This is a genomic window from Pseudomonas sp. T1.Ur (assembly GCF_023516725.1).
GTDB classification, from domain to species: domain Bacteria; phylum Pseudomonadota; class Gammaproteobacteria; order Pseudomonadales; family Pseudomonadaceae; genus Aquipseudomonas; species Aquipseudomonas alvandae.
In genome coordinates this window covers 4,220,286-4,277,956 of sequence record NZ_JAMGSN010000001.1, presented here as the reverse complement: position 1 = coordinate 4,277,956, position 57,671 = coordinate 4,220,286, and the positions used below count along the sequence as shown (strand labels likewise).

Genomic DNA, 57,671 nt, shown 5'->3' with positions numbered 1-57,671 from the left:
TGCCTGCCCCTTGCTGCTGTTCTGGATCACCCGGGTCTGGATCCTTACGCATCGCGGGTTGATGAAGGACGATCCGGTGGTGTTTGCGCTTAAGGACCCCTTGAGCCTGGTCGTCGGTGCACTGTTTTTCCTCGTTTTCTGGAGCGCCGCATGAGCAACTGTCGTGAAGCCAAAGCCAGTTTCACCAAAATGTCGGCGCGGTATCAGAGATGAGCATTCCCCTGACTTCATGGGGCCAATATCCCGCTGAGCCGCAAGTGGCTCACCCGTGTGCCTGGCGCAATGATCTGGACGGCCAAATGCGGCGAGTGGCCGATGAGCATGGCTCGACGTTGCCGTTCGGCAATGGCCGCAGCTACGGTGACAGTTGCCTGGCCGAAAGTGACCATGTGTTGCACCTGCGTCCCTTGAACCGTTTCATCGAGGCCGATTGGCAAACGGGAGAAATCTGTGCCGAGGCTGGCGTTACCCTGGGCGAGGTGCTTGAGCTTTCGGTTCCTCGTGGGTGGTTCCTACAAGTGACCCCGGGAACCCGTCACGTGACCCTGGGCGGGGCGGTGGCCAACGATGTCCATGGCAAGAATCACCACCGCCGCGGGACGTTTGCCCACTCGGTCCTGTGCTTTGGCCTACACCGGTCCGGGCAATCTCCAATGGTGTGTTCGCCGACGGAAAATCCCCAGTGGTTTGCCGCCACCCTCGGCGGTTTGGGCCTGACGGGTGTTATCAGTTGGGTGAGCATTCGCCTGCGCAAGATCCGATCCAGCCGGATCGATACGACTCGGGTGCGATTTGGTCGATTGAGCGAGTTCTTTGCCTTGTCGACAGAACTCGATGCTGCTCACGAATACAGCGTGGCCTGGATCGATTGCCTGGCTAAGGGGGCTGGCTTGGGGCGCGGGGTCATTACCGTTGGCGATCACAGCGAACACGGGCTGCTCGAAGCCCCGGCCATCCGCGCCATGAACATCCCTGTCCGGCCGCCGGTGTCCTTGGTCAACCCATTCATGGTGGGCATGTTCAACCGCTGTTATTGGCATCTGCAACCGGCGAGTCGTAAAGCCCAGGCCATTGCCTACAGTCCCTTCTTTTATCCGCTGGACGGCATCGAGCACTGGAATCGAATCTACGGGCGAAAGGGGTTCCAACAGTTTCAGTGCGTAATACCGCAATCGGTAGCCGAGGACGCACTGGCCCAGTTGCTAAGAGTCATTTCCCGCTGCGGCGGGGGTTCATTTCTGGCGGTACTCAAGCGTTGTGGCGATGTCGATTCTCCGGGGTTGCTGTCCTTTCCCATGCCCGGAGTGTCGCTGGCCTTGGATTTCCCTCAGAACCGCGTCCTGAGCAATGCCTTGCTGCCGCGTCTGGATGCCATTGTTCATGAGGCCGGTGGTCGGTTGTATCCGGCCAAGGATGCGCACATGAGCGCCAGCGACTTTCAGCGAGCCTACCCCGCCTGGGAGCAATTGGAAGCCATGCGTGACCCGGCGCTGATGTCCCGTTTCTGGCAGCGAGTCACCCGATGAAAAAAATACTGATCGTGGGCGCTACTTCAGCCATCGCCAATGCTTGCGCCCGGCTCTGGGCCAATGACGGGTGCGAGTTTTTCCTTGTGGCCAGGGATGCGCACAAACTGCAGCAAACCTGCGCGGACTTGCTTGCTCGCGGCGCCAGGGCGGCGGTGCCATATGTCATGGATGCCAACGACACCGCCCTGCACCACGACATGCTGCAGCGCTGCTTGGGAGCGCTGCAAACCGTGGACATTTGCCTGATCGCCTACGGCACGCTGCCCGATCAACCCGCCTGTGAGCGAGACGTTGAGCTGGCAATGGCCGAATTCGCCAATAACGGCAGCACAGTGATCGCGTTGATGACCTTGTTGGCAAATCAATTGGCCGCCCAGCGCAGCGGCACACTGGCCGTCATATCTTCCGTTGCGGGGGATCGGGGGCGTCCCTCCAATTATGTGTATGGCTCGGCCAAGGCGGCCGTCTCCACTTTTTGCGAAGGCTTGCGCGCACGGTTGTTCAAGGTGGGTGTACATGTCATCACCATCAAGCCCGGTTTTGTCGATACGCCGATGACCCAAGGTTTGGCTCTGCCGGCGTTGCTGGTGGTGCAACCGGAGGCCGTTGCCCGTCGAATTGTCGCGGGTATCGAGCGCAAGGTGGCGGTGCTTTATGTGCCCAGGTTCTGGTCCTGGATCATGTTCCTCATCCGTGCGCTGCCCCAACCCCTGTTCAAGCGATTGAACCTGTGAGCCAGGCCCTGCTGTTATCGGGCTGGCGTTATCGGCTGCTGATCGGTTCGGTGGTCTGCTCGGCCTTGGCCTACCTTGGCGTCTCCCTGTGGAGCGGCTGGTCGGCGGTGGGCGATGCGATCAGCCGGGTGGGGTGGTTCGGTGCGTTGCAAGTTTTGGGCTTGGTCCTGCTCGGTTACGGCCTGCGTTTCTTGCGCTGGCAGATGTATTTACAGGCGTTGCAGCATCGGCTGTCCTGGTGGCCAAGCTTGAAGATCTATCTGGCGGGCTTCGCCCTGACCACCACGCCCGGCAAGGCAGGCGAAGCGTTGCGCGGTGTTTTGCTCAGGCGTTGGGGTGTGCCTTACGCCGATAGTTTCGCCGCTTTATTCAGCGAGCGGCTTTCGGATCTGTTCGCCATGGTGGTGTTGGCCTTGATCGGGTTGAGTGGGCATCGCGAGTGGCTGTTGCCGATCATCGTTTGCCTGGTGCTGCTGATATGCAGTGTGGTGTTTATCGCTCATGAGCCATTCGTGGCCGCTATCACGCAGCGCATCGACGCCCGGCAAGGGTGGTTTTTCCGAATGTTGCGCAGTGTTGTCGATGTACTACGCCAAGTCCGTCGCTGCCATACGCCGTACCGTTTGCTCGGTACGTCGGCCTTGGGGATCGCCGCGTGGAGCCTGGAAGCGTTGGCGTTTTATTGGATCTTGCAGGACATGGGGCTTGAGGTTGCGCTGGGGGGCGCGGCGTTTATCTACGCCGTTTCAATGTTGGCGGGCGCCGTGAGCTTCATGCCGGGTGGATTGGGTGGTGCGGAAGTGGTGATGGTGGGGTTGTTGGTGTCCGGTGGTGCGGCGCTGGGAGAGGCGGTGGCGGCGACGGTTCTGCTGAGGTTGGTGACGTTGTGGTTTGCGGTGGGGTTGGGGAGTGTGTTGCTGATCGAAGTAGGCAGAAGGAAGGTATCCGATGAAATTTGATCTTCGCGCAGAGCATGTGAGGGTTTACTTATCCTTATCGGCAGCGATTTTGTTCGGTGCTTATTTACGATTGCGCAATATTACCGAACATTCTTTGTGGCTGGATGAGCTATTCAGTGTGGCGGTCAGTCAGCCGGAAAACAGTTTTTTTGACGTTTTTCACCAGACGTTGAGTGATGTGCATCCGCCATTTTTTCAATGGGTGTTGTGGGTTTTTTATAAAATTTTCGGTTTTGGCGAAATGGTAGGAAGATATCTTTCTGCTGCGTTCGGAATTATGTTGATCCCCGCTGTGTTTGCATTGGGTCGACAAATATTTGATCTTCGTGTTGGTTTGTATGTCGCTTGGTTTGCGGCAGTTAATTTTTACCTGATTGTATACTCTCAGGAGATACGTTCTTATGAACTACTCGCCTTATTGACAATAGTGTCGTTTGTGGTATTCATCAAGGCGATGCGAACGCTGGATGGATTTCATGTCTTTGTTTACTCCTTGACGGCGGCAATGCTCGTCAGTACTCACTATTTTGGATTTCTAGTCGTTTTTGCTCAAGCACTGCTGGTATTGATCGGTATGCTTGAGTCACCTTGGGACAAACGGCGACTGTATCACTTCAGTCTTGCTGGTTTTTTTATATTGCTTTGCGTAGCGCCACAAATTCCATATATGTACGCAAGGTTGGATCATGGAGATTTCTGGGTTCCGGTGCCCAATGATCATTTTTTTATAGAACTTTTCATTTTGTATTTTGGAAGTTTGCCTTTGTCTATTGTGTCGATGGTCTTGTTGGTGGTTGCGGTTGCTAAGTGCTTGGAAACGGTAAAGGATTTCCGTTGCTGTATTTTTGTTGTTTGGATCGTGACGTGCATGGTTGTTCCTTATTTGTATTCTCTTTATGTTCAACCTGTCCTGACGATGCGAAATTTGATTATTTTGCTTCCGGTCATATTGGTATTGCTCGCATTTGCGTTAAGTCTGTTTAAGGAGCGATGGGCGCGAATAGGTTTGGGTGTCTTGATTTTATGTTTTTCGATGACGCCGATATTCACCAGCTTTAAACCCGTGCACACTTTTGAAAATCAATTGACGCCAGTCAGTCAGATGCGCGACGTTGTCGCGGGACTGATACAAATACCTACGCAGTGGCCAATGTATGCCAAACAAAATGTGGAGTTCGGCATGTATTTTAAGCTGTTAGGCTCGTCATTGACTGTCAGAGGGCATGATCAGTTTATGCGTGATCTATTGTCGAAGGAGCTGCCGGAAAAGTTCTACTACCTCGCAACTCAGGGCATTGCTTTACCTGAAGAAAACTTCATGAGGCAATATGGCGTTGTGCTGATGAAGACAAAAACAGTTGGGAACACGGTAGTCCTTGAGCTCCAATCTCTGTACCAGATCAACTCTTCCCTGACGTCAACGGTGTTGACACCGAATGCCCGCTCGCCAACCTCAGCAAAACCTTGGGAGGCGGCCAGTGCTATGGTCTGTGACCTTGCCTGCGAACTGGGCGGTTCGCGATGTCATATGGCCCTGGGTCTCCAGCAAATTGATCGAATCCTCGTAAAACGCGCGTTGGGCCGCGCCGGGCCTGTATGTGAATCCATTGCGCACGAGTATGGAACTTGACCAGTCGACCAATCGTTTCGCCGCTTTGTTCAGTGAACGACTTTCGGATCTGTTCGCCATGGTGGTGCGGGCCTGATGGTGGGGTTGCGGGTGTCCGGTGGTGCGACGCTGGGAGAGGCGGTGGCGGCAACGGTTTTGCTGAGGTTGGTGACGTTGTGGTTTGCGGTGGGGTTGGGGAGTGTGTTGCTGATCGAAGTGAGTAGAAGGAAGGTGTCCGATGAAATTTGATCTTCGCGAAGAGCATGTGAGGGCTTACTTATCCCTATCGGCAGCGATTCTGTTCGGTGCCTATTTAAGGTTGCGCAATATTACCGAGGAACCACTGTGGTTGGATGAACTATTCAGTGTGGCGGTCAGTCAGCCGGAAAACAGTTTTTCCTATGTTTTCCATAAAACGGTGAGCGACGTACATCCGCCTTTTTTTCAGATGGTGTTATGGGTTTTCTACAAGGTTTTTGGTCTGAGCGAAATGGGCGGAAGGTACCTTTCCTCCTTCTTCGGGGCGGTGTTGATCCCAGCTATATTTGTACTCGGGCGACAAATCTATAATGTGCGCGTAGGTTTGTATGCTGCCTGGCTTACGGCAGTTAATTTTTATCTGATTACATATTCTCAAGAAATACGCTCATATCAATTGCTCGTATTGCTGACGACGCTCTCATTCGTGTTCCTTATTCGGGCGATGAGAACGTTGGGTTGGTCAAATATTTTTGCTTATTCAGTCGTGGCAGCATTTCTTGTCAATACGCATTATTTTGGGTTTTTGGTTGTTTTCGCGCAGGCGTTGCTGGTGTTGATCGATATGCTGGAGTCGCCTTGGGACAAGAGGCAGTTGTACCGCTTCGGATCTGCGGGTCTATTTATAGTGTTATGCCTCTCCCCACTGCTACCCCACATTCACTCCACATTGGATCGAACGGATTTTTGGGTGCCACCGCCTCAAGATCTTTTCTTTATCGAGCTGTTTACTTTGTATTTTGGTAACTTATTTTTGTCTTTTGTAATGGGGGGGCTGTTGATAGTTTTGGTCGCTAAATGCGTCGCCAGTGAGCGGCCAATTGCATGGCTAAATTTATTTGCTCTGTGGGTGGTGGTTTGTATTGTGGTTCCTTACGTGCGTTCTGTTTATTTTCAGCCGATTATTACCATGCGAAATATGATAGTTTTGCTGCCGGCTGTGCTGATGTTACTTGCATTGGCTTTGGACTTTGTTAAGGGGCTGACGATACGAGTAAGCTTGGGGGCGTTGATTTTTGTGTTTTCGATGACGCCGCTATTTACAGAGCATAAGCCAGTGTTTACTTTTTGGAATCAACTAAAGCCAACCAGTGAGATAAGTGATTTGGTGAGTGGGTTGATAAAAAAACCGGTGCAGTGGCCGATGTATGCCCGGCAGTACCTGGAATTTGGAATGTGCTTTAAGTTTTTGGGTTCTTCATTAAGCGTGAGGAGTGAGGGCCAGTTAAAGGAGGACTTGGTTTCAAAGGCACGGCCGGAGAATTTTTATTATCTGGTTAGCCGTGGTGCTTATTCGCCTGATGAAAATTTTATAAAGCGATATGGCGTTGTATTGGTCGAGCAGATAAAAGTCAGCGACGCTGTAGCACTCAAATTTCATTCGCTTAACCTGCCGGTCGATGGGAATTGATGGCGGTACTGGAGCGTCACGCCTGATAATACAAACTGGACGCTGGATCGCGTCGATCCGCGCTAGTAGCGTACCTACAAACCCCGTAGGGAGGGAGCTTGCTCCCGCTCGGTTGCGCAGCAGCCGTATACCGGCTGGCTCGGTCTGATTAATCCATGCGTCGCGCCATTGTTGGGGCTGCTTCGCAACCCAGCGGGAGCAAGCTCCCTCGCCACAAGAGCAGTGTTTGCTCGCAAGTTACGCCACCGATATTTTCCGCGGCTCAAAACTGTCCGCCCGCGCCATCTGCCACATCCGCGAATAGAACATGCCGTTAACTTCACCCGTCAGCAATTCCCCCGGCTTCAAAAACACATGCAACTGAGAGAACAACTTCACCTCGGTCGCCGACATCCGCCGCACCAAATGCTTGGGCTGCAATTGCGAAGGATGCTCGAGCCCGGCGGCAGCGAGCATTTCCGCCAGGGCCTTGAGGGTGTTGCGGTGGAAGTTGTAGACCCGCTGGGCCTTGTCCGGGACGACCAGGGCGCGCTGGCGCAGGGTGTCCTGGGTGGCGACGCCGGTGGGGCATTTGTTGGTGTGGCAGCTTTGCGACTGGATGCAGCCGATGGCGAACATGAAGCCGCGCGCGGCGTTGGCCCAGTCGGCGCCGATGGCCAGGACGCTGGCGATGTCGAAGGCGCTGATGATCTTGCCGCTGGTGCCGAGCTTGATCTTGTCCCGCAGGTTCAGGCCCACCAGGGTGTTGTGCACGAACAGCAGGCCTTCGCGCAGCGGCACGCCGATGTGGTCGGTGAACTCCACTGGCGCGGCGCCCGTACCGCCTTCCTTGCCATCGACGACGATGAAGTCGGGCAGGATGCCGGTTTCCAACATGGCCTTGGCAATGCCCATGAACTCCCACGGATGCCCGAGGCAGAACTTGAAGCCCACCGGTTTACCACCGGACAACTCGCGCAATTGCTGGACGAATTGCATCAGTTCGATCGGCGTGGAAAACGCGCTGTGGCGGGACGGCGATACACAATCCTCACCCATGAGGATGCCACGGGTCTCGGCGATTTCCCGGGTGACCTTGTGCTTGGGCAGGATCCCGCCGTGGCCGGGCTTGGCGCCCTGGCTCATCTTGATTTCGATCATCCGCACCTGCGGGTTCCGGGCCTGGGCGGCGAAGCGCTCCGGGTCGAAGCGCCCGTCGCTGGTGCGGCAACCGAAATAGCCGCTGCCCAACTCCCAGGTCAGGTCGCCACCGTGTTCACGGTGGTAGGGGCTGATGCTGCCTTCGCCGGTGTCATGGGCGAAGTTGCCGAGCTTGGCGCCCTGGTTCAACGCCCGGATGGCGTTGGCGCTCAGGGAGCCGAAGCTCATCGCCGAGATGTTGAACACCGAGGCCGAGTACGGCTGGGTGCACTGCGGGCCGCCGACCGTCACGCGAAAACCGCTGGGATCGCTCAACGGTGCCGGGCGCATGGAGTGGCCGATGAATTCGAAGCCGGTCTGGTAGACGTCGATCAAGGTACCGAACGGTTTGTCGGCGCTTTCGTTCTTGGCCCGTGAATACACCAGCGAGCGCTGGGCCCGGGAGAAGGGCAGGGCGTCGCTGTCGGATTCGAGCAGGTACTGGCGGATCTCCGGGCGGATGCCTTCGACCAGGTAACGGATGTTGCCCAGGATCGGGTAGTTGCGCCGCACGGCGTGGCGGCTTTGCAACAGGTCGAACAGCCCCAGCAGGCTCAGCAGCCCCGTCACCAGCGCAAATGGCCAGAGCCAGTCGTGTTACAGGAACGGCAGGCTGGCGAGGGTGAAGATCACGCAGCCGGCGAAGAAGGCGTAGCGGCTCAGCAACGATAGGCTCATGCGGGTTCCTTGGGGGAGGGCGATTGGCGAGACATTAGCGTGGAATGCCACCCCGTGGCGAGGGAGCTTGCTCCCGCTCGGCTCTGTAATTGGATGGACTCGCCCAAGCCGAGGCGTCTGTAGCGCCACGGTGGCATTCTTAAGAAGCCAACGACAGCGAGGGCGAGCCCATGAAAAAGCATACGACCAAAACCAGCCTGTCTCCAGCCGATGTTTCGGCCTGTTCGACCCTGGCGGTGGATCTTGCCAAGAACGTGTTCCAGGTGGCCGGAGAAGACGCTCTCGGCCAGGTCATTTACGAACAACGAATCAAGTCGCGTGAAGCCTTTTTGAAGTTCCTGCACCAATTGCCCACAGGCCTGACAGTGTTGATGGAAACGGGGCCAGGGGCGCAGGCCTGGGCGCGACAGTTGCAGCAACAGGGCAATGCGGTGCGGATCCTGCCAGCGCAGCGTGTGGCCGAGCATCGTAGCGGCGCCAAGAACGATCGCAATGATGTGCTGGCGATATTGCGGGCAGGTCGGGACAAGGGCATTGCAGCCGTGCCGGTCAAAAGTACGGCACAACTGGCCATGCAGGCGCTGCATCGGGCCCGGCAGGGTTATGTGCGGCGGCGTACCGCCCTGGGTAATCAGATGCGCGGTTTGCTGCTCGAGCATGGGATTGCCATTGCGCAAGGTGAAACCTCCCTTGATCGAAATATTCCCCGGTTACTGGAGGATGCCACCCAACCATTGCCGGACATGTTGCGAGAACTGATCGCCGAGTTGATGGGCGAGTGGAGCCAGATGGGCGAACGTATCCGCGTGCTGACGGGGCGGCTGGAAGTCGCGGCTCGTGAAGACGAAACAGCGAAGCGGCTGATGACGGTACGCGGTATCGGCCCCATCATCGCCACCGCAGTATTGGCCAAGCAGACCGAACCTGAGAGGTTCAAAAATGCCCGGCAATTTGCTGCCTACTTCGGCACCGTGCCCGAACAACACAGCACCGGGCAGACGGTGAGACTGGGCAAGATGTGCAAGCGTGGTGATGCCTACCTGCGAAGCTTGACGATCCAGGGGGCGCACGCGGTGTTGAAACAGGTGCGGCCGGATTCGGATCATCCAGATGATCGGCGACTGCGACGCTGGCTGAGCCGTCACGGCCAAAAAGGCGCGGCTGTACGACTGGCCAACCGCAACCTACGAATCATCTGGGTATTGCTTCAAAACGAAGAAACCTATCGTCGCCAACCGGCGTCTAGTCCGGAGGCTGCGATGGACCATTAATTTACCGAGTTGTGCCACCGGGGCGCTGAGCCGCCTCAACCCTTGCTAAGGAACATTGACCCCAGGTCAGACCGTCGCGGATAGATGCCTGAGCTCCTACCGGCCCTTGAGGCCTCACTGTAATCGGCATACCGCGAGCTCACCCAATGTTGGCCAGAAGCTGATCATGCTTCCTCGAACAGGCCTTATACATAGATGCAACCGGGTATCGGTGTTCAAACGCAGGTTGACAGTGGGGGCGAGTCCATACATAGGAGCTGGCGAAGCCTGCGATCTTTTGATCTTGATCTTGATCTTGATCTTGATCTTGATCTTGATCTTTCGCTTTCGCTTTCGACTCAATTGTCTGGGACAAGATCGCAGCCTCGTTTCACTCGGCAGCTCCTACGCAGCCCCTACCCAGCGCCTACAGGCCCAGCGGGAGCAAGCTCCCTCGCCACAAAAAGCTCTCCCTCGCAGCAACTATGCGGTGGGGTCACTCACCCCGCCAACTTCATCTGCCGCACCGGCAGTTCCACCCGGAACGTCGTCCCCACGCCCACCTCACTGCTCACCGTGATCTCGCCGTTGTGTTTCTTCACGATGCCGTAGGACAGCGACAACCCAAGCCCCGTGCCTTGGCCGATGGGTTTGGTGGTGAAGAACGGGTCGAAGATTTTCTGCAGGGTTTCCGGTGGGATGCCCGAGCCGTTGTCAGCGACTTCGATCCAGACATGGTCGCCTTCGACGCCGTTGCGCAGGGTGATGGTGCCGCGTTCCGGGCCGATGGCCTGGGCGGCGTTGACGATCAGGTTCATGATCACCTGGTTGATCTGCGACGGCAGGCATTCGACTTCCGGCAGCGGGGTGTATTGCTTGACCACGTCGGCCTTGTACTTGATTTCGTTGGCGACGATGTTCAACGTCGAATCCATGCCCTGCTGCAAATTCGCCATCTGCCATTCCTGGCTGGAGTCCACCCGGGAGAAGTCCTTGAGGTCCTTGACGATCTGCCCGACGCGGGCGATGCCGTCCTTGGATTCCTTGATCAGGACCGGAATGTCTTCGACCAGGAAATCCAGTTCCACCTCCTGGCGCAGGCTCTTCAGGTTCATCACCAGTTCCGGCGAGGCAATGGCTTGCTCGGCACTGCCGTAGGCCTGGAGCATTTCCTCGAGCTTGCTGAAATAACCCCCCAAGGCGCCAAGGTTGGACGAAATGAAGCCGATCGGGTTGTTGATTTCGTGGGCGACGCCGGCCGCCAATTGGCCCAGCGAGGCGAGTTTTTCCGACTGCACCAGTTGGGTCTCGAGCAGCTTGCGCTCATCGATTTCCATCTGCAGCAGCTCGCTGGCCTGCTTGAACGCCAGGGTGCGTTGTTCCACCAGGTCTTCGAGCTTGTTCATTTTCAAGCGGGCGCGGGAGGTCATTTCCCATTTGGTGGTCAGGGTGTTGGCCATCTGCTGGACTTCGATGTTGTCGAAGGGTTTTTTCAATATCAGCAGCCGGTCGTGGCCGTTCAGGCGGTCGAGCAATTCGTCCCAGGAATAATCCGAGTACGCGGTGCACACCACCACTTGCAGTTGCGGGTCGACCTTCCACAGCTCCTCGATGGTCTTGGCGCCGTCCCAGCCTTCGGGCATGCGCATGTCGACAAACGCCAGGGCATAAGGGCGCTCCTTTGCCAGGGCCTGCTGCAATTTGGCCAGGCCCTCCTGGCCGCCGTAGGCCGAATCCAGTTCGAACACCGTGGTGACGGCCTTCGGTGCTTCGCCGAACAATGCGCTTTCCATGTCCTGCAGACCGGCGTTGCTTTCGTCTTCAGGCGTCAGGATCTTTCGGAAGTCGTCATGGATGGCGGGCGTATCGTCGATCAAGAGGATGCGCCGGTTGCTCATGCTGTTCATGGCTCACCTTCTGCAAGTTTCAGGGGCAGTTGCAGTACGAATGTCGCCCCGGTCCCGGGCCCCTCGCTGTGTACGGTGAGGTGGCCGTTCATTTCAATCGCCGCCAGTGCGCAACTGTGCAGGCCGAACCCGTGGCCGTCCTTACGGGTGGTAAAACCATGGGCGAAGATGCGCGTCATGTTTTCCGCCGGGATGCCTTCGCCTTCGTCCTTGACACTGATCTGCAGCTCTTCGTCTACGACCGTGGCCTTGAGGGTCATGTTCCGCGCGTGGTTGGAAACCCCGGCCATGGCGTATTTGGCATTGCTGATCAGGTTGATCAGGATCAGCAGCAGGCGGTGCTTGTCGCCCATGATCCGTGGCACCTCGCCGTACTCCTTGATCACCGTCACATGGTGGCGGGTCAGGGCGCCGGAGTTCATGCGCAGGGCATCTTCGAGCAGTTCGCTGACCACCAGCGGTTCCATCAAGGTGTTGGCGCCGGCGTAGGATTGCTGCGTGGAAACGATGTCCTTGATGTGATCGACGCTCTTGCTCAGTTGCGCCAGTTCATCGGTCAGGCCTTGTTGTTCCACCGCGATGGCTTCCACCAACTGGTTGAGGTAGCCGGGCAGCAGCTTGCCTTTTTCGTCCTCGGTGAGGAAATGCCCCAGGTCGTGGCTGTGCTCGTTGATCAGGTTCATCGCCTTGCCCAGCCCCAGGGCCTTGCTGCTGCGCAGCTTGCGGCTGACCAGGTCGGCGGAAATGTTCACGCTGTTGAGCACGTTGCCCACGTTGTGCAACACGTTGGTGGCGATTTCCGCCATGCCGGCCTGGCGGGCAGTGTCCATCAGTTCGCTCTGGGTGTCCTTGAGCTGGCGGGTCCGTTCCTCGACCCGTTGTTCGAGTTCGTCGTTGGCGGTTTGCAGGGCACTGTTGACCCGCTTGATTTCGCTGAAACTGCGTACCAGCCGGACGGCCAGCCAGATCAATATCAGCACCAGGAAGGTGGCGAACACCAGCAGCAGAACGTGGTTGCGCTGGTGCTTGGCGGCGGCGACCTCTTGGTCCTTTTCCAACAGGTTGGTGATGGTATCCAACCGGGCAGCGAGAGGGACTGCGTCGAAATCGTGCATCAGTTGATTGACCAACGGTTGCTCGCGAAGGATCAGCGCGATATGTCGGCGAAGAATATCGACGGAGCTGACGAGCCCCGCTGGCAGTCGCTCCTTGTTGATGTCCAGTTGGTTCAGGCCCATCAGGATTTCGGCAGCCTGGTCCTGGGTGGTGACCTGGGCGAACTCCAGCGTGCTGAGCAACAGGTCGTAGGTGTCGATGGTGGCGCCTTGCAGCCGGAGCTTGTCTTCGTCGGACAGTTGGGCGAATTGTCGCTGTATGTCGTCCTCGGCGGTGGGCAGAAAGGCCAGGGAGTTGCGCAGCACCGCGTTGTGGGACTTGAATTGCTCCACCAGGCGGGTTTTTTCCTTGACTGCCTTGAGGTACTCGTCGCGCTGGGTTGACCAGAGCGAGGGGGCGTGACGTCCCGTTTCCGACTCGATCGCATCCAGGCGCTGCCATAGGCGTGCCATTTCATTCAAGGGTGAAACCAGCGGATCGTAATTGCGGCTCAGGGCAACCCGGGACTTGAGCACTTCGTTTTCCCAGATCGCATCCTGCTGTTTGAGCAGGCGGATCAGGTCCCTTGATTCAATGTGCGAGGCGGCCTGCTGGGCACCCGACTCGATGTACATGAACAACAAAATCGAAGCCAGCAATACACCGATGAAGGCCAGGCCGAGGCGGCGGGAGAGGGTCATAGCGGCTTGCCCTCCCATTCACCAGTCAGGGTCTTGAGGAATTCGACGATCAGCTCGGTATCGTTTTTCAGGGGCTCGCGGCCCAGTTGGTACTTGAACATGACCTCTACGGCACGTTCCAGGGTTGGCGCCGAGCCACCGTGGAAATACGGCGCGGTGCGGGCGACGTTGCGCAGGCTCGGCACCTTGAATACCTGGCGGTCGGCTTCGTCGCCGGTGACGTTGAAGCGCCCTTCGTCTGCCCGGGTGGGGGTGCCGCGGTCCGCGATGTAGTCGCCCATGACGCCGAACTTCTGGAACATGTTGCCGCCGATGTTCACGCCTTGATGGCAAGCGATGCAGCCATATTCCTTGAAGCGCTGGTAACCGAATTTTTCCCGAGGCGTGAGGATGTCGGTGTTGCCCAGCAGGTACTGGTCAAAGCGCGAGTTGGGGGTCAGCAGGGTGCGCTCATAGTCGGCCAGGGCGTTGCGGATATTCGGTTCATTGACCCCGTCGGGATAGGCGTTGGAAAACGCCTTGGCATAGTCCGGATCATCGGCGATGCGCTTGACCACCGCTTCCCAGGTGCTGCCCATTTCCGTCGGGCTGATGACTACCCTGTGCACCTGTTCTTCCAGGCTGTCGACGCGGCCGTCCCAGAACTGATGGAAGTTCAGGCTGGCGTTGAACACGGTGGGCGTATTGACTTCCACCGGCTTGCCGTCGAAGCCCAGGGAAAACGCCTTGTCGTCGGCACCGCCCTTGTCCAGGCGATGGCAGCTGGCGCAGGACAGCGTGTTGTTGACCGACAGCCGTGGGTCATTGAACAGCCGCTGGCCCAACTGGACCCGCTTGGGGTCCAGGTTCGGGACGGCAGGCAGCGGCTTGAGCGGTTCGTCCAGTGGCTCGGCGTGAGCGGCCGTGCTCCATCCCACGAGCAGGCCGAGAGCCAGAATCAATCCGTGTGACGCCATGGGGTGCTTTCCTTGAAACGGGGTTTATGAACTCTGGCGCTTACGAAAACGGGTTCGGGCGTTGTTCCCATTCGGCCATCCATTGGCTGAACGCTTGTGGTTCCACGGCCTTGCTGAAGTAATAGCCCTGCACCTCTTCGCACTGGTGGATCTTCAGGAATTCCAGTTGGTCCCGGGTCTCCACGCCTTCGGCAATGATGTGCAGGTTCAGGCTCTTGCCCAGGCTGATGATGGTGCTCACCAGTTTGGCGTCGTTACTGTCGATACTCAGGTCACCGACGAACGACTGGTCGATCTTCAGCACGTCCACCGGAAATTTCTGCAGGTAGCTCAGGCTTGAATAACCCGTGCCGAAGTCATCGATCGCCAGCCGGATACCCAGGTGCTTGATGGCCTTGAGCGTGGCAACGGTGGCGTCGATGTTCTGCATGAGCACGCTTTCGGTGATCTCCAGTTCTAACTGTGTCGGGTCCAGGCCGGTTTCCTTGAGGGTACGGGCGATGCCGTCGACGAAACCGCGCTGGCGAAAATCGATGGCCGAGACGTTGACCGACAAGTACAGCGGCCGCATGCCCTCGGCCTGCCAGCGACACGCCTGCTGGCAGGCTTCCTGGAGCACCCATTGGCTCAGCGGCACGATCAGGCCGCTGTCCTCGGCCACCGGGATGAAGTCCGACGGGTAGACGAGGCCGTGGTCGGGCCGGTTCCAGCGCACCAGCGCCTCGACACCGACCACCTTGCCGCTCGCCAGGTCGAGCTTGGGCTGGTAATGCAGCACGAACTCCTTGCGCTGCAGGGCCAGGCGCAGGCCGGACTCGATGGTCTGCTGCTGCCGTGCCCGGCGGTTCATGTCCTCGGTGAAAAAGCGGTAGTCGTTGGGGCCGTTTTCCTTGACGTTGCGCATCGCCGTCTCGGCTTTCTTGATCAGCGCCACGGCGTCGAAGCCGTCGGCTGGATACACGCTGATGCCCAGGCTCGCCGTAACCGTCAGGTCGTGGCCATCGATGGGGTGTGGGGAATTGATTGCCGCCAGCAGTTTTTCCGCCACGCCCTTGGTCAATTGCGAATCGGTGACGTCCCCCAGGATCACCACGAACTCGTCGGAGCCGTAGCGAAACACCGAATCTGACTCACGCACCACGGTTGCCAGCGTCCGCGCCACGCGCTTGAGCATTTCATCGCCCACCGGGTGGCCCAGGGCATTGTTGATGCGCTTGAAGCGGTCCAGGCCGATGAACATCACCGCCAGTTGCCGATCGTGGCGGCGGCATTGGGCCAAGGCCTGGGTCAGGCGATCACCGAGCAACATGCTGTTGGGCAGCTCGGTGAGCACGTCGTATTGCAGCAGATGGGAGACCTTGAGCAATTCCTGGACCCGCTCTTCGATCGTCCGTTCCAGGGTGCGCATCTTGCGCGCTGCGTCCTGCGCCAGTTGCCATTTCCAAGTCATGGCACTGGCCATCTGGCGGATTTCCAGCGTGTCGAACGGCTTCTTGAGGATCAGCAACTGATCATCGAACTCGATGCGTTCGGACATGGTTTCCCACGAGTAGTCGGAAAACGCCGTGCACAGGGCGATCTGCAAGCGCGGGTCGGCTTTCCAGAGTTGTTCGATGGTTTGCAGGCCGTCCCAGCCCGGCGGCATGCGCATGTCGGCGAACACCAGCGCATAGGGCTGGCCCTCGGCCTGGGCGCGCTTGACCAGCTCCAGCGCCTCTTCGCCCTGGTAGGCCGAGTCGATCTGGAACTGCAACCGATTGACCTGTGGCGTGCCGAACAACAGGCTCTCGGTGTCGTCCAGCGAGTCGTCATTGCCGGCGCTGGGGCTGAGGATCTTGCGAAAGTCCTGGTGAATGGCGGGTGTGTCGTCCACCACGAGGATTCGCCGGTTGGCGGGTACCGACATGGGGTTCATGGGTTGCTCTCCGATAGCTGGCTGGCCGGCCGGGTCCAGTGATCCACCACGGGAATGATGGTCCCGGCCTTGAGCAGTTCGGCGGCCTGGCCGCTGTCCACCACGGTGCTGAAGTAATGCCCCTGGGCCTGCATTGGGCCGCCGCTGGACATCAGCGTGGTGCGTTGCTCCTGGGTCTCGACGCCTTCGGCGATGATGCCGATGCCCACGTCCCGGGCGAAGTTGATGATTGCCCGCAGGGTCGAGGCGTTTTCCGGGTCGTCACTGGCGCTGTCGAGAAAGCGCTGGGCGAGCTTGAGATGGTTGACCCGGTACGTCTTCAGGTAATCGAACGACGAATACTCGGTGCCGAAATCATCGATGGCGACCTGCACGCCCAGTTCGCACAGGCGTGGCAACACGTCGTTGTGGGTCCATTTGGTCTGGGCCAGGGTCGCTTCGGTGACGTCGAAGCGCAGGTCCCAGGGCGCCAGCTCCCAGCGTGCGGTGGTGCGCAGTACGTCGTAGATCAGCTCGGGGCCGGTCTTGAGCTGGGTCAGGGACAGGTCGATGGCGATCACCGGCGGCGCCATGCCCTGGTCGCGCCATTGGCGCATCTGCTGGCAGGCCTGGTCGAGTACCCAGTGGCCGAGGCCGATGATGATCCCGGTTTTCTCGGCGGCGGGCATGAACGCCGCCGGTTCGAGCCAGCCGCGTTCGGGATGGTTCCAGCGCACCTGCACGCCCATGCCGAGGATTTTGCCGGTGCCAAGGTCGACTTCCGGCAGGTAGTGCAGTTGAAGCTCGTTATTCTCGATGGCCTGGCGCAGGTCATTGGCCAGGGCGACCCGGTCCATCACTTCCTGGTTAATTTCCTCGTTGTGGAAGTGATACTGGTTGCGGCCCTTTTCCTTGGAGCGATAGAGGGCCATGTCGGACTGCGCCATCAGGCTGTCGGCACTCGGGCTTTGCGGGGTGTAAAGACTGATGCCGATGCTCACGGAAATGCGCACGTCATTGCCGTCCAGGGAGTAGGGCGCCACCAGCGTGTCGCGGATCTTCGCCGCGAGCGCGGCGCAGTGGGTCGCTTCGTGGACGTCCAGTTGCAGGATGGCGAATTCGTCGCCGCCCAGGCGCGCGACCACATCGTTCTCCCGGGTACAGGCCTTGATGCGCGCCGCGACTTCCTGCAACAGCAGGTCGCCGATCGGGTGGCCGAGGGTGTCGTTGATGCGCTTGAAGTGGTCCAGGTCCAGGTAGAACATCGCGAACGGCGCCGCGCCCCGGCGTGCGGCGGCGAAGGCCTGGTGCAGGCGCTCGATCATGGTGGCGCGGTTGGCCAGCCCGGTCAGGCCATCGGTGCGCGCCAGCAGGGCAATCTTCTCCTCGGCCAGCTTGCGCTCGGTGATGTCGAGGATGATGCCCTCGACTTCCAGCAGCAGGCCTTGCTCATTGCGCACTGGAATGTAGCGGTTCTCGACCCAGCGGTACGTACCGTCGCCGGTGCGCATGCGAAATTCGATGGAGGCGCCGGCATTGTCGCGGTCCAGCACGCGGACCATGGCTTCGTCGACCTTGGCCTGGTCGTCGGGATGGATCAGGATGTGTGCCCAGTCCGGCGAGTCGATCAGTTGCGCCGCGACATGGCCGAACTTGGTGATGTTGTGGGAGATGTACATCAGTGGGAACGGCGGTTCGCCGCGCAGGCGATAAAGGATGGTCGGGCTGTTCTGCACGATGATGTTGGCGTCGGCCAGCTCCCGGGTGCGCTCCTCCACGGCCCGTTCGAGCATGTCCATCTTCAGCGCGGCGTCTTCGGTCATCTGCCATTTGACGGTCAGGGTGCTGGCCATCTGGCGGATTTCGATGGCATCGAAGGGTTTCTTCAGGATCAGCAGCCGGTCGCCCAATTCGAGGCGATCGGCGATGTCTTCCCAGGAATAATCCGAATAAGCCGTGCACAGCGCCACTTGCAGCTTGGGGTCGACGCGCCACAGCCGCTCGATGGTTTCGAGGCCGTCCCAACCTGGCGGCATGCGCATGTCGATAAAGGCCATGGCGAAGGGCTTGCCCTGGGCCAGGGCCGTTTCGACCTTGTTCAGGGCTTCCATGCCCTGGAACGCCGAGTCGAGTTCGAAACTCTGGCTGGAAACCGCCACCGGTGCGCCGAACAAGGCTTCTTCAGCGCTGCTCAGGTTGTCTTCGGGGACTGCGTCGGGGCTGAGGATCTTTCGAAAATCCTCATGAATGGTTTGCGTGTCATCGACAATTAATATTCGCCGATTGGATCTTTCCGACGACAGGCTCATGGCCGTGCACCGTCGAAATGCGGACTACAGAACCGTGGGAACATCTGATATCCCTTTCGCTAGCATGAGTATTCGGCCTGTACTTGGCCCTTCATGGGGTACAGCATAGTCGGCTCATCGGAAGCGCGAGGTGAGTGATGGCGAATTGTTTCTAAATTTTCGCAATCTACTAGCCTGTCTTTTGGGGCTAAGGTAGAACGGTTGTCGAATGACAGGAGGGGGTTCCAATGGAAGATCAATCGCCGGACGTTCCGGTAAGAAAACCGACGGTATTGCTGGTAGATGATGAAGAATCGATCCTCAACAGCCTGCGTCGGCTGTTGCGCAGCCAGCCGTATGAAATCCTGCTGGCCGACAGCGGCGCCAAGGCGCTGGAGATTCTCAAGGAGCGGCCGGTCGATCTGGTGATGACCGACGCGCGCATGCCGAACATGGATGGCGCCACGCTGCTGGCGGAAATCCGCAAGCTTTATCCCTCGACCCTGCGCATTCTGCTCACCGGTTACGCCGACGTGGACATGATGACCAAGGCGATCAACGAGGGGCAGCTCTATCGCTACCTGAGCAAACCCTGGAACGACGAGGAGCTGGTGCAGGCCCTGCGCCAAGCCCTGGCCCACCAGCATTCGGAAAGCGAGCGCCAGCGCCTCGAAGCCCTGAACCGCGAGCAGAACCAGCAACTCAAGACCCTCAACGCCACGCTGGAAAAACGCGTGGCGTCGCGCACTTCCGAGCTGCAGCAGACCGCCGACATGCTCGACCTGGCCTATGAAGAGCTCAAGCGCAGCTACGTGACCGGCACCGAAGTGTTCTCGCTGATCGCCAACCTGCGCCTGCCCAAGGCCAAGCAGACCAACCGGCAGATCATCGAGCTGCTCCGGGTCTATAGCCGGCTCAACTTCCTCGACGAATCCACCGACCGCGACCTGACCATGGCCGGGGCGCTCTACAACATCGGCAAGCTGAGCTGGACCGACAACATGATGGTCACGCCTGCCGACATGCTGCACCACAGCGAACTGGAGCTGTACCGCGCCTATCCGAAGCAGAGCGAATCGCTGCTGATGACGCTCGACCCGATGAAGGACGCGGCGCGGATCATCCTTCATCATCAGGAGCGTTGGGACGGCAGCGGCTTCCCCGATCACCTGCGCGGCGAGGCGATTCCGTTCGGCTCGCGGCTGCTGAAGCTGGCGGTGGATTTCATCGAGCTGCAGCGCGGGTTGATCCTGGAGCGGCAGATGAACAGCGACGAAGCGCTGGTCTACATCCGCAAATACGCCGGCAAGCTGTACGACCCGGACCTGGTCGAGGACTTCATCAAGGCGTGTGCCGAATACCTGGAAGACGTGACCCTGTCCGACCCGACGGTGAAGGTCGTGACCACTCGCGAGCTGGCTGCCGGCATGGTCCTGGCGCGCAACCTCAACGCCGACAACGGCATGTTGCTGCTCAACGCCGGCAAGGTCATGAGCGGCCCGCTGATCGAAAAGCTCATCGCGTTCGAAGCGATGGAAGGGGCGCGGTACAGCGTGTTCGTCAAGATTCCGGAGGAAGAGGCGGATCCTTCGGCGCCGAAGCCGATGTTGGGGTGATGATGCTCTGACAGCCGATCCGGTTCCCTTGTGGGAGCGAGCTTGCTCGCGATAGCGGAGTATCAGTCAGATATTTTTCGACTGACACACCTCAATCGCGAGCAAGCTCGCTCCCACAAGGGGCGCATGTTGGGTTGTGGAATGGCGCCAGGCTTTGCTCCCCGCCGCCGCGATCTGTAGTCTCCCCGGCATTTTCCGCCTGAGGTTCTGTAAAACATGACCACCCCCCTGATCCGCATCGCCGCCGCCCTGCTCGTCGGCCCGGACGGCCGGACCCTGCTGGTGCGCAAGCGCGACACCCTGGCCTTCATGCAGCCCGGCGGCAAGATCGAAGCCCATGAGCAACCGGTCCAGGCCCTGGCTCGCGAATTGGAAGAAGAACTTGGGCTCAAGATCGATCCGGAGCAGGCCCGTCATCTGGGGCAGTTCAGCGCTCCGGCTGCCAATGAGCCGGGGTTCATCGTGCAGGCCGAAGTGTTTTTGCTTGAGACCGATGCGACGGTTTCTCCTGCCGCCGAGATTGAAGAAGTGCGTTGGGTCGACCCAACATGCAGCGGCGATGTGTTGCTGGCGCCATTGACAGGCGAAGTGATCCTGCCGTTTTATCGGACCCACTGCCTCGCGACCTGCTGATTCAAGGAATGACGCCCATGATTCCCTTGCCGGACCTGCTGATTTTCGCCGCCGCCGCGTTGTTGATGGTGCTCACGCCCGGCCCGAACATGATCTACCTGATTTCCCGTTCGATCTGCCAGGGCCGCAAGGCCGGCGTCACTTCTTTGCTAGGGGTGGTGGCGGGGTTCTTCGTGCACATGTTTGCCGCTGCGGCGGGGCTGACGGCGGTGTTCCTGGCGGTGCCCATGGCCTATGAAGTGCTGAAATGGGCCGGTGCGCTGTACCTGTTGTGGCTGGCCTGGCAAGCCGTGAAACCCGGCGCGCGCTCGCCCTTCGAGGCCCAGCAGTTGCCGGCTGACTCGACCCGCAAGCTGATCACCATGGGTTTTCTCACCAGCGCCCTGAACCCGAAGATCGCGGTGTTCTACCTGTCGGTGTTCCCGCAGTTCATCAGCCCGGAACACGGTTCGCTGTTCACCCAGAGCATCATCCTCGGGCTGACGCAGATCAGCGTCAGTTTCAGCGTCAACCTGCTGATCGCGCTGTTCGCCGCCGGGATTGCCTCGTGGTTCGTCCACAACCCGACCTGGCTGGCGGCGCAACGCTATTTCATGGGCTTTGTGCTCGGTGCGCTGGCCCTGCGACTGATGCTTGAGCAACGGCGTTCGGCGTGAGCATCCGACGGCTGAAGGCAGGTGATGCCGAGGGCTATCGCGAGTTGATGCTCCAGGCTTATGAATTTCATCCACAGGCCTTCACCTCCAGCGCCAGCGAACGAGCGGCGCTGCCCATCAATTGGTGGGAATCGCGCCTGACCAGCCGGCTCGAAGTGATCCTCGGCGCGTTCGTGGCGGATGAACTGGTCGGTATCGTCGGCCTGGCCCTGGAGCCCCGGCTGAAGGCCCGGCACAAGGCGACGTTGTTTGGCATGTACGTCGTCGAGCCCCATCGTCACACCGGGTTGGCTGAGCAATTGATGCAGGCCGCCCTCGACGAAGCCCGTCGCCATGCCTTCCTGCGCCTCGTGCAATTGACCGTCACCGCCGGCAACGAGCCGGCGATCAAGCTCTACCAACGCTGCGGTTTCGTGCTGTATGGCCTTGAACCGATGGCGATTCGCGTGGGGAACGAATACCTCGACAAAATTCATATGTGGCTTGAGCTCTGAACTCACCGCGGATTTTTGGGCGTTCGCTCGTGACTCAATTGTCAGTGAAAGATCGCAGCCTCGCTTCGCTCGGCAGCTCCTACGGTCAGCGCACCGCGCTGACACCGTCGAGGGTGGAAAACGACGTGTCCTTCGCCGTCAGCAGGAAATCGCGCATATACGGCGCATCCAGCATGTCGGTCCGCACCGCCGCATAGAGCGTGGCGAACAAGCCTTTCTCCCCCAGCCGCTTGGCCTTCACGTAGCCCCGCGAGCTGTATTCGTGCAGCGCCCAATGCGGCATGCCGCAGACACCCCGGCCGCTGGCGACCAGTTGCATCATCATCACCGTCAGCTCGGACGTGCGGACCTGGGCCGGTTCGATGTCGGCCGGTTCCAGGAAGCGAGTGAAGATGTCCAGGCGATCGCGCTCCACTGGGTAAGTGATGAGGGTTTCGCTGATCAAGTCTTCGGGCACGATGTATGGCTTGCCTGCCAGCCGATGCTGGTTGGCAACGGCGAGCATCGCTTCGTAGGTGAACAGCGGCACGTAGGTGATGCCAGCAAGTTCCAGCGGGTCGGACGTCACCACCAGGTCCAGGTCGCCACGGGCCAGGGCCGGCAGCGGGGCGAAGGCGAAGCCCGAGGCCAGGTCCAATTCCACTTCCGGCCAGGCATCGCGGAACTGGTCGATGGTCGGCATCAGCCATTGGAAGCAGCTATGGCATTCGATGGCCATGTGCAGGCGTCCGGCGGTGCCGCCTGCCAGCCGTGCAATGTCCCGTTCGGCGCTGCGCAGCAACGGCAAGGCGGCGTCGGCCAGTTGCAGCAGGCGCAGGCCGGCGCTGGTGAAACGGACCGGTTTGGTCTTGCGCACGAACAACTGCATGCCCAGGCGCTCTTCCAATTCCTTGAATTGGTGCGACAGCGCGGACTGGGTCAGGTGCAAGCGTTCGGCGGCTTCCACCAGGCTGTCGGCTTCGCGCAAGGCATGCAGCGTCTTCAGATGACGGAGTTCAAGCACCGGGGTTGCTCCATGAATAAAACTTGTGATCAACACGAAAAGGTTGAGTTTGTCTCATGTGGGGCTGGCTGTCGACAATGGCGCCATCTTTTACAGAAGGACATTCACCATGGCCCTGGCCCATACCCTCGGTTTTCCCCGCATCGGCGCCGACCGCGAATTGAAGAAAGCCCTCGAAGCCTATTGGAAAGGCGACCTGGCCCCGACCGCTTTGCAAGCCGTTGGGCGTGAACTGCGGGCCCGGCACTGGCAATTGCAGAAAGACACCGGCATCGACCTGCTGCCGGTGGGCGACTTTGCCTGGTACGACCAAGTGCTCAGCCACAGCTTGACGCTGGGCGCCGTCCCGCCACGTTTCCACGGCACCCTGGATGACCAGGGCCGGCCGACGCTCGATACCCTGTTCGCCATGGCCCGTGGCGCCACGACCCGTTGCTGCGGTGCCGGTCACGGTCAGGCGCCGTACGCCCAGGAGCTGACCAAGTGGTTCGACACCAACTATCACTACCTGGTCCCGGAGTTTTCCGCCGACCAGGCCTTCACCCTGAGCTGGGAGCAGTTGTTCGACGAAGTCGACGAAGCCCACGCCCTCGGGCATCGGGTCAAACCGGTGATCATCGGCCCGCTGACTTACCTGTGGCTGGGCAAGGCCAAGGGCGACGACTTCGACAAGCTCGACCTGCTGGAGCGCCTGCTGCCGGTCTACGGTGAGATCCTCAATCGCCTCAAGGCCCAGGGCGTGGAGTGGGTGCAGATCGATGAGCCGATTCTTACCCTTGACCTGCCACTGGTCTGGAAAAGCGCCTTCGAGCGCGCTTATCACATCCTCCAGTACTCGCCGCTGAAAAAACTGGTGGCGACCTATTTCAGTGGCCTGGAAGACAACCTCGGCCTGGCGGTGAGCCTGCCGGTGGACGGCTTGCACATCGACGCGGTGCGCGCCCCGGAACAATTGGGGCAAGTGCTGGACCGCCTGCCGACCTACAAGATTCTCTCGGTGGGCCTGGTCAACGGTCGCAACGTCTGGCGTTGTGAGTTGGAGCAGGCGCTGGCGCAGTTGCGACCGGCCCAGGAACGCTTCGGCGACAACCTGTGGGTCAGCACGTCCTGCTCGCTGCTGCACAGCCCGGTGGATCTGGAGCGCGAAGACAAACTCGATCCCGAACTCAAGAGCTGGCTGGCGTTCGCCGTGCAGAAGTGCGGCGAAGTCGCGGTGTTGCGCGATGCGCTGAACGATCCGCAGGCGCCTGGCGTACAGCAGGCGTTGATCCACAGTCGAGCAGTACAGGCCCGCCGCGCGGCCTCGGCGCGTATCCATAAACCCCACGTCCAGGAGCGTCTGGCGGCGATCCGGCCACAGGACAGCCAACGGCGCTCGCCGTTTGCCAAGCGCATCGAGCAACAGCGTGTGCGGCTCAAGCTGCCAGCGTTTCCCACCACCTCCATTGGCTCCTTCCCACAGACCCCGGCGATTCGCCTGGCGCGCCAGGCCTACAAGCAAGGCACGCTGTCGGCCAACGATTACCAGGACGCGATGCACACCGAAATCCGCCACGCGGTGCAGATCCAGGAACGCCTGGGCCTGGATGTATTGGTGCATGGCGAGGCCGAGCGCAACGACATGGTGGAGTATTTCGCCGAACAACTGGATGGCTACGCTTTCACCCGTTTCGGCTGGGTACAGAGCTATGGCTCGCGGTGTGTGAAACCGGCGATCATCTTTGGCGACATCAGCCGGCCCGAGGCGATGACGGTCGATTGGATTCGCTACGCGCAAGGTCTCACCGACAAACCCATGAAAGGCATGCTCACCGGCCCCGTGACCATGCTGATGTGGTCCTTCCCCCGGGAGGACGTGTCACGCAAAACCCAGGCTCGACAGTTGGCCCTGGCCTTGCGCGACGAAGTGCTGGACCTGGAAAAAGCCGGGATCGCTATTGTGCAAATCGACGAAGCGGCCTTTCGCGAAGGCTTGCCGCTGCGGCGCGGGCACTGGCAGGAATACCTCGACTGGGCCGTGGAAGCGTTCCGCCTGAGCGCGTCGGGCGTGAGCGATGAGACCCAGATCCACACCCACATGTGCTACAGCGAATTCAATGACGTGATCAAGGCGATCGCCGACATGGACGCCGATGTCATCACCGTCGAAACCTCGCGTTCGGACATGGAATTGCTCGATGCATTCGAAGCGTTCGACTACCCCAACGACATCGGCCCGGGCGTCTACGACATTCACTCGCCACGGGTGCCGGACACCGCGGAAATGGTGGCGCTGATGCGCAAGGCCGTGCAGCGCATCCCCGCCGAACGGTTGTGGGTCAACCCCGATTGCGGGTTGAAGACCCGGGCGTGGCCGGAGACGGAAGCGGCGTTGGTGAACATGGTGGCGGCGGCGCGGCAGTTGCGCACAGGAACTGCGTAGGCGCTGCGTAGGAGCTGTGTAGGAGCTGTGTAGGAGCTGCCGAGCGAAGCGAGGCTGCGATCTTTCGCAGACAATTGAGTCCTAAGGGAAAAAACAGCCGATCAGGATCAAAAGATCGCAGCCTTCGGCAGCTCCTACGCAATCTTCATCAAACTGTCACGCAACTGTGGCAGCGCGCTTGAACAAACTTCATCAGACTCGCGCTCTACTGGGGTTCTGCGTTTTGGTGTTTCTTCATGCGTGTATTCATTTTCCTGGCCGCGTTGTTGTGCGGCTTGCCGTCGTTGGCGGCTTCTCGTTGTGATGTCAATGTCGCGACCCAACGGGTCGACCTGGACCAGGTAAGCCTGGCGTACCAGAGCATCGGGCGTGCCTCCGACCCGGCGTTGTTGCTGGTGATGGGCTTGGGCGGGCAGTTGATCCACTGGCCGGACGAAGTGGTGGTGGCGCTGTGTGAACAGGGTTTCCGGGTGATCCGCTATGACAACCGGGACGTGGGCCTGTCCGCCTGGCGCCAGGCGCCCGGCAGCGCCAACCTGACGTTCGAGGCCCTGCGCTACAAACTCGGCCTGCCGGTGGCCGCGCCTTATTCATTGACCGACATGGCCGCCGATGGCCTGGGCTTGATGGACGCTCTGCACGTGCAAAGCTTCCACGTACTGGGTGTCAGCATGGGGGGCATGATCGCCCAGCACATGGCCGCCATGGCGCCCGGGCGTGTCGAGAGCCTGACGCTGATCATGACCACTTCAGGCGCGCAAGGCTTGCCGGCGCCCAGTGAAACGTTGGTGCAATTGTTGTCGCGGCGCAGCGCACCGAATCGCGAGGTGGCGCTGGAGCAGCAGGCGGACTTGCTCGCCGCATTGGGCAGCCCGATGGTGGTAGATGATCGGCAGGTCTTGCTGCACCAGGCTGCGGTCGCCTACGACCGGGCCTTCAACCCCGAGGGTGTGAAGCGCCAGATCATGGCGATCATGGCCGAGCCGAGCCGGGTGGCGCTGCTCAACCAGTTGCAGGTGCCGACCCTGGTCGTCCATGGCACCGCCGATCCGTTGTTGCCGGTGATGCATGGCGTGCACCTCGCGGCGCATATTCGCGGCAGCCAGTTGAAGCTGATCCCAGGCCTGGCCCATCGCTTTCAGGAAGCCTTCAAGGCGCCGCTGCTGGGGGCGGTGTTGCCGTATCTGCAACAGCATCGCGAAGACACCTCGCACTGGGCGCAGATCGAACCGGTGCAGGCGCCGAATTTACTTTGATACACCGAAGTTTGCCTGGCTTTTGTGGCGAGGGAGCTTGCTCCCGCTGGGTTCTGTAGGAGCTGGCGAAGGCTCGGGCCGCGTTCGGACGATCTTTCGCTCTTGATTCAATGGGTTGTGGAGAGATCGCAGCCTCGCTTCGCTCGACAGCTCCTACACAGCCCAGCGGGAGCAAGCTCCCTCGCCACAAAAGCACCTTCAACGCGCCCGGGCCTGCTCCACCAACCACCCCATCAACGCCTGCAACGGCCCCGACACCTCGGGTTTGCGCGGGTACACCAAGTGATAGCCCAACCCGGTCCTGACCTTCAGTTCAAACGGCATCACCAGCCGGCCGGCGCTGAGGTCTTCGCCGATCAGCGACCAGTCGCCAATCGCCACGCCCGTGCCTTGGGAGGCCATGGACATCGCCAGGTCCAGGGTTTCGAAATGCTGGCCCTTGCTGACGTTGCTCAGGTGCACGTCGGCCGCCGCCAGCCAGGCATTCCAGTCGCGCTCGTCGGCGGTGGGGTGCAGGAGCAAATGTTGTTGCAGATCGATGGGTGAATCCAGCGGGACCGGACCTTCCAGCAAAGGGCGCGAGCACACCGGAGTCAGCTGCTCGTCGAACAAGTGCAGGCAGTCAAGCGAGGCGTCGGGTGGCGGGCCGTAGATCACCGCGGCGTCGAACGCCTCACGCTGGAAATCCACGCCGTGGCGGACCGTGGTGGTCAGTTCCACCGGCACGTCCGGGCGCTCCTTCTGCCATTGCAACAGGCGCGGCAGCAGCCAGCGCATCACACAGGTAGGAGCCTTGAGCTGGAGGGTCTGGCGCTTCTCGCCGATCTGCTCGACCGCCTCGCCGATCAGGCTGAACACCTGCTGCACCCGGGGCAGCCACGCCAGGCCCTCGGCGGTCAGGCTCAAGCCGCGTGCCTGGCGCTGGAACAGCGCATAACCCAAATGATCTTCCAGCCCGGCGATCTGCCGGCTCACCGCGCCCTGGGTGATGTGCAGCTGTTCGGCGGCGCGGGTGAAGTTGCAGCATTGGGCCGTGATCAGAAACGTGTGCAGTGTCGGCAGCGGAGGAAGTCGTTTCATTTGGATCCAAGCCATGACGTGAGGACATGGCTAGTATGACTTTTTATCCATTGTTGCCGCTACGGCCTGACCGTTCCAATAACGCCATTCCCTCAGAACAAAAGGGGCCCGCCAGGTGACGTGCGGGGCTCTCTTGAAGACAAGAAAAAGGCAATGGCAATGGCGACGTGCGGCGAAGTGTTGGTCAAGTTACTCGAAGGCTATGGCGTGGAGCAGGTGTTCGGCATTCCCGGCGTGCACACCGTCGAGTTGTACCGCGGGCTGGCCCGTTCCAGCATCCGCCATGTGACGCCGCGTCATGAACAGGGCGCCGGTTTCATGGCCGACGGTTATGCCCGGGTCAGCGGCAAGCCGGGCGTGTGCTTCATCATCACCGGTCCTGGCATGACCAACATCACCACCGCCATGGGCCAGGCCTACGCCGATTCGATCCCGATGCTGGTGATCTCCAGCGTGCAGTCGCGCAGTCAGTTGGGCGGCGGGCGCGGCAAGCTCCATGAACTGCCGAACCAGGGCGCGCTGGTGGGTGGTGTGGCGGCGTTTTCCCACACGCTGATGTCGGCCGGCGAATTGCCCGGCGTGCTGGCCCGCGCCTTTGCGTTGTTCCAGGCCGGGCGGCCGCGACCGGTGCACATCGAGATTCCGCTGGATGTGCTCGTCGAGGAGGCCGATGACTTGCTCGCCAGCACGCCGGTGAACATCCATCGTGCCGGGGCCGCGCCCAGTGCCGTGGAGCAAATGGCGGCCCTGCTGGCGACGGCTCGGCGCCCGTTGGTACTTGCCGGCGGCGGTGCGCTGGACGCCGGGGTCGAATTGACTGAACTGGTTGAACGCCTCGGCGCTCCCGTGGCGTTGACCATCAATGCCAAGGGCCTGCTGCCGTCTCGCCATCCGTTGCTGATCGGCTCGACCCAGAGCCTGGTCGCCACCCGGGCCCTGGTGGCCGAAGCCGATGTGGTGCTGGCGATCGGCACCGAACTGGCCGAGACCGATTACGACATCACTTTCGCCGGTGGCTTCGAGATTCCCGGCGCGTTGTTGCGCATCGACATCGATCCCGACCAGACCGTGCGCAACTACCCACCAAAACTGGCGCTGGTGGCCGACGCCCAAAATGCCGCCCGGGCATTGCTCGATGCATTGAACCGTCGCGTGCCCGGCGCGGGCGACGACAATTGGGGCGCGGTTCGTGTCGAACGGCTGCGGGTTGAACTCGATCAGCAATGGGACGTCCCGACCCGCGCCCAGACGGTGTTTCTCGACACGGTATTGCAGGCATTGCCCGACGCGGTGTTCGTCGGCGATTCCACCCAGCCGGTCTACACCGGCAACCTCACCTTCAATCCCGAACGCCCGCGCCGCTGGTTCAACTCGTCCACCGGCTACGGCACCCTCGGCTACGCATTGCCGGCGACGATCGGCGCCTGGCTTGGCGGTGTCGACAACGGTCATGGTCGCCCGCCCGTGGTGTGCCTGATCGGTGACGGTGGGTTGCAGTTCACCCTGCCGGAACTGGCCAGCGCCGTGGAAGCGCGCACGCCAGTGATCGTGCTGCTGTGGAATAACCAGGGCTACGAAGAGATCAAGAAATACATGGTCAACCGCGCCATCGAGCCGGTGGGCGTGGACATCTACACGCCGGATTTCATTGGTGTCGCCAAGGCCTTGGGCTGCGTTGCCGAAGCCGTCGATGGCGTGACGCAACTGCATACCGCTTTACTCGCCGCTTGCGACCGGCAGGGTCCGACATTGATTGAAATCGACCAGGCGAACTGGATGGCGCAGGTGGCGAAATGAATTTCCCTACGACGCAAGACGGGCTGTACATCAATGGCGAATGGTTGGCCGGTGCTCAACCGTTGCGAGTGATCAACCCGGCGACCGAGGCACTGCTGACCACGGTGTATGGCGGTGACGAGCCTGTCGTTGATCAAGCCTTGGCGGCCGCTACCCAGGCGTTCGGCCCATGGTCAAGCACCTCGGGCGCCGAGCGTGGCGCGCTGCTGCGCCGTATCGCTGCCGGCGTGCGGGATGCTCGTGAGCGGCTGATGCATTTGCAATCGAGCAACAACGGCAAGCCGCTGTTCGAAGCGGCCATCGATGTCGACGATGTGGTCGCGACATTCGAATATTACGCCGGCTTGGCCGAAGAACTGGACGCCCGCCAGGACAGCCCATTGGCGTTGCCCAGCGATGATTTCAACGCACGCATCCGCCGAGAGCCTTGCGGTGTGGTCGGCTTGATCGTGCCGTGGAATTTCCCGATGGTCACCACCGCCTGGAAACTCGCCCCGGCGTTGGCCGCCGGCTGCTGCGTGGTGCTCAAGCCTTCGGAAGTCACGCCGTTGCCGGAGCTGGAACTGGCCTCGATCATCGCCGGATGCGGCTTGCCCGATGGTGTGTTCAACCTGGTCTGTGGCACGGGCCTGGCCGTTGGTGCGCCGCTGGCGTCGGACCCGCGGGTGGCGAAGATTTCCTTCACCGGCAGCAACGCGGTGGGCGTGCAAGTGATGCAACGGGCGGCGGAAACGGTGAAGGGCGTGAGCCTGGAACTGGGGGGCAAATCGTCCTTGCTGGTACTGGCCGACGCCGACCTCGACCTGGCGGTGGAACTGGCCTGCGGTGGTGGTTTCTTCAATGCCGGGCAGATGTGTTCGGCCACCACTCGGGTGTTGGTCGCCGATGAGTTGGCCGATGAGTTCCTGCAACGGCTCAAGGCGCGGACCGAGGCGATCCGCGTGGCCGATCCATTCGATCCCGCTGTGGAGATGGGCGCGCTGGTCAACCAGGCGCAGTACCAGCGGGTGCTGGGGCACATCGATCGCGGCTTGAGCGCCGGGGCGACGCTGGTCTGCGGTGGTCAACGACCTGCGCACCTGTCGCGCGGCTTTTTTTTACAGCCGACCCTCTTCACCAACGTGCCCTTGGACAGTGCGTTGTGGTGCGAAGAGATTTTCGGGCCGGTGCTGTGCGTGCGCAGTTTCAGCTCCCAGGAGGAGGCGATTGCCCTGGCCAACGACAGCCGTTTCGGGTTGGTGGCCAGCGTGGTTGGCCGCGATGTCGAGGCGGCCGGGAAGGTCGCCGATGCCTTGCAGGCGGGGCTGGTGTGGATCAACGCCCCGCAAGTGATTTTTCCCCAGGCCGCTTGGGGCGGTTACAAGCAGAGCAGCCTGGGCCGTGAGTTGGGGCCTTGGGGGCTGGCCGCGTTCCAGGAAATCAAGCACGTGATCCGGGCCGTCTGACGGCCCGTTATTCGGTCACGCATGCCTCGAAAAAAGGCATGCGCCACGGACATGGCTCCAATGAGTTTTTTTCGATAGTCAGGGATTTTGCACAACCTCAGGATGGCCGCAGACAGCGGCGAAGCCCTTGCAATACGGGGCTTTGGCCGTCGTTGAACGGTGCGGGCGCAACAGGTTTTACCCACCTCATACCTAGAAGAACAAAGGGAGTCCTCCATGGGCGAGCATGATCTGAACAGACGTCAATTCATCAAGACCGCGAGTGTGGTGTCGGTCGCGGCGGCCGCCATGAGCGTGCCTTTCATCAGTGCCCGGGCCAGCGACACGCGGTTTGTCGGCAAGACCCTGCGCCTGTTGACCTGGTCCGATGACACCGGGTTGGCCGCGCTGCGCAATATCGCTGCGACGTTCGAGGCCAAGACCGGGGCCAAGGTCATTGCCGACCGCACCGGCAGCACCTCGGAAATGGTCGCCAAGCTCAAGGCCGGTGGCGACCGCCCGCAGTACGACATCATCACCCTCGCGGGCGTGGGTGCCGAGGGCCTGGCCGCCGCCGGGTTGCTGGAAAAACCTGACCTCAATCGCATTCCCAACCTGGTCGACGTACCGGCTCAATACCGCACGGGCGCAGGCGGGCATGGCATCGGTTACCTGTTGTGGTGCAACAGCCTGGTCTACAGCACTCGCACCTTGAAGCAGGCGCCGGACAGCTACGCCGCGCTGTGGGATGCGGAGCTGGCGCCGAATATCTTCCTGCCGCCGCCGAACTGGACCGAGGCCATGGACCTGATCATCATCGCCGCGAAGCTGGCCGGCGGTGACGAACACAACATCGAGCCCGGGTTCAAGAAACTCGCGGAGCTCAAGGACCGGGTGATGACTCTCGGCGAGAACCCCAACCAGATCGCCGAACTGTTCCGCACCGGTTCCCTGGACATGGGCGGGTTGTACGCGCCGGCGTTCTTCCCCAAGCAGATCCGCGACCCGGCCTATGGCCTCGGCGCGACGTTCGGCATGAAGGAAGGTTTCTACACCGACCTGATGCTCTCGGTCATGCCGAAAAACCGCCCGGGCGATACCGACCTGGCCTACGCCTTCATCGACCACTCCCTTGACCCGCTGGTGCAGGGCAAGATGGCCGAAGACATCTTCAACGGCCCGGTCAACGCCAAGGCCATCATCTCCGCCGAAGCGCGCAAGAGCCCGTACATCCTCACGCCCGAGCAAATCGCCGACAAGGCAATCATGCACGACAACGCCTTCCTCGCCACGGTGCATGACCAGTGGATCCGCCGGTACACGGAAATCTTCTCCTCCTGATTGCAACCCATAAACCCATGAAGGAGCGAGCCTGCTCGCGAAAGCGGTGGGTCAGTTGATGGGGATGTTGGCTGTGCTGCCGTCTTCGCGAGCAAGCTCGCTCCCACAGGGATTGGGGTGTGCTCGGATTTTGCGGCACACCGAAGACCTGAGTGTGGGAGCGAGCTTGCTCGCGAAGGCGGTGGGTCAGTTGATGGGGATGTTGGTTGTGCTGCCGTCTTCGCGAGCAAGCTCGCTCCCACAGGGATTGGGGTGTGCTCCGGATTGGTGGCATACCGAAGACCTGAGTGTGGGAGCGAGCTTGCTCGCGAAAGCGGTGGGTCAGTTGATGGGGATGTTGGCTGTGCTGCCGTCTTCGCGAGCAAGCTCGCTCCCACAAGGGATTGGGGTGTGCTCCGGACTGGTGGCACACCGAAGACCTGAGTGTGGGAGCGAGCTTGCTCGCGAAAGCGGTGGGTCAGTTGATGGGGATGTTGGTTGTGCTGCCGTCTTCGCGAGCAAGCTCGCTCCCACAGGGATTGGGGTGTGCTCCGGATTGGTGGCATACCGAAGACCTGAGTGTGGGAGCGAGCTTGCTCGCGAAGGCGGTGGGTCAGTTGATGGGGATGTTGGCTGTGCTGCCGTCTTCGCGAGCAAGCTCGCTCCCACAAGGGGTGTGCTCCGGATTGGTGGCATACCGAAGACCTGAGTGTGGGAGCGAGCTTGCTCGCGAAAGCGGTGGGTCAGTTGATGGGGATGTTGGCTGTGCTGCCGTCTTCGCGAGCAAGCTCGCTCCCACAAGGGATTGGGGTGTGCTCCGGATTGGTGGCATACCGAAGACCTGAGTGTGGGAGCGAGCTTGCTCGCGAAAGCGGTGGGTCAGTTGATGGGGATGTTGGTTGTGCTGCCGTCTTCGCGAGCAAGCTCGCTCCCACAAGGGATTGGGGTGTGCTCCGGATTGGTGGCATACCGAAGACCTGAGTGTGGGAGCGAGCTTGCTCGCGAAAGCGGTGGGTCAGTTGATGGGGATGTTGACTGTGCTGTCGTCTTCGCGAGCTGGCTCGCTCCCACAGGGATTGGGTTGTTTTGAGAGTGTATTTGTTCTGTCGTTTTCCACTGACGAGACCTTGCCATGGAACATCAACCGTTAACCCATCCGCAGAGCGTCGCGCCGGCGCGTTCACGGCGCGATATTTCGCCGACGGCGCGCGCATGGTTTTTTCTTTCGCCGTCGATGTTGTTTCTCGGCGTGCTGGTCGCCGCCAGCCTGTTGGTGCTGCGCATGAGCGTCGGCACCAAGGGCGCTGAATGGAGCGGCTTCAGCCTGGCCAGCTATGGGCAGTTGTTGGAGCCTTATTACCTCAAGTCCCTGCTGCTGACCTTGCGCCTGGCGCTGATCAGCGCAGTGATCGCCGTGCTCCTGGCGATTCCCGTCGCCTACACCATGTCGCGGCTGGCTTCGCCGTTGTTGCGACGGGTGTTCCTGGCGGCGGTGCTGTTGCCGTTGTTGGTCAATCTGTTGCTGCAAAGCTATGGTTGGCTGGTCATCCTCGGCCCTGCCGGGATGCTCAATCAGGCATTGATGGGCCTGGGGCTGATCAAGCGTCCGCTCATGCTGCTTTACAACCAGAACGGCGTGCTGATGGGCCTGGTCCAGACCGCATTCCCGCTGGCCGTGCTGCCCATCGCCAGTGCCATGCGTGGTGTTGCCCGCAGTTATGAAGAGGCCGCCGCCACCCTCGGCGCCAGCCGTTTCCAGGTATTCCGCCAAGTGGTGCTGCCCATGAGCCTGCCGGGGATCATCACCGGCGCGACGCTGGTGTTTGCCTACAACGCCAGCAGCTTTGTCGTGCCGCTGCTGTTGGGCGGTAGACGGGTGCCGATGTTGGCGGTGATGGTCCACGATCAGATTGCTCCGCTGATGAACTGGCCCGCCGCTTCTGCCGCCGGTGTGGTGTTGATCGTCACCACGCTGCTGATCATGACCCTTTCCGAGTATTTCACTGGCCGTCGTCGGCGGATGCTGGAGGCTTCGCAATGAGCGTAATGAGTAAAAAACGCCAGGCGTTGTTGCCCGGTGAAACCGGCCGTGTGGCGGGGCTGCTGTCAGGTTTCATCCTGCTGCTGGCGGTGCTGCCGATCCTGACCATGATCGTCATGTCCTTCAGCGGCGCGGCGAACCTGGACTTTCCACCGAGCAGCTACAGCCTGCAATGGTACAGGGCGGCCTGGCACACCTTCGTCTCGCCGGACGCCAGCGATGTGCTGAGCCTGGGCCAGGCCATGGGCACCAGCCTGTTGGTGGCCTGCCTGACGATGATCTTCGCCACGCTGATCGCCGTGCCGGCGGCCTACGCCCTGACCCGTTGCGAGTTCCGTGGCAAGGCCGTGGCGCTGCAACTGATGTCGCTGCCGCTGGTGTTTCCCATGGTGGTGCTCGGCTTGGCGTTGCTGCTGGTATTCGACAGCCTGCCGTTCCAGATGAGCACCTCGCGGTTAGTGATCGCCCACGTGATCCTGGCCCTGCCGTTCGTGGTGAAGAACTGCACCGCCGCCATGCTCGGCATCGGCAACGAAATCGAAGAGGCCGCACGCATGCTCGGCGCGACACCGCGCCGGGCCATCGTCGACGTGGTGGTGCCGTTGATGAAGTCGGGGATTCTCGCCGGGATGCTGCTGGCGTTCATCGTCTCGTTCAACGAATTCACCGTGACCTATTTCCTCTACACCATCGATGTCATGACCGTGCCGATCTGGATGTACAGCCGCACCGTGTCGTCGCTGGACCCCACCGTTTTTTCGTTTGCCGTGCTCATCGTGCTGATCGACTTCGTGCTGATCTGGGCATTGGAGAAACTGGTGGGCGAGGGCGGTGTTTCCTTTTGATTTCGAGGTGAAGACATGACTGGACTGATACTGGAAAACGTCGAGAAACACTACGGCTCGGCCTGCGCGGTCAGGGACGTGAACCTGCATTTGCCCGAGGGCAAGCTGGTGTGTTTTCTCGGGCCTTCGGGCTGCGGCAAGACCACATTGCTGCGCATGATCGCCGGCCTGGAAAGCCTCAGCGGCGGCGAAATCCGCCTGGACGGCGAAGACATCGGCCACACCCCGGCGCATCTGCGCAACTTCGGCATGGTGTTCCAGTCGCTGGCGTTGTTCCCGCACATGACCGTCGGCGAGAACATTGCCTACCCGTTGAAACTGCGAGGCGTGGGCAAGGCCGAGCAACAGGCGCGGGTGGTGGAGTTGCTGGAGCTGATCCAGCTCCAGGCGATGATCGACCGGCCGGTGGCGAAACTCTCCGGCGGCCAGCGCCAGCGCGTGGCGATTGCCCGGGCCATCGCCGCCCGCCCGAAAATACTGTTGCTGGACGAACCGCTCTCGGCCCTGGACGCCAAGTTGCGCGAGTCGATGCAAGTGGAAATCCGCCAACTGCAACAGCGCCTGAACATCACCACCATCCTGGTGACCCATGACCAGCGCGAAGCCATGACCATGGCCGACATCGTCGTGGTGTTGGGTGAGCATCGCGTGCAGCAGGTCGGCACGCCGATCGAGATCTATCGGCACCCGGCCAATGAATTCGTCGCTGATTTCATCGGTTCCGGCAACATCTTTCCCGCGACTTCCCTGGGCAACGGGCGGGTCGGGCTGCCGGGCGGGGACACGCTGGAAGTGCCGGCCAGCCTTGGCGTCAACCCAGGGGAAAGGATCAAGCTGCTGGTGCGTCCCGAAGACGTGCAGCTGTCATCGCCCCAGGCCTCGGCGGGTAACCGCTTGCTCGGAAAAGTGCTGTTCGTGCGGGACATCGGGGCGACCGTCGAGACCACAGTGGAATGTTCCGGGGTCTCGTTCACGGCGCTGAACACGCCGTGCCAGGGCATCGAACTGGGCATCGGGCATGCAGTGTCGGTGACGGTGCCGGCGCAGGCGTGTCGGTTGCTGAGTGCCTGAGGTCAAGGGGTGAGCTGCATCTACTGGCCTCTTCGCGAGCAAGCTCGCTCCCACAGGAGATCTTCAGTGAACACAAATTCTCTATTCACAACCGATCAACTGTGGGAGCGAGCTTGCTCGCGATGAGGCCGGCCCAGTCAGCACAAAGTCTGGATCAAACAGTCATCCGCAACCGCGCCAGATCCCGCAACGGCGGCGCGCCAAACAAGCGGCTGTACTCGCGGCTGAACTGCGAAGGGCTTTCATACCCCACCCGATACCCCGCCGCCGACGCTTCCAGCCCTTCGGCCAGCATCAGCCGACGGGCTTCCTGCAAGCGCAGTTGCTTCTGGTACTGCAACGGGCTCATGGCCGTCATGGCCTTGAACCGATGGTGCAAGGTCGAGACGCTGAGATTCACTTCCCGAGCGAGGTCATCGATGCGCAACGGTTGTTCGAAATGGCCGTTGAGCCATTTGATCGCCTGGCTGATGCGATGGCTCTGGCTGTTGGCAATGGCGATTTCATACAGCCGATAGCCTTGCGGGCTGCGCAGCAGGCGATAGAGGATTTCGCGGCGCACCAGGGGCGCGAGCATGGCGATGTCCTTCGGCGTATCGAGCAGGCGCGCCAGGCGCAGTACGGCGTCAAGCATCGGCGTGTCCAGGCGTTCGACATACAGGCCGCGACCGGCCGGGCGAGTCGGCACGCCCAGGGGGCCGGCATCGGCGATCAGCGCGGTGATTTCCGCCGGGTCGATGTCCAGGCGCAACGCCAGGATCGGCTGCTCGGGCGAGACGTTGGCGATGCAACCGCTCAACGGCATCGACACCGAGACCACCAGGTAATGCAGCGGGTCGTAGTTGAACAATTCATCCGCCAGGCGCACCTGCTTGCTGCCCTGGGCCATGATGCACAGGGCCGGTTGCGCCAGCACCGGGGCGAACTTGTGCGGCTGGCTGTGGCGCGACAGATGCAACGAGCCGATGGCCGTGGCGTAGCTGCCGTCTTCGCTGGTGTTGCGGTCGATGATCGACGCCAGTTCGGCGCGCTGTTGTTCCAGGTACGTGTCCAGCGGGACGTGGGCGTGATCGAGTGGCGACATGCCGGAATCCTCAACGAATACAGGGGCGATGTAGCAAAGCTTATGTTTGTGCAAGGCGCGGCGGTAGTCACATCCTGTTGAAAGCTTGCCTGATCCTGCAAGGCTGGCGCCTGCAGGACCGTGCAACGCGGTTGAAACTTGCTTGAAACCTTTTGTTTCAACTTCCTGTGTTCAACTCATGTCGAGGCCGGATTCGGGGTTGGCGAGGGGCAGGATTGTGCAATGGGTCGGCAGGAATCGACTAACGAAGCTGGCGTCGCGGCGCTTAACCTTTGATCCTGTCGCAGCCTGTCCCCGGCTGCACAACGGATTACCTGGGAGGGTTGAACATGACTACACACATCCCCGTCAGCCACATGGCTTTCGTCCGGGCCCGCACCGGCTGTTCCAAGCCGTTGGGTGCACGCCTCAGCACGCTGATCGCGCCCTCGCGCCAGGCGCCCGGTTGCCTGCACTTTGCCTTGCAGCAATCGCAATGCGACGCCGATCTGTGGCTGGTGTCCGGGCTGTGGGTCAACCAACAGGCGATGGACGCCTATTTCAACTCACCGGCCATGGCGATCTTCGCCGAGCTGGTACAGGACCTGGTGGTGAGCAGCCTGGATTTTCATACCTTCCGGGAAGTGTCTGCCGTCCAGGCGACCGAAGGGTGCATGGCGAAGGTACACAAACTGGCCGGTTGAAGGTTTAATGACGGTCATTTTCCATCGCCAGGATGCGCACTATGGCACGCAAAGCCTTTGAAACGTTTGAAGCTGTTTCCGCTGTTGTTCCCAAGGAAGGTGGCGGCTATTACGCAGCCATCGCCACCAAGGCCATCGGTGGCTCAGGTGCGCCGCGCTTCAACAAAGTGCTGGAAGAGCAGGTGTTCGAGACCGCTACCAAGGCCGATGAAGCGGCTGCGGTGCAGTTGACTCACCTGCAGGGTGTCGACGACGAGGGTGGGTTGGTCTGGTAAACCAGCCTCCTGGGGATCGCTTTTGTGGCGAGGGAGCTTGCTCCCGCTGGGACGGTCCGACGCTTCGGGCGTAGCGGCCCCAGGATTTTACGGTCGCTTCGCAACCGAGCGGGAGCAAGCTCCCTCGCCACAGGGGATCGCGCTGCTTCTACTTGGGGCGATGCATCTTGAACAACGCCTCCGGCCCCAGCTGGAAATAATCCGCCGGCCCGCCACCACGCAAGATCGGCTCGGCGGCTGCGGTGTCGTAGACCCCATCCTTCAGCAGCCACTTTGCGATGTGCACGGCGACCACTTCGCCGAGGATCAGCCAGCTCGGCACCAGCGCCTTGTCGGCCCGTTGCAATTGAATGATCTGCGTGACCTTGCACTCGAAGGACACCGGGCTCTCGGCCACGCGGGGTACCTGGATCACTCGCGGCGCCGCCGGCGTCAGGCCCGCCAGCTCGAATTCGTTGACCTCGGGCGCGACCATCGCGCAACTCTGGTTCATCTGCTCGGCCAACGGGCGCGTGGCCAGGTTCCAGGCGAATTCGCCGGTCTGTTCGATGTTGTTCAGGCTGTCTTTGCGCCCGACGCTGGAGAAGCCAATGATCGGCGGGACGTAGTTGAAGGCGTTGAAGAAACTGTAGGGCGCCAGGTTCAGGCGACCTTCGCCATCTTGTGAAGAAATCCAGCCGATGGGCCGTGGGCCGACGATGGCGTTGAACGGGTCGTGGGGCAGGCCGTGGCCGTTGGCGGGTTCGTAGAAATGAATGTCGTCGGGCATGAGAGTGCGCAAGTCCGGTGCTATTTGGAGGGATCCGAGGATAGTGCAGCGATCAGCCCGTTTTGTCAGCACCTCAAAACCTGGTGGGAGCGAGCTTGCTCGCGATGGCGTCAGGTCAGCCAGCATTGATGTTGGCTGACACACCGCTATCGCGAGCAAGCTCGCTCCCACAAGGATTTAGTGATGACTGGGATTAGTTGGTAGACGCCGCATCCGCGCGGTCGGCGCCATCCGCGGCGACGGCAGGCTCGATGGCATGGTTTTCATCTTTCTTGGCAACAACGGCGGAACCGGCGCGCTCGTGACCGCTGGCGATAAAAGCGGCGGTCCCGGTGCGGTCGAAGCCGTCGTCGGCAAAGGCACTACTCGCCAGTACGGAGAGGGTCAGGGCGAAGATCAGTCTGGTTTTCATGGTCATGCTCCAATCAATGTTTGATGGAGGTGAGAATGAAGCGCCGCCATTAAGTGGGAATTAATCTCACAAAGCGGAACGAAAAAGGGGCGAACCTATCAAGGTTCGCCCCTTCTGTTTTTGCGACCGGGATATCAGTCCGTCACGATCCGCGAATGCTTGCGGGTGTCTTTCATGGTGATGTACACCAACAGCGACACGGCGATGCAGGCCGTCACGTACCAGTAGTAGCCGGTTTCCATGCCAATGCTCTTGAACCACAGCGCGATGTATTCAGCGGTGCCGCCGAAGATCGACACGGTGAGTGCGTAGGGCAGGCCGACGCCCAGGGCGCGGATTTCGGTGGGGAACAGCTCGGCTTTTACCACGGCGTTGATCGAGGTGTAGCCGCTGACGATGATCAGCGCCGCCATGATCAGGAAGAACGCGCCCCACCAGGTCTGGATGGTGTGCAGGGTGGTCAGGATCGGCACGGTGAACAGCGTGCCCAGGATACCGAAGGCAATCAGGATCGGCCGACGACCGATCTTGTCCGACAGCCCACCGATGACCGGTTGCAGGCACATGAACAGGAACAGCGTGGCGGCGGAAATGGTGGTGGAGTCGGAGATGCTCATGCCGACGGTGTTCACCAGGTATTTCTGCATGTAGGTGGTGTAGGTGTAGAACGCCAGCGTGCCGCCCATGGTCAGGCCGACCACGGTCAACAGTTCCTTGGGGTGGCGCATCAAGGTGCGCATGGCGCTTTCCTTGGCCTTTTCTTTCTTGGTGAACGATTCGGTTTCTTCCATGCCACGTCGCAGGTACAGCGCGACGATCGCACACAGCGCGCCGATGGCGAACGGGATGCGCCAGCCCCAGGCGTACAGCTGCTCGGTGGTGAGGAATTGTTGCAGCACGATCAGCACGCCGAGGGCGATGAGCTGGCCGGAGATCAGCGTCACGTATTGGAAGCTGGAGAAGAAACCGCGACGCTCCTTGGTCGCCATCTCGCTCAGGTAGGTCGCTGAAGTGCCGTACTCGCCACCCACCGACAAACCCTGGAGCAGGCGGGCGAACACAAGCAGGATCGGCGCGCCGACGCCGATGGTTTCGTAGCCCGGGCTCAGGGCGATGATCAGCGAGCCGAAGCACATCAGGTACACCGAGGCCATCAGTGCACGTTTGCGACCGGCGCGGTCGGCGTAAAGGCCCATCAGCCAGCCACCGATCGGGCGCATCAGGAAGCCCACGGCGAAGATCGCGGCGGTGTTGAGCAATTGGGCGGTGGTGTCGCCCTTGGGGAAGAAGACTTTGGCGAAGTACAACGAGAAAGCGGCGTAGACGTACCAGTCATACCACTCGACCATGTTGCCGACCGAGCCGCTGAAGATCGATTTGATCCGGCTGGCGGTGGTTCTTTCACGGGCGGGCACGGCAGCCGACCCGATGGGCAGGGCGTTGGAGTTATCCATTGAAGGATCCTTCGTTTAATTGTTTTTGTGGAGCGCGTTGGAACGCAGCCTGCCAGGGCTATAGCAGGAGCTGTGCCAGGTGGCGGAGGGCCGGTCTAGAGGGGGCGGCGGTGTTGCGTCGGCGGAAATCCGCTCATTGTGGTTGGGGGTGTGGGCGGGAATCCGCTTATGCCGGAAGAGGTTGTCGTCTGTACCGGCCCTTTCGCGAGCAAGCTCGCTCCCACAGGGTGATGTGCACACCGGACGGAAATGTGGGAGCGAGCTTGCTCGCGATGAGGCCAGTACAGCCGCCAAAAAATAGCGACCTTACAAAAACATCTCCCGACTCAACCCATGCCGCTGCATCTTCTCATTGAAGGTGCGGCGCGGCAGTTGCAGCTCTTCGAGCACGGCTTTCACATCACCCTTGTGCCGGGTCAGGGCGGCGCGCAGGCATTGGGCTTCGAAGGCTTCCTGTTGGGCCGCGAGGGATTGGCCCGGTTCGGTGTCCAGGGCGGGCAGTTGGTCCAGGCCCAGCACCTGGCGCTCGGCGACGTTGGCCAATTCGCGCACATTGCCCGGCCAATCATGGCTGAGCAGATGGCTCAGTTGCGGGCCGCTCAAGGGGACGGCGGGGCGACCGAGGCGTTCGGCGGCGCTGTGGGTGAAATGCTCGAACAGCAGCGGAACATCTTCACGTCGTTCCCGCAACGGCGGCAGGCGCAGCTCGGCGATGTTCAGGCGATAGGCCAGGTCTTCACGAAAACGCCCGGCCCGGGCCTCGTCCAGCAAGTCGGGTTTGGTGGCGGCGATGATGCGCAGGTCGACGTTGATGCTCTGGTTGGAACCCAGGCGTTCGAGTTTCTTTTCCTGCAACACACGCAGCAACTTGGCTTGCTGGGCCAGCGGCATGCTTTCGATTTCATCGAGGAACAATGTGCCGCCGTCGGCGTATTCGAGCTTGCCGATGCGCTTGCCCTGGGCGCCGGTAAAGGCGCCGCTTTCATGGCCGAACAGTTCGGCCTCGAACAACGGTTCGGGGATGGCCGCGCAGTTCAGGGCCACGAAAGGTTTGCTCGCCCTTGGGCCGAAGTCGTGCAGGCAGCGGGCAACCAGTTCCTTGCCACTGCCGGTTTCGCCGCGGATCAACACGTTGACCGGCAGTGTTGCCAGGTCCAGCACCTGGCGCCGCAGGTTTTGCAGTGAGCGAGAGACGCCAAGCAGGGTGGCGTCGAGCTTGGCGCGGGCATCGGCCTGTTCGTGCAGCCGGCGGTTTTCCAGAATCAGGAAGCGCTTGTCCAGCGCCCGGCGCAAGCTGCCCAGCAGCGCTTCGGGGCTGAAGGGTTTTTCGAGGAAGTCATAGGCCCCGTCGCGCATGGCCTCCACGGCCATCGGCACGTCACCATGGCCGGTCAGCAGAATCACCGGCAGGTCCGGGTCACGCCTGCGTATTTCGGCCAGCAACTCCAGGCCGCCCAGCCCGGGCATGCGCACGTCGCTGAGGATCACCCCGGGAAAGTTTTCCGGCAGCTTCGCCAGGCATTCTTCGGCGCGACTGAACAATTGCACCTGGAACCCCGACAGGCTCAGCCATTGCTCGACAGCCGTGCGAATGCTGCTTTCGTCATCGACGACTATGACCGAATCAAGCATGCAATTGCGCCTCCTGAACGATGGGCAAGGTCACGCAGAATACCGCGCCGTGTTCATGATTGTCCGCCGTCAAGCGCCCGCCGGATTCATGGATGATCGCAAACGAAACCGCCAGCCCCAGGCCGAGGCCATCGCCTACGGCCTTGGTGGTGAAGAAGGGGTCGAACACTTGCGCCAGATGTTCCTCGGCGATCCCGGTGCCGCTGTCGCTGACGGTCAGGCGCCACAATTGGTCATCGGCCTCCAGGCGCACTTCCAGGCGCTTGAGGGGTTGGTCGGTCATGGCGTCGAGGGCGTTGCGCAGCAGGTTGATCAGTACCTGTTCGAGGCGGATTGCGTCGCCACGCACCCACGCCGGCCGGGTCAGGTGCAACACGGTACTGACGTTTTCGTCCCGCAGGCGCGTTTCCAGCAATTGCAGGGCCTGGTCCACCACCGCCGCCAGGTCCAGGCGTTCGCGCAGGCCGCTGGGGCTTTTGCGGGCGAAGGTTTTCAAGTGGCCGGTGAGGGCGGCCATGCGGGTCAGCATGTCGTCCACCGGCTTGAGGGCTTTGTAGGCGTCGTCGACGCGGCCATGGTCCAGCAGCAGGCGCAGGGTGGCCAGTTGCATGCGCTGGGCGGTCAATGGCTGATTGATTTCGTGGGCCAGCGCGGCGGACATCTGCCCCAGGGCGGCGAGCTTGGCCGATTGCACCAAACCGTCCTGGGCGGTGTGCAATTCCCGGGTGCGCTCGTCCACCAGTCGTTCAAGTTCCTCGCGGCTGCGTTGGCGCAACCTTGCCAGGCGCCAACGCTGGTTGAGAAACAGCAGGAGGAACACCAGCGCCAGCCACAACCCGGCGGCGGCGAGGCCGGCGTTGCGCAAGTCCTCGAAGGCGATCTGCGGGCGACGCAGCAAGTGCAGGGTCCAGCCCTCGGCCGTCAACGGCAAGGATTCCCACAGGTAATCCGCCGAGCCATCGGGGGCTTCGACCCGGGCCAGATGACTGTTGTCATCGAAGCGGCGCACCGGCTCATGGACCAGGGCTTGCAACGGTTGTTTGTCGTATTGGCGGGTGGCCTTGAGTTCGGCGCGGTCGTTGTCGGTCAGCGGCTGCAAGTGGCGATAACGCCAGCCCGGGCGGTTGGCGATGAAAATAATGCCCCGGGCATCGCTGACCAGCAGGGTGTCGTTGCCCTGGCGCCATTCGCGCTCCAGCTCTGGAAACTCCAGCTTCACCACCATCGCGCCAAGGAATGCGCCGTCGTCGCCGGTCACGGCGCTGGAGAGAAAGTACCCCGGGATGCCGCTGGTCACGCCCACCGCATAGAACCGTCCAGTGCCCTGGGTGCGGGTCTGGATGAAATAGGGACGGAAACCATAGTTGTGCCCGACGTAGCTGCTGGGCAGGCGCCAGTTACTGGCCGCGACGGCCAGTCCGCTGTGGTCGAGCAGTTCCAATGTGGATGACTGTGCGGCGCCATTGATCTGTTCGAGCTTGCGATTCAGTGCGTCCTGCTGGGCTGGACTGACCGGCCCTTTGAGGGCCGAGCGCAACTGCGGGTCCAACGCCAGCACGGCGGGCAGGGCGCGGTAGCGTTCGATCAGGGTGTGCAACGAATTGGCATACAGCGCCAACTGTTGGCTGGCACGGCTGGCGTCTTCTTCCAAGGCCTCGCGCTCGGCGTGGCGCACGGCGAGGGTGGCGGCAACCGCCGCGCCGGCGAGGATGAGCAAGGTGTACAACGACAGGCGCAAGGTACGGGTGGTCGGCAGCATGCTGGCGTAAACCAGTGGAAAGTCGGGCGGGCACGATAGCATGGCGGTTGCTTCGCGCGATCATGTACTTCGAGCCTGCCGCAGATCGCTGTGGGAACGAGCCTGCTCGCGAAGACGCCGGCACATTCAATATTGATGTCGGCTGACCCACCGCTTTCGCGAGCAAGCTCGCTCCCACAGGGATTGACGGTGGGCCAGTTACTTGAATGATGAATACCGATCATTGTGGCGAGGGCATGGTTTCGGTACACAAAAAAGGCCGGTGGGGTTGTTGCCCCACCGGCCTTTTTTTACTGCGCCAAAATGCCTGTTACTGCACTTCCACCGCCAGGCTCTCGCTGATCTTCTGCTGCCAGATCGCCGGGCCTGTGATGTGCACTGACTCGCCTTTGCTGTCCACGGCGACAGTCACCGGCATGTCCTTGACCTCGAACTCGTAGATCGCTTCCATCCCCAGTTCGGCGAACGCCAGGACCTTGGATTTCTTGATCGCCTGGGCCACCAGGTAAGCGGCACCGCCGACGGCCATCAGGTAGACGGCCTTGTTGTCCTTGATCGCTTCGATGGCGGTCGGGCCGCGCTCGGATTTGCCGATCATGCCCAACAGGCCGGTCTGCTCGAGGATCTGGCGGGTGAACTTGTCCATCCGCGTGGCGGTGGTCGGGCCGGCAGGGCCCACCACTTCGTCACCGACCGGATCGACCGGGCCGACGTAGTAGATGAAGCGGCCCTTGAGGTCCACCGGCAAGGTTTCACCCTTGTTCAGCATCTCGACCATGCGCTTGTGCGCCGCGTCGCGACCGGTGAGCATCTTGCCGTTGAGCAGGACGGTTTCGCCCGGTTTCCAGCTCTGCACGTCTTCCGGGGTCAGGGTGTCGAGGTTCACGCGACGCGCCGACGGACCGGCTTCCCAGACGATTTCCGGGTAGGCGTCCAGCGGTGGCGCTTCCAGCGACGCCGGGCCAGTGCCATCCAGCACGAAGTGGGCGTGACGGGTGGCGGCGCAGTTGGGGATCATGCACACCGGCAGGGAGGCGGCGTGGGTCGGGTAGTCCATGATCTTCACGTCGAGCACGGTGGTCAGGCCACCCAGGCCCTGGGCGCCGATGCCCAGTTGGTTGACCTTCTCGAACAGCTCCAGGCGCATCTCTTCGATACGGTTCTGCGGGCCGCGAGCCTTGAGCTCGTGGATGTCGATGGATTCCATCAACACTTCCTTGGCCATCACCGCGGCTTTCTCGGCGGTGCCGCCGATGCCGATGCCGAGCATGCCCGGTGGGCACCAGCCGGCGCCCATGGTCGGCACGGTCTTCAGGACCCAGTCGACGATGGAGTCGGACGGGTTGAGCATCGCCATCTTCGACTTGTTCTCGGAGCCGCCGCCCTTGGCCGCCACGTCCACTTCCACGGTATTGCCCGGGACGATGGAGTAATGGATGACCGCCGGGGTATTGTCCTTGGTGTTTTTGCGTGCGCCTGCCGGGTCGGCCAGGATCGATGCGCGCAGGACGTTTTCCGGCAGGTTGTAGGCGCGACGCACACCCTCGTTGATCATGTCGTCCAGGCTCATGGTCGCGCCATCCCAACGCACGTCCATGCCCACGCGCACGAACACGGTCACGATGCCGGTGTCCTGGCAGATCGGTCGATGGCCGGTGGCGCACATGCGCGAGTTGATCAGGATCTGCGCCATGGAATCACGGGCCGCCGGCGATTCTTCGCGCAGGTAGGCCTCGTGCATCGCCTGGATGAAATCCACGGGGTGGTAATAGGAAATGAACTGCAGGGCGTCGGCAACGCTCTGAATCAGGTCGTCTTGCTTGATCACGGTCATGAGTCGCGCTCCTCTCTAAGACGGGAACATTTTATGAGGCAGCTTCGAGCTGCAAGCTTCAAGCGGCAAGCTGAAGCAGTACGCGGACTGCTCTGAACTTGTCGCTTGGCGCTTGTCGCTTGGCGCTGACCCCAAGTCAAGGCACGCCGGGCATGCTGGCGCGACGCTAAAAAGGCGCGGCAGTATATCGCAGGCCGGGAAGCCTGTGGGAGCGAGGTTGCTCGCGATCACGCCGGATTGAACCGGTCGCAAGTGAAAACCTGTGGCGAGGGCGCTTGCTCCCGCTGGGCCGGTCCGACGCCTCGGGCGCAGCGGCCCCCGGATTTTGCGGTCGCTGCGCAACCGAGCGGGAGCAAGCTCCCTCGCCACGGGGGTATGGTTGGCGGCGAAAACTGCGTCAATCTGGGCCATTGCTTTGACGCCATTTTTCTGCTCCAGAATTGAATGGTCATTTGTCGAACACGCCACTAAAGTGGCGTCTGGCCTATAGCGTAGGACACCTCTGTCAGTCTCCTTTCCCATGGTGAGTCACCGATTGACCCATAACGCCATTCAACGTCTTCTGCTTAAACGTTTCGCCCTCGCAGCCACGACTTATGCGCTGGCGCTGGTGTTGCTGTGGCTGGCGTTCTTCAGTGGCCATTATCTCGACTCGTTGCGAGGCGTCATCATTGGCAGCCTGCTGGTGGTGCTGTGCCAGGGTGGATTGTTCGCGCTGTTCATCACCGACCGCAACCTGCGGTTCGCCGACCCCAGCCTCACGGAAATACAGGTCTGGATCGGCCTCGGCTGGCAGACCTGGATGATGGCGCACCTGGACCAGGCCCGTGGCGTGTTCCTGGTGTTCTATGTGCTGATCCTGCTGTTCGGCCTGTTCCACCTGACGCGGCGGGCCTTTGTGCGCTGTGCGACGCTGGTGTTCATCAGCTTCACCGGCATCACGCTGTGGGACGGCTACTTTTTCCGGCTTCCCGACCCGACGCTGGCCGGCTTGCAAGTGTGCGTGCTGTTCATCGTGCTGGTGTGGCTGGTCCTGTATGCCCGCTACGTCCAGACCTCGCGCCAACGCATGCGCCAGCGTCGGTTTGCCTTGCAGGCGCACCAGGACACCTTGCGCGGCATGATGCGCCAGCTCGAAGACCTGGTCGCCACCGACGAACTCACCGGCCTGTTCAACCGTCGCCACTTCCTGCGCCTGGCAAGCCGCGAACTCAACACCCTCAGGCCCGGCATCGCCCATGGCCTGGCCTTGATCGACCTGGACCATTTCAAGCGCATCAACGATCTGCATGGCCACGCGGCAGGCGACCAAGTGCTCCAGGCGTTTGCCGGCGTCGCCACGGCCTGCCTGCGCGAAGGTGACGTGCTGGCCCGATACGGTGGCGAAGAATTTGTCATGCTGCTGCCCGCCTGCGATCCCGCACGCCTGACGGCCTGTTGCGAGCGCTTGCGGTTGGCGTTCACCGAGGTTCAGTTGACTGAATGGCGCGTGGGCAGCCTCAGCCTGTCGGTGGGCATGACGATGCTGGACATCGGCGATGACCTGGACAGCGCCTTGCAGCGCGCCGACCAGGCCTTGTACCGTGCCAAGCGCGATGGCCGCAATCGGTGTGCCGCCGCTTGGGAGAATGTCGATGCCTGAGTTGAAAGTCGCCGACCGACAATGGACGGTGGCGGCGGGCGATAACCTGCTGGACGCGCTCAACCGGTCTGGCGTGCCGGTGCCCTACAGTTGCCGTGCCGGCAGTTGTCATGCCTGCCTGGTGCAATGCGTGAGCGGCGATGTGCGTGACAACCGTCCCGATGCGCTGACCCCGGCGCAGCGTGATCAAGGTTGGCGGCTGGCATGCCAATGCCAGGTCATCGAAGACGTGCAGATCCATACCTTCGACCCACGGCGCGACGGCCAGGCCGCCGAGGTGGCGGCGGTGGATTGGCTCGGCGCCGAAGTCCTTCGCTTGCGCATTACGCCGCAGCGACCATTGCGTTATCGAGCCGGGCAACACTTGGTGCTGTGGGTCGGCGACGTCGCCCGGCCGTATTCCCTGGCGAGCCTGCCCGAGGAAGATCGCTTCCTGGAGTTTCACCTCGATTGTCGCGCGCCGGGGCAATTCGTCGATGCGGTGCGACAACTCAAGGCCGGCGACCCGATCCGCCTCGGTGAGCTGCGTGGCGGCGCGCTGCATTACGATCCCGATTGGCATGACAAGCCGCTGTGGCTGCTGGCGTCCGGCACGGGGCTGGGGCCGCTGTTCGGCATCTTGCGCGAAGCGTTGCGCCAGCAGCATCAAGGCACGATTCGGCTGATTCATGTGGCGCGCGATGCCGCCGGTCACTACTTGGAAAAACCCTTGGCGGCGTTGGCGGCCAAGCATCCAAACCTGAGCATCGAGCTGCTGACGTCTGCCGAGGCCCCAGGCGCACTCGCGCAGTGGCGCCTGGCTTCGCGCCAGACCCAGGCGTTGGCCTGTGGCCATCCGGATTGGGTCGAGGCGTTTGCCAAGCGCTTGTACCTGGCGGGGTTGCCGCGTAATCAGTTGCTGGCGGATGTGTTTCTTACCCGTGGGAATGGCGGCGTCTGACCGATCGCCATCGCGAGCAAGCTCGCTCCCACACTGGACTTGCGGCGTATACAAAACCCTTGTGGGAGCGCTTGTACCTGGCGGGGTTGCCGCGTAATCAGTTGCTGGCGGATGTATTTCTTACCCGTGGGAATGGCGGCGTCTGACCGATCGCCATCGCGAGCAAGCTCGCTCCCACACTGGACTTGCGGCGTATACAAAACCCTTGTGGGAGCGCTTGTACCTGGCGGGGTTGCCGCGTAATCAGTTGCTGGCGGATGTATTTCTTACCCGTGGGAATGGCGGCGTCTGACCGATCGCCATCGCGAGCAAGCTCGCTCCCACACTGGACTTGCGGCGTATACAAAACCCTTGTGGGAGCGAGCTTGCTCGCGATGGCACCCGTCCAGACACCAAATTTCCATAAGCAGAAACCAGAAAGCCCCGCCATTCACATGGCGGGGCTTTCTGTGTTCAGCAACCGATCATCAAACCATCGGGTCGCCAACGTGCAGGATCTTCATCCCGTTGGTGCCGCCGGTGGTGTGGTAGCTGTCGCCCTTGGTCAGGATGACCCAGTCGCCTTTTTCCACGACGCCGCGCTTGGTCAGTTCGTCGATGGCTTTCTGGCTGACTTCGTGCGGCTCCAGCGAAGCCGGGTCGAACGGAATGGTGTACACGCCACGGAACATCGCGGCGCGCGCCTGGGCTTCGCGGTGCGGGGTGAAGGCGTAGATCGGCACCGAGGAGCGGATGCGCGACATGATCAGCGGGGTGTAGCCACTTTCGGTCAGGGCGATGATCGCCTTTACGCCCGGGAAATGGTTGGCGGTGTACATGGTCGCCAGCGCGATGCTTTCGTCGCAGCGGCTGAATTCCTTGCCGATGCGGTGGCTGGAGGTCTTGCCGGTCGGGTGCTTTTCAGCGCCGATGCAAATGCGCGCCATGGCCTGCACTGCTTCGAGCGGGTAGAGCCCGGCGGCGCTTTCGGCCGAGAGCATGACCGCGTCGGTGTAGTCCAGCACGGCGTTGGCTACGTCGGACACTTCGGCGCGGGTTGGCATCGGGTTCTGGATCATCGACTCCATCATCTGGGTCGCGACGATCACCGCTTTGTTGTGGCGGCGTGCGTGCAGGATGATCTTCTTCTGGATGCCCACCAGCTCGGCGTCGCCGATTTCCACGCCCAGGTCGCCACGGGCCACCATCACGGCGTCGGACGCCTTGATCAGGCCGTCGAGGGTCTCGTCGTCGGCCACGGCTTCGGCGCGTTCGATCTTGGCCACCAGCCAGGCGGTGCCGCCGGCTTCGTCGCGCAGTTGACGGGCGTATTCCATGTCTGCGGCGTCACGGGGGAAGGACACCGCCAGGTAGTCGACTTCCATTTCCGCGGCCAGCTTGATGTCGGCCTTGTCTTTCTCGGTCAGGGCCGGTGCCGTCAAGCCGCCGCCGCGACGGTTGATGCCCTTGTGGTCCGACAGCGGGCCACCGATGGTCACGACGCAGTTCAGTTCGGTGGCGTTGGCGGTCTCGACGCGCATCACCACGCGACCGTCATCGAGCAGCAGCTCGTCGCCCACGCCGCAGTCCTTGACCAGGTCCGGGTAGTCGATGCCGACCACCTGCTGGTTGCCTTCGGTCAGCGGGTGACTGGTGGAGAAGGTGAACTTGTCACCGATCTTCAATTCGATGCGCTTGTTGGCGAATTTGGCGATGCGGATCTTCGGGCCTTGCAGGTCGCCCAGCAGGGCAACGAAGCGGCCGTGCTTGGCGGCGAGGTCGCGCACCAGCTTGGCACGAGCCTTGTGCTCGTCGGGGGTGCCGTGGGAGAAGTTCAGGCGGGCAACGTCCAGGCCAGCCAGAATCAGCTGTTCGAGAACTTCCGGCGAATTACTGGCCGGGCCAAGGGTAGCGACGATTTTGGTGCGACGGACGGACATGCAGGACTCCTCAAGTTCAAGCGCCAGCGAAGGCTACTATGGTCTTTGGGTGTAGTCATTGTTCATATGCACTACTTATTCGTTTCTTTTTCGAAATGAACATTCCTGAAAATTTTTGCGCCTTTAATTACTAAAGCCGAACATTGCTTCTGTGGCGAGGGAGCTTGCTCCCGCTCGGTTGCGCAGCGACCGCAAAATCTCAGGGCCGCTACGCGACCCAGCGGGAGCAAGCTCCCTCGCCACAAGGGCTTGTCCGATCCTCTTTCAGGTTGAAGATTTTTCCACCCGGGTCGATAAAGAGCTCAAGACAGGAGAACCTCCCCATGCGATTCGTGCTTTTTATTGCCTTGGCCCTGAGTATCACGGGCTGCACCCGTTGGTCGATGAACCACCACATGAACCTCGCCTACACGGCCTACGAGCGTGGCGACTGCGACCAGGTGATGCTCGAGCTGTCCAAGGTCGACCGCGCCAGCCGGGCCCGGCGCTACATGCAGCCGGAAGTCTCGATGATGCGCGGCCAGTGCCTGGAGCGTCAGAAGCTGTTCGTCGATGCGGCACAAACCTACCAATTCATCCTCTCCCAGTACCCCACCAGCGAGTACGCCTACCGCGCCCGCGCACGGCTCGAAACCTTGCAGAGCCTGGGCCATTACCCGACCCGCAGCGCCTCGGCGATTCGCCCCACAGCGTTCTGATCTTCATTTATTTGAAACCATCCCTTCGAACCAGTTGTCGACCGATGGCTGGTATCGCATCCGGCTGGCCCTCGCTCGCGCTTGGGCTATAGTTGTACAAGTCGGAAGTAGAGCCTGGACTCTAATTTCGAGGCATCACCTGTCACTGGTAGCCTTTAGCTAGCTCGCTTGCAAGCGTCTGGCGCCGGGGTCGGGGAGAGCGGGCAGGGATGAGCTCGTTCCGAAGCACTGGACTGGCCGCGTCATCGGCCACTCAGAAAGTGATACAAGCCATGTACAAAAAACGGAATATTGCACGACATCAGCTGGCGTATTCTCTTGAAGTGTTCAACGGTATCAACGGGAAACCCATAGGTTTTCTGGGCAACGTTTCGGAAAACGGCCTGATGCTCATCAGCCATTTGCCCTTGATGACCGGCGCGGATTTTGACCTGCGCCTGAAGCTGCCCACCGAGGAAGGGCCGGAGCAGCAGATCCGTTTGAAGGCCCATTGCCTGTGGTGCCACGAGGACGTGACACCGCAGCATTTCGACGCCGGCTTCAGCCTGCAATGGGCGCCGCCGGAGTACGGGCGATTGGTGAGCGCGTTGCAGCAATACTTCAGTTTTTACGAGATGTCGGCCTCGGCATAGGCCCCAGGTTCGGCGGTTGGCATATCCCCTGTGGGAGCGAGCTTGCTCGCGATGGCAGTATGTCAGTGACCTTGATACAGCTGGCCCACCGCTATCGCGAGCAAGCTCGCTCCCACAGGTTTTCCTGCAGGCTTTAGAGGCTCATGCGGCCCTCACCGCTGCACCTTCGCCTCGCCATCGAGCAACCTTTCCAGCAACAACACCCCCATCTCGCCCATCTGGTGTATCGCCAGGGCCAGGTTGCGCGGGGCGCCTTCCAGGTCTTCCGATAAATCCAGGATCAGCGTGCTCACCGAACAGAAGGTTTCGTAGGTGTGCGCGAGCATGCCTTCGGGGCCGGCGTCGGGCGCGACGATGAAGTAGTCCGGTTGTTTGGCAGGCTTCTTGTCGGGCTCGCCGTGGTTGGGCTTGAGGTAGTAGTCGAGGGCTCTTTGGGCAGCTTGCTCGAGCTTTTCGGGGTCGAGGGTTTCGTGGGCGGACAGCGGGTCGGTGTGGGGTGGATTGGGTGTTGGCTTGATCATGTTCACTTTTCCGTAATGGTGGCTGCCACCCGGTTCGCGACTAAACGAGGGGTGGCGGCTGGACGCAGGTTAGTCGACCGGTGGAAAAGCGAAGCCCGGCGCGCCCGAGGGCGCCCTGCGAACAGCCACCATCAAGTGCGGGCAAGGGAGCCCGACTGGATGACGCTTGTGCACATCACTTTAACCACCGGGCGACTAAACCCGATCGCTGAGTTGTCAGCGACGCGGATCACGTTACGGGGCCAGGCCAAGGCACACAAGCCGGCGGATTCTGGCGGATCTGTAGTCCGTTACGCAAGGCGTTGTAGTCAGTTGGAGGGGTTCCTACATTCAGCGTCAAGGCAACTGGACAGCGCTGCGCAAGTTAATGTCTAGAGCTTTTTAGGTTAAAGGTCCCCCGCCTTCTTCCACCCCAGATACAACGTCACCAGCTCGGCCCCCAATTCCCCGGGCCGGGCTTGCAGCACCGCCATCCCATGGGCGCTCAATCGCTCATGCAAGGTCGCCCGTGCGTTCAGGTAGTCCACCGTCCCGCAATAGGCCAGCGCCTCGGGCAAGGTCAGCACCGGCGTCTGCCGCAGCCGGTCCAGCGCTTCTTCGTGCAGGCTTGCCACCAGCACCCGATGCCGTTGCCCCAAGCGTTTGACGGCAGTCAGCAGTTCTTCATCGTCTTCATCCCGCAGGTTGGTCACCAGCACCACCAGCGCCCGGCGTTTCTGGCGGGCCAGCAGTTGGGTGACGGCGCCCTGGTAGTCGGCCGGGTGCTGGCTGCTATCGAGGTCGTAGACGGTGTTGAGCAAGACGTTGAGCTGGCCGGTGCCCTTGACCGGCGCGAGGTAGCGTGGTTGTTCGCTGGCGAAGGTGCTCAGGCCCACCGCATCGCCCTGGCGCAGCGCGGTGTAGCTGAGCAGCAGGCAGGCGTTGAGGGCGTGATCGAAATGCGACAACTCATCGTCCTGGCTGCGCATGCGGCGGCCGCAGTCGAGCATGAAAATGATTTGCTGGTCGCGCTCGTCTTCATATTCCCGGGCGATCGGCGCGCGGTGGCGAGCGGTGGCTTTCCAGTCGATCTGGCGCAGGCTGTCGCCTTCGCGGAATTCACGCAGTTGATGGAATTCCTGGCCCTGGCCCCGTCGTTGCCGCTGGCGGATGCCGAGTTGGCTGAGCCAGTTGTCCACCGCCAGTAGTTGGCCGTCGTAGAGCCGGGCGAAATCCGGGTAGACGCGAGTGCTGCCGATGGCCTCCAGCACGCGCTTTTCGGTCCACAGGCCCATTGGGCTCGGCAGGTTGATTTCGCATTCTTCGAAGCGGAAGTGACCGCGCTTCAGGGGGCGGACGCGGTAGCCGAGCTGGGTGAGCTGGCCGGGTTGTAGTTCCGCCGCAAGAGGGAGGTGTTCGAAGTCCAGGCCATTGGGTACGTGGTCGAAGAGCTGGATCTTCAACGGCTGGGCCAGGTCGTGGCTGATGTCCAGGCGCACGTCGCTCCAGCGGCCGAGGGCCAGGCTGCCGGGCAGTTGCCGCAGGATTCGAGGCGAGGGCAGGCGACGGACGCGCACTGCGTCGAGCATCGCCAAGGCCAGCAACGCCAGCAGCAAGCCCCAGTTGATCGATAGCAGGGTCGAGGGCACGGCGATGCCCAGCGCTTGCAAGGTGCCCAGGATGATGCCGACGGCCAGCAGGATCGCGAGCCAGATCAACAGCAGGCGCGAAGGCTTCATGGGTGCAACTCAATGGAAGGGTGACAACCCAGTGTGGCGAGGGGATTTATCCCCGCTGGGCTGCGCAGCTGCCCCCTGGTTTTGCCTGACACACCGCAAGGGGCCGCTGCGCGGCCAGCGGGGATAAATCCCCTCGCCACGGAAGTCTCCTTTCCAATAAGTTTGTTCATCACCCTATCGATGTTCACAACCGTGGCGCCGACACTTGATCGAGCAACTGCCCCAGCACCTGATCCACCGAAAGCCCCTCGATATCCAGCTCCGGCGCCAGCCGCACGCGATGGCGCAGCACGGCCAGGGCGCAGCCCTTGATGTCGTCCGGCACCACGAACTCGCCGCCGCGCAACAAGGCCCGGGCGCGGGCGCAACGGACCAGGGCGATCGAGGCGCGGGGCCCGGCGCCGATCGTCAGGCCTGGCCAGGTGCGGGTGGCACGGGCCAGGCGCACGGCATAATCGAGCACCTGGTCGTCCATCGGCAGGTCGCTGGCGATGCGTTGCAGCGCTTGCACGTCCTTGGCCTGCAATACCGTGCGCAACGGTTGCACATCGAGCATGTCGGCGCGGGTCGAGCGGCTGACCTGGCGCACCATGTCCAGTTCCTGGTCGGCATCGGGGTAGTCCATGCGGACCTTGAGCATGAAGCGGTCGAGCTCGGCTTCCGGCAGCGGGTAGGTGCCTTCCTGTTCGATCGGGTTCTGGGTGGCGAGCACCATGAACGGCTGGGCGATCGGCAATGCGCGGCCTTCGAGGGTGACCTGGCGCTCCTGCATGGCTTCGAGCAGCGCCGCCTGGGTCTTGGCCGGCGCGCGGTTGATCTCGTCGGCCAACAACAGGTTGGTGAACACCGGGCCCTTGCGCAGCTTGAATTGCTCGGTCTGCAAGTCGTACACCGCGTGGCCGGTGACGTCGCTGGGCATCAGGTCGGGCGTGAACTGGATACGCGCGAACTCCCCGCCGAAACAGCGGGCCAGGGCGCGCACCAGCAGCGTCTTGCCCAGCCCCGGCACGCCTTCGAGCAGGACATGGCCGCCGGCGATCAGCGCCGTGAGCACATCGTCGATCACCGCGACCTGGCCGACCACGGCCTTGTGCAGCTCGGTGCGGATCGCCTGGGCCAGTTGACTGGCGCGCTGGCGTTGCTGGGCGGCATGGGCCTGGCCGTCTGAAGGTTCGTTCTGTTCAGTCATAAGGCATTCCTGAGGGTTTGCAAAAGGGCGACCTGGCGGCAGAACTCGGCGCTGGACAGGCGTTGTTTCGGTCGAGGGCTGAGGGCCTGGCTGATGGCACGCGTAGGCTGTCGGGTCAGGCGGGCGAGCACTTGCCATTGTTCGGCGACGACCAGTTGTTCGAAACCGGGATGAAGCTGGCGCGCCCGACGCATGACATCCTGCTGCAGGGTCTGCAGCAGGTGGTGCTGGCCGCTGTGACGCAGGTGGAAGGCGGCGCTGGCTTGCAGGTGCTCCTGCAGTTGGCGCCGGGCCTTGGACGCCGGTTGTTGCAGCGGGCCATGACGCACCGCCGAGCGCCAGAGCCAAAGGGCAATCAAGGCCAGAAGCGCCACGATGGCTTGGGGAAAGTAGCGCAGCAGCAGGGTCAGCAGGTTGTCATGGTCGGTATTGAACAGCAGCGTCACGTCCGTGTCGGCGCTCAGGTACCAGAGCAGCCAGGCATTGTCATACTGGTCGATGTGATCGTTTTTCCACAGCTCGGCATCGGTGAGCACGGTGATCGTGCCCTGGCCGTAGTTCAGTTGCATCAAGTGGGTCGACGCCTCGCTGTTGGCCCACGCCTGGGCGAGGTTCAGCGGGTCTTCAAGGTGGAAGTCCGTGTCGAAGCCGAGGTAGGCCGGCGCCTCTTCGTCTTCCAGGTACAGTTTCGTCAACTCGGGGTGAGGATCCTTGATCAGCTCCGGCTCCGGTGCCTTGAGGTCCTTGCTCAGCAGTTGGCGCAGGCGCACGCGGTCCAGCAGCAGGTCGCCGCTGCTGTTTGTGCTGTCGTCCCACAAGGCTTCGGCGACAAACAGCAGTCGGCCGCCGGCGCGGGTCCAGTTCATCACTTGGTCGACGCTCCGTGGCGTCATGTTGCTTCGCTCACCCAACAGCAACAGTGTGCGTTGGCGCGGTTCCAGCGTCGGCAGGACGTCCAGGCTGTTGGCGTGCTCGACCTTGATGCCTTGCTGGCGCAAATAATGTTCCGCGGCCAGGTAAGGATTGGCCTGGGCTTCAGGGGACGGGCCGTGCTCGATGACCTCTTGGTACGGCACGGCTTTCACGTACATGAAAATCGCCAACACACCGCCCAGCGCGGCAACCAGGGCGCCGACCAGCCATCCCGCGCGCCGGCTCATCGGGATGCTCCCGGACCGAACAACCCGCGCCAGCCATCGCACAGTTCCTGTTGCAGATGAGCCGGTGGCGGCCGGTGTCCGTAGGCAACGTTTTGCCAGTGCAGGGTCAGGTTCGTGCTGAAAGCCATCAGCTGTTCCTGCTGGAGTTGTCCGACACGTTGCAATACCTGGCCTTCGGTGTCGGACGGTTTCAATGGGATGCCGAACCCATGGTGCAATCGGCTGAGCAGGGCCCGATAGAGCAGCCCCAATGCCTCTCGGGGCGCGCTGGACCACAATTGTTCGGCGCTGCTCGCCACGTCGTCCGGCAGGCTTTCTTCGCGGATATCCAGGCCGAACATCCGTGCTGGCGTCGGCCGTTCCATCACCTGGCCCTTCGCTGGTCGCCGGTTCACCAGGGCATTGAGCCTTTCCCGATAACGCCAAGCCAACCAGGCGACCGCACCCACCAGGGCGGCCCAGAGCAATACCTGGATCAGCGCAGCGACGGTTTCGAAGCGTTTGGCGCTCCAGTTGAACATCGATTTGAGCCAACCCGGGGCTTCGTCGGCCTCGGCCGGCTCAGGAGCCTCTTTGCCAAAGCGATAGCGCGTTACGGTTTCCGGGTTCTTGAAGGGCGGGGCGTCGAGGATGGCCTTGATGCTTTCGCGAGAAGCTTCGCTGGTGACGGGCTGGTTCAGCAGGCGAGGGCTGTCGGGTGCGGTGCCGTCTTCGGCGGCCCAGGCGGGTGGCGCCAGCGGCAGCAGCATCACCGCCGCCAGCATCAGCAGCGGGGCGACCGCACTCAGGCGCTGGCGCAGGCGGCGGAACACCAGTTCGATGTCCCAGGCTTCGAGAATCGTCCGTCGATTCAAGTAGAGGCTGAAGCCGCAGGCGACGTAGATCGGCTCCCAGACAATCAGCAGCAACGGATAAAGGAAATTGAGCAGGTGTTCGAGCCACAGCCAGTCGTGCTCGGCGACGGCGACCAGGGTTTGCCAGTCCCATTCCAGTTCGACTTGTTGCGGCACGAACAGGTAGAACAAGGCCATCAGGCCAAACCACAAGGCCGTTTCCAGATGCACGCCGATGATGGTCAACCACTGCGCCGCGCCGCCGTTGCGTTGCAGCAACACGCGCAAGCGCTGTTCCCGCGCCTCCCCGGCGAGCCCTTCGAGTTGCACGACAGGCATCAGGAAGCTTCGGCTCAGGCTCAGCCGGCGCCAGGTCAGGCTGGCCAGCAACTGCGGCTTGAGCAGCGCCGG

General features: G+C 61.5%; 45 protein-coding genes and 1 pseudogene (2 of these 46 cut by a window edge). 25 read left to right on the top strand and 21 right to left on the bottom strand.

Annotation, left to right across the window (positions count from 1 at the left end):
* The 6 genes from M8Q45_RS19105 to M8Q45_RS19080 all read left to right on the top strand — a co-directional run.
* A protein-coding gene (locus tag M8Q45_RS19105; RefSeq protein WP_249875975.1) for a UbiA family prenyltransferase crosses the window boundary here: on the top strand, positions 1–154 show its 3' end. It extends 1,316 nt beyond the left edge of the window; the window shows 154 of its 1,470 coding nt (coding positions 1,317–1,470); its start codon lies beyond the left edge, outside the window; it ends in the stop codon at positions 152–154.
* Between the two features lie 55 nt (positions 155–209).
* Entirely contained in the window at positions 210–1,526 is a 1,317-nt protein-coding gene (locus tag M8Q45_RS19100) for an FAD-binding oxidoreductase (RefSeq protein ID WP_249875974.1), read from the top strand.
* Positions 1,523–2,263: an SDR family oxidoreductase gene (locus tag M8Q45_RS19095; RefSeq protein ID WP_249875973.1), complete on the top strand. Its 741-nt coding sequence runs from the start codon at positions 1,523–1,525 to the stop codon at positions 2,261–2,263. Before M8Q45_RS19100 ends, M8Q45_RS19095 begins: the two co-directional genes overlap by 4 nt.
* The gene (locus M8Q45_RS19090) at positions 2,260–3,222 is read left to right on the top strand and encodes a lysylphosphatidylglycerol synthase transmembrane domain-containing protein (RefSeq protein ID WP_249875972.1); all 963 of its coding nucleotides are present in this window, start codon (positions 2,260–2,262) and stop codon (positions 3,220–3,222) included. Before M8Q45_RS19095 ends, M8Q45_RS19090 begins: the two co-directional genes overlap by 4 nt.
* The gene (locus tag M8Q45_RS19085; protein WP_249875971.1) at positions 3,212–4,852 is read left to right on the top strand and encodes a glycosyltransferase family 39 protein; all 1,641 of its coding nucleotides are present in this window, start codon (positions 3,212–3,214) and stop codon (positions 4,850–4,852) included. Before M8Q45_RS19090 ends, M8Q45_RS19085 begins: the two co-directional genes overlap by 11 nt.
* 217 nt (positions 4,853–5,069) lie before the next feature.
* Positions 5,070–6,500 (top strand): glycosyltransferase family 39 protein, encoded by a 1,431-nt coding sequence (locus tag M8Q45_RS19080; protein ID WP_249875970.1) that lies wholly within the window; start codon positions 5,070–5,072, stop codon positions 6,498–6,500.
* 237 nt (positions 6,501–6,737) lie between these two features.
* Here M8Q45_RS19080 and M8Q45_RS19075 read toward each other — a convergent pair.
* Positions 6,738–8,357 (bottom strand): annotated as a pseudogene (locus tag M8Q45_RS19075) (FMN-binding glutamate synthase family protein).
* Positions 8,358–8,527: 170 nt separating this feature from the next.
* Here M8Q45_RS19075 and M8Q45_RS19070 point away from each other — a divergent pair.
* Positions 8,528–9,628, top strand: a complete 1,101-nt coding sequence (locus tag M8Q45_RS19070) for an IS110 family RNA-guided transposase (RefSeq protein ID WP_249875193.1) — start codon at positions 8,528–8,530, stop codon at positions 9,626–9,628.
* Positions 9,629–10,107: 479 nt separating this feature from the next.
* Here the strand turns inward: M8Q45_RS19070 and M8Q45_RS19065 are convergent, their stop codons facing one another.
* The 5 genes from M8Q45_RS19065 to M8Q45_RS19045 are packed head-to-tail and all read right to left on the bottom strand — an operon-like array spanning position 10,108 to position 18,469.
* Positions 10,108–11,514 carry an ATP-binding protein gene (locus M8Q45_RS19065; RefSeq protein ID WP_249875969.1) on the bottom strand — a complete coding sequence of 469 codons (1,407 nt, stop codon included), beginning with the start codon at positions 11,512–11,514 and terminating at the stop codon, positions 10,108–10,110.
* The gene (locus M8Q45_RS19060) at positions 11,511–13,310 is read right to left on the bottom strand and encodes a DAHL domain-containing sensor histidine kinase (protein ID WP_249875968.1); all 1,800 of its coding nucleotides are present in this window, start codon (positions 13,308–13,310) and stop codon (positions 11,511–11,513) included. The genes M8Q45_RS19065 and M8Q45_RS19060 overlap by 4 nt, the downstream gene beginning before the upstream one ends.
* Positions 13,307–14,266, bottom strand: a complete 960-nt coding sequence (locus tag M8Q45_RS19055; RefSeq protein WP_249875967.1) for a cytochrome-c peroxidase — start codon at positions 14,264–14,266, stop codon at positions 13,307–13,309. Before M8Q45_RS19055 ends, M8Q45_RS19060 begins: the two co-directional genes overlap by 4 nt.
* A gap of 40 nt (positions 14,267–14,306) precedes the next feature.
* Positions 14,307–16,181, bottom strand: a complete 1,875-nt coding sequence (locus M8Q45_RS19050) for an EAL domain-containing protein (RefSeq protein WP_249875966.1) — start codon at positions 16,179–16,181, stop codon at positions 14,307–14,309.
* A complete protein-coding gene (locus M8Q45_RS19045; protein WP_249875965.1) occupies positions 16,178–18,469 on the bottom strand; it encodes an EAL domain-containing protein in 2,292 nt (763 codons plus the stop codon). Before M8Q45_RS19045 ends, M8Q45_RS19050 begins: the two co-directional genes overlap by 4 nt.
* A gap of 227 nt (positions 18,470–18,696) precedes the next feature.
* Here M8Q45_RS19045 and nosR point away from each other — a divergent pair, with 227 nt between their 5' ends.
* The 4 genes from nosR (at position 18,697) to M8Q45_RS19025 (ending at position 21,847) form a co-directional block, all read left to right on the top strand.
* The gene (gene nosR / locus M8Q45_RS19040; RefSeq protein WP_249875964.1) at positions 18,697–20,064 is read left to right on the top strand and encodes a response regulator c-di-GMP phosphodiesterase, NosR family; all 1,368 of its coding nucleotides are present in this window, start codon (positions 18,697–18,699) and stop codon (positions 20,062–20,064) included.
* A 216-nt stretch (positions 20,065–20,280) separates the two neighbouring features.
* Positions 20,281–20,697 carry an NUDIX hydrolase gene (locus M8Q45_RS19035; RefSeq protein WP_249875963.1) on the top strand — a complete coding sequence of 139 codons (417 nt, stop codon included), beginning with the start codon at positions 20,281–20,283 and terminating at the stop codon, positions 20,695–20,697.
* A gap of 17 nt (positions 20,698–20,714) precedes the next feature.
* Positions 20,715–21,353 (top strand): LysE family translocator, encoded by a 639-nt coding sequence (locus M8Q45_RS19030; protein ID WP_123417158.1) that lies wholly within the window; start codon positions 20,715–20,717, stop codon positions 21,351–21,353.
* Positions 21,350–21,847 (top strand): GNAT family N-acetyltransferase, encoded by a 498-nt coding sequence (locus M8Q45_RS19025; RefSeq protein ID WP_249875962.1) that lies wholly within the window; start codon positions 21,350–21,352, stop codon positions 21,845–21,847. Before M8Q45_RS19030 ends, M8Q45_RS19025 begins: the two co-directional genes overlap by 4 nt.
* 85 nt (positions 21,848–21,932) lie before the next feature.
* Here M8Q45_RS19025 and metR read toward each other — a convergent pair whose 3' ends face one another.
* Positions 21,933–22,850 carry a transcriptional regulator MetR gene (metR, locus tag M8Q45_RS19020; protein ID WP_060740854.1) on the bottom strand — a complete coding sequence of 306 codons (918 nt, stop codon included), beginning with the start codon at positions 22,848–22,850 and terminating at the stop codon, positions 21,933–21,935.
* Between the two features lie 109 nt (positions 22,851–22,959).
* On the opposite strand from metR, the gene metE reads away from it, so the two are divergent.
* Together metE and M8Q45_RS19010 are read left to right on the top strand one after the other, a co-directional pair.
* Complete coding sequence (metE, locus tag M8Q45_RS19015; protein ID WP_249875961.1) at positions 22,960–25,272, top strand: 5-methyltetrahydropteroyltriglutamate--homocysteine S-methyltransferase; 2,313 nt, start codon at positions 22,960–22,962, stop codon at positions 25,270–25,272.
* A gap of 236 nt (positions 25,273–25,508) precedes the next feature.
* Positions 25,509–26,528, top strand: coding sequence for an alpha/beta fold hydrolase (locus tag M8Q45_RS19010; RefSeq protein ID WP_249875960.1), 1,020 nt, complete (start codon positions 25,509–25,511; stop codon positions 26,526–26,528).
* A gap of 198 nt (positions 26,529–26,726) precedes the next feature.
* Here M8Q45_RS19010 and M8Q45_RS19005 read toward each other — a convergent pair whose 3' ends face one another.
* The gene (locus tag M8Q45_RS19005; RefSeq protein WP_249875959.1) at positions 26,727–27,608 is read right to left on the bottom strand and encodes a LysR substrate-binding domain-containing protein; all 882 of its coding nucleotides are present in this window, start codon (positions 27,606–27,608) and stop codon (positions 26,727–26,729) included.
* 159 nt (positions 27,609–27,767) lie between these two features.
* Here M8Q45_RS19005 and M8Q45_RS19000 point away from each other — a divergent pair, with 159 nt between their 5' ends.
* The 6 genes from M8Q45_RS19000 to M8Q45_RS18970 all read left to right on the top strand — a co-directional run bounded on the left by M8Q45_RS19000 (position 27,768) and on the right by M8Q45_RS18970 (position 36,106).
* Positions 27,768–29,405 (top strand): 5-guanidino-2-oxopentanoate decarboxylase, encoded by a 1,638-nt coding sequence (locus tag M8Q45_RS19000; RefSeq protein WP_249877355.1) that lies wholly within the window; start codon positions 27,768–27,770, stop codon positions 29,403–29,405.
* On the top strand, positions 29,402–30,850 hold the full coding sequence (locus tag M8Q45_RS18995) for an aldehyde dehydrogenase family protein (protein WP_249875958.1): 1,449 nt from the start codon (positions 29,402–29,404) through the stop codon (positions 30,848–30,850). Before M8Q45_RS19000 ends, M8Q45_RS18995 begins: the two co-directional genes overlap by 4 nt.
* Positions 30,851–31,066: 216 nt before the next feature.
* Positions 31,067–32,170, top strand: coding sequence for an ABC transporter substrate-binding protein (locus tag M8Q45_RS18990; protein WP_249875957.1), 1,104 nt, complete (start codon positions 31,067–31,069; stop codon positions 32,168–32,170).
* A gap of 1,111 nt (positions 32,171–33,281) precedes the next feature.
* Positions 33,282–34,190 carry an ABC transporter permease gene (locus M8Q45_RS18980; RefSeq protein ID WP_249875956.1) on the top strand — a complete coding sequence of 303 codons (909 nt, stop codon included), beginning with the start codon at positions 33,282–33,284 and terminating at the stop codon, positions 34,188–34,190.
* Positions 34,187–35,035, top strand: coding sequence for an ABC transporter permease (locus M8Q45_RS18975; RefSeq protein WP_249875955.1), 849 nt, complete (start codon positions 34,187–34,189; stop codon positions 35,033–35,035). The genes M8Q45_RS18980 and M8Q45_RS18975 overlap by 4 nt, the downstream gene beginning before the upstream one ends.
* A 15-nt stretch (positions 35,036–35,050) precedes the next feature.
* Positions 35,051–36,106 (top strand): ABC transporter ATP-binding protein, encoded by a 1,056-nt coding sequence (locus tag M8Q45_RS18970; protein ID WP_249875954.1) that lies wholly within the window; start codon positions 35,051–35,053, stop codon positions 36,104–36,106.
* Positions 36,107–36,260: 154 nt separating this feature from the next.
* Here the strand turns inward: M8Q45_RS18970 and M8Q45_RS18965 are convergent, their stop codons facing one another.
* Positions 36,261–37,190 (bottom strand): AraC family transcriptional regulator, encoded by a 930-nt coding sequence (locus M8Q45_RS18965; protein ID WP_249875953.1) that lies wholly within the window; start codon positions 37,188–37,190, stop codon positions 36,261–36,263.
* Positions 37,191–37,519: 329 nt separating this feature from the next.
* Between M8Q45_RS18965 and M8Q45_RS18960 the strand changes: the two genes are divergently transcribed.
* On the top strand, positions 37,520–37,873 hold the full coding sequence (locus tag M8Q45_RS18960) for a putative quinol monooxygenase (RefSeq protein WP_030138441.1): 354 nt from the start codon (positions 37,520–37,522) through the stop codon (positions 37,871–37,873).
* Between the two features lie 41 nt (positions 37,874–37,914).
* Positions 37,915–38,148 (top strand): hypothetical protein, encoded by a 234-nt coding sequence (locus tag M8Q45_RS18955; protein WP_030138442.1) that lies wholly within the window; start codon positions 37,915–37,917, stop codon positions 38,146–38,148.
* Positions 38,149–38,296: 148 nt separating this feature from the next.
* On the opposite strand, the gene M8Q45_RS18950 is transcribed toward M8Q45_RS18955, so the two are convergent.
* From M8Q45_RS18950 to M8Q45_RS18925, 6 genes are all read right to left on the bottom strand, one after another.
* Complete coding sequence (locus tag M8Q45_RS18950; RefSeq protein ID WP_249875952.1) at positions 38,297–38,917, bottom strand: flavin reductase family protein; 621 nt, start codon at positions 38,915–38,917, stop codon at positions 38,297–38,299.
* 193 nt (positions 38,918–39,110) lie between these two features.
* Positions 39,111–39,329 carry a hypothetical protein gene (locus M8Q45_RS18945; protein WP_249875951.1) on the bottom strand — a complete coding sequence of 73 codons (219 nt, stop codon included), beginning with the start codon at positions 39,327–39,329 and terminating at the stop codon, positions 39,111–39,113.
* Between the two features lie 134 nt (positions 39,330–39,463).
* A complete protein-coding gene (locus M8Q45_RS18940; protein ID WP_249875950.1) occupies positions 39,464–40,783 on the bottom strand; it encodes an MFS transporter in 1,320 nt (439 codons plus the stop codon).
* 306 nt (positions 40,784–41,089) lie between these two features.
* Entirely contained in the window at positions 41,090–42,415 is a 1,326-nt protein-coding gene (mifR, locus tag M8Q45_RS18935) for a two-component system response regulator MifR (RefSeq protein WP_249875949.1), read from the bottom strand.
* Entirely contained in the window at positions 42,408–44,174 is a 1,767-nt protein-coding gene (locus tag M8Q45_RS18930; RefSeq protein ID WP_249877354.1) for a sensor histidine kinase, read from the bottom strand. Before M8Q45_RS18930 ends, mifR begins: the two co-directional genes overlap by 8 nt.
* Before the next feature lie 310 nt (positions 44,175–44,484).
* The gene (locus tag M8Q45_RS18925) at positions 44,485–46,008 is read right to left on the bottom strand and encodes a fumarate hydratase (protein WP_039591419.1); all 1,524 of its coding nucleotides are present in this window, start codon (positions 46,006–46,008) and stop codon (positions 44,485–44,487) included.
* Between the two features lie 535 nt (positions 46,009–46,543).
* Between M8Q45_RS18925 and M8Q45_RS18920 the strand changes: the two genes are divergently transcribed.
* Together M8Q45_RS18920 and M8Q45_RS18915 are read left to right on the top strand one after the other, a co-directional pair.
* Positions 46,544–47,650 (top strand): GGDEF domain-containing protein, encoded by a 1,107-nt coding sequence (locus M8Q45_RS18920; RefSeq protein WP_249875948.1) that lies wholly within the window; start codon positions 46,544–46,546, stop codon positions 47,648–47,650.
* The gene (locus M8Q45_RS18915; RefSeq protein ID WP_249875947.1) at positions 47,643–48,590 is read left to right on the top strand and encodes an iron-sulfur-binding ferredoxin reductase; all 948 of its coding nucleotides are present in this window, start codon (positions 47,643–47,645) and stop codon (positions 48,588–48,590) included. Before M8Q45_RS18920 ends, M8Q45_RS18915 begins: the two co-directional genes overlap by 8 nt.
* A gap of 467 nt (positions 48,591–49,057) precedes the next feature.
* On the opposite strand, the gene pyk is transcribed toward M8Q45_RS18915, so the two are convergent.
* Positions 49,058–50,509: a pyruvate kinase gene (pyk, locus tag M8Q45_RS18910; protein WP_181288711.1), complete on the bottom strand. Its 1,452-nt coding sequence runs from the start codon at positions 50,507–50,509 to the stop codon at positions 49,058–49,060.
* A 323-nt stretch (positions 50,510–50,832) separates the two neighbouring features.
* Between pyk and M8Q45_RS18905 the strand changes: the two genes are divergently transcribed.
* Both M8Q45_RS18905 and M8Q45_RS18900 read left to right on the top strand, forming a co-directional pair.
* The gene (locus tag M8Q45_RS18905) at positions 50,833–51,207 is read left to right on the top strand and encodes a tetratricopeptide repeat protein (RefSeq protein ID WP_249875946.1); all 375 of its coding nucleotides are present in this window, start codon (positions 50,833–50,835) and stop codon (positions 51,205–51,207) included.
* Positions 51,208–51,479: 272 nt separating this feature from the next.
* The gene (locus M8Q45_RS18900) at positions 51,480–51,839 is read left to right on the top strand and encodes a PilZ domain-containing protein (protein ID WP_249875945.1); all 360 of its coding nucleotides are present in this window, start codon (positions 51,480–51,482) and stop codon (positions 51,837–51,839) included.
* Positions 51,840–51,991: 152 nt separating this feature from the next.
* Here M8Q45_RS18900 and M8Q45_RS18895 read toward each other — a convergent pair whose 3' ends face one another.
* From M8Q45_RS18895 to M8Q45_RS18875, 5 genes are all read right to left on the bottom strand, one after another.
* Positions 51,992–52,360 carry a DUF6124 family protein gene (locus tag M8Q45_RS18895; RefSeq protein ID WP_249875944.1) on the bottom strand — a complete coding sequence of 123 codons (369 nt, stop codon included), beginning with the start codon at positions 52,358–52,360 and terminating at the stop codon, positions 51,992–51,994.
* 386 nt (positions 52,361–52,746) lie between these two features.
* On the bottom strand, positions 52,747–54,078 hold the full coding sequence (locus M8Q45_RS18890; RefSeq protein ID WP_249875943.1) for a DUF58 domain-containing protein: 1,332 nt from the start codon (positions 54,076–54,078) through the stop codon (positions 52,747–52,749).
* 184 nt (positions 54,079–54,262) lie between these two features.
* The gene (locus M8Q45_RS18885; RefSeq protein WP_249875942.1) at positions 54,263–55,267 is read right to left on the bottom strand and encodes an AAA family ATPase; all 1,005 of its coding nucleotides are present in this window, start codon (positions 55,265–55,267) and stop codon (positions 54,263–54,265) included.
* Entirely contained in the window at positions 55,264–56,427 is a 1,164-nt protein-coding gene (locus M8Q45_RS18880; RefSeq protein ID WP_249875941.1) for a DUF4350 domain-containing protein, read from the bottom strand. The genes M8Q45_RS18885 and M8Q45_RS18880 overlap by 4 nt, the downstream gene beginning before the upstream one ends.
* Positions 56,424–57,671, bottom strand: partial view of a DUF4129 domain-containing protein gene (locus tag M8Q45_RS18875; RefSeq protein WP_249875940.1) — the 3' portion only. It continues 288 nt past the right edge of the window; only the last 1,248 of its 1,536 coding nucleotides appear in the window; its start codon lies off the right edge, out of view; the stop codon is at positions 56,424–56,426. Before M8Q45_RS18875 ends, M8Q45_RS18880 begins: the two co-directional genes overlap by 4 nt.

Coding starts and splice junctions, on each gene's coding strand:
- M8Q45_RS19085 (WP_249875971.1), top strand. CDS start 3,212: ATGAAATTTGATCTTCGCGCAGAGCATGTGAGGGTTTACTTATCCTTA.
- M8Q45_RS18880 (WP_249875941.1), bottom strand. CDS start 56,427: ATGAGCCGGCGCGCGGGATGGCTGGTCGGCGCCCTGGTTGCCGCGCTG.
- M8Q45_RS18965 (WP_249875953.1), bottom strand. CDS start 37,190: ATGTCGCCACTCGATCACGCCCACGTCCCGCTGGACACGTACCTGGAA.
- M8Q45_RS18945 (WP_249875951.1), bottom strand. CDS start 39,329: ATGAAAACCAGACTGATCTTCGCCCTGACCCTCTCCGTACTGGCGAGT.
- M8Q45_RS19065 (WP_249875969.1), bottom strand. CDS start 11,514: ATGAACAGCATGAGCAACCGGCGCATCCTCTTGATCGACGATACGCCC.
- M8Q45_RS19010 (WP_249875960.1), top strand. CDS start 25,509: ATGCGTGTATTCATTTTCCTGGCCGCGTTGTTGTGCGGCTTGCCGTCG.
- M8Q45_RS19055 (WP_249875967.1), bottom strand. CDS start 14,266: ATGGCGTCACACGGATTGATTCTGGCTCTCGGCCTGCTCGTGGGATGG.
- M8Q45_RS19000 (WP_249877355.1), top strand. CDS start 27,768: ATGGCGACGTGCGGCGAAGTGTTGGTCAAGTTACTCGAAGGCTATGGC.
- M8Q45_RS18900 (WP_249875945.1), top strand. CDS start 51,480: ATGTACAAAAAACGGAATATTGCACGACATCAGCTGGCGTATTCTCTT.
- M8Q45_RS18915 (WP_249875947.1), top strand. CDS start 47,643: ATGCCTGAGTTGAAAGTCGCCGACCGACAATGGACGGTGGCGGCGGGC.
- M8Q45_RS19095 (WP_249875973.1), top strand. CDS start 1,523: ATGAAAAAAATACTGATCGTGGGCGCTACTTCAGCCATCGCCAATGCT.
- M8Q45_RS19035 (WP_249875963.1), top strand. CDS start 20,281: ATGACCACCCCCCTGATCCGCATCGCCGCCGCCCTGCTCGTCGGCCCG.
- M8Q45_RS19045 (WP_249875965.1), bottom strand. CDS start 18,469: ATGAGCCTGTCGTCGGAAAGATCCAATCGGCGAATATTAATTGTCGAT.
- M8Q45_RS18950 (WP_249875952.1), bottom strand. CDS start 38,917: ATGCCCGACGACATTCATTTCTACGAACCCGCCAACGGCCACGGCCTG.
- M8Q45_RS19005 (WP_249875959.1), bottom strand. CDS start 27,608: ATGAAACGACTTCCTCCGCTGCCGACACTGCACACGTTTCTGATCACG.
- M8Q45_RS18895 (WP_249875944.1), bottom strand. CDS start 52,360: ATGATCAAGCCAACACCCAATCCACCCCACACCGACCCGCTGTCCGCC.
- pyk (WP_181288711.1), bottom strand. CDS start 50,509: ATGTCCGTCCGTCGCACCAAAATCGTCGCTACCCTTGGCCCGGCCAGT.
- M8Q45_RS18995 (WP_249875958.1), top strand. CDS start 29,402: ATGAATTTCCCTACGACGCAAGACGGGCTGTACATCAATGGCGAATGG.
- M8Q45_RS18970 (WP_249875954.1), top strand. CDS start 35,051: ATGACTGGACTGATACTGGAAAACGTCGAGAAACACTACGGCTCGGCC.
- nosR (WP_249875964.1), top strand. CDS start 18,697: ATGGAAGATCAATCGCCGGACGTTCCGGTAAGAAAACCGACGGTATTG.
- M8Q45_RS18990 (WP_249875957.1), top strand. CDS start 31,067: ATGGGCGAGCATGATCTGAACAGACGTCAATTCATCAAGACCGCGAGT.
- M8Q45_RS18885 (WP_249875942.1), bottom strand. CDS start 55,267: ATGACTGAACAGAACGAACCTTCAGACGGCCAGGCCCATGCCGCCCAG.
- M8Q45_RS19070 (WP_249875193.1), top strand. CDS start 8,528: ATGAAAAAGCATACGACCAAAACCAGCCTGTCTCCAGCCGATGTTTCG.
- M8Q45_RS18890 (WP_249875943.1), bottom strand. CDS start 54,078: ATGAAGCCTTCGCGCCTGCTGTTGATCTGGCTCGCGATCCTGCTGGCC.
- M8Q45_RS19100 (WP_249875974.1), top strand. CDS start 210: ATGAGCATTCCCCTGACTTCATGGGGCCAATATCCCGCTGAGCCGCAA.
- M8Q45_RS18905 (WP_249875946.1), top strand. CDS start 50,833: ATGCGATTCGTGCTTTTTATTGCCTTGGCCCTGAGTATCACGGGCTGC.
- M8Q45_RS18975 (WP_249875955.1), top strand. CDS start 34,187: ATGAGCGTAATGAGTAAAAAACGCCAGGCGTTGTTGCCCGGTGAAACC.
- M8Q45_RS19050 (WP_249875966.1), bottom strand. CDS start 16,181: ATGAACCCCATGTCGGTACCCGCCAACCGGCGAATCCTCGTGGTGGAC.
- M8Q45_RS19060 (WP_249875968.1), bottom strand. CDS start 13,310: ATGACCCTCTCCCGCCGCCTCGGCCTGGCCTTCATCGGTGTATTGCTG.
- M8Q45_RS18955 (WP_030138442.1), top strand. CDS start 37,915: ATGGCACGCAAAGCCTTTGAAACGTTTGAAGCTGTTTCCGCTGTTGTT.
- M8Q45_RS19030 (WP_123417158.1), top strand. CDS start 20,715: ATGATTCCCTTGCCGGACCTGCTGATTTTCGCCGCCGCCGCGTTGTTG.
- M8Q45_RS18940 (WP_249875950.1), bottom strand. CDS start 40,783: ATGGATAACTCCAACGCCCTGCCCATCGGGTCGGCTGCCGTGCCCGCC.
- M8Q45_RS18960 (WP_030138441.1), top strand. CDS start 37,520: ATGACTACACACATCCCCGTCAGCCACATGGCTTTCGTCCGGGCCCGC.
- metE (WP_249875961.1), top strand. CDS start 22,960: ATGGCCCTGGCCCATACCCTCGGTTTTCCCCGCATCGGCGCCGACCGC.
- M8Q45_RS18925 (WP_039591419.1), bottom strand. CDS start 46,008: ATGACCGTGATCAAGCAAGACGACCTGATTCAGAGCGTTGCCGACGCC.
- mifR (WP_249875949.1), bottom strand. CDS start 42,415: ATGCTTGATTCGGTCATAGTCGTCGATGACGAAAGCAGCATTCGCACG.
- M8Q45_RS18930 (WP_249877354.1), bottom strand. CDS start 44,174: ATGCTGCCGACCACCCGTACCTTGCGCCTGTCGTTGTACACCTTGCTC.
- M8Q45_RS19080 (WP_249875970.1), top strand. CDS start 5,070: ATGAAATTTGATCTTCGCGAAGAGCATGTGAGGGCTTACTTATCCCTA.
- M8Q45_RS18980 (WP_249875956.1), top strand. CDS start 33,282: ATGGAACATCAACCGTTAACCCATCCGCAGAGCGTCGCGCCGGCGCGT.